Raw genomic sequence first — 54,979 nt, forward strand, 5'->3', positions numbered from 1 at the left:
CGCCGAGACCCGGGCCGTCCTCGCCTCCTCCCTCGCCATGCTCCGCACCAAGCACGCCGACCTGCCCAGCCGCAAGCACGGCAACCCGCCGATGTGACGGAGGATCACATGACAGAGCACGCCGTCCTGCGGATCGAACGCGGGAGCCTCACCGACGAGGAGCTCGCCGCCCTCACCGCCGTCCTGGCCGCCAGGATCGCCGCCCTCCGCCAGGCGTCCGCGCCGCCGGCCGTTCGCCGGGTCGTCGGGACCCGTCCGGCGTACCACTCGCCGCTCAGCTGGCAGCAGGCAGCCTGAGCATTTCTCAAGAGCCCGGTGGCACGCTCTCACCGCTGACAATCCGAGAGGAGGCGCCATGAAGGACAGGGGGTCGGCCGCCGAGCGGGTCCTGTACGCCGTCTTCCGGCCGCTCGCGATCCTGGCGGCCATGTACGGCTTCGTGCCACCGCCCTACGCCGTCGCACATCTGCTGGGCCGATCGGCCGGTGCGGCGCCCGCAGCCGGGCCGCTGCCGCGCGCACTGCGCCCGCCCGGGCGGGCGCACCCGGAGCGGGTGCTGCCCGATCTGCCGCTCAGTGAGGCCGAGTTGGTGATGCAGCGGCAACTCGGCCGGCACCGGCTGCTGTCGCATCCTGAGGGGTGGTGAAGACGGTGCGCCGGTCCCGGGAGCTTCGAGTCGCGCTTGAGTGGTCGCACGCATGCTCTAGCGCGTGCACGGCCCGGAGCTGCCCCGCCACCCGTGGTGCGCAGTGCGGCAGCGGTGCGCCTGATGGACCGTCAGAGCAGACGACATGGGGGTTGTGGTGGCCGGAGCTGCTGATTTCACCGATCTGCTGCTTCGCCACGGCGAAGAGCTGGTAGACCGCGAGGCCTACCGCTTCATCCGTGGCGAGGAGGCCGGTCCGGGGCCGGCGGACGGAGAGCCGTCGCCGGGTGTCCCGGTCAGCTACGGCGAGCTGGACCGGGCGGCGAAAGGCATCGCCTCCTGGCTCCAGCAGGGCCGGCCGGCCGGGCAGCGGGTAGTGCTCTGCCACGGGGACAGCGCCGGATTCATCCCCGCCTTCGTGGGCTGTCTCTACGCCGGGGCGATACCCGTCCCGGCACCGGCGCCCAGCGGTACCCGGCAGGCCGACGAACGGCTCGCCGGGATCCTCAAGGACGCCGCCGCCGGCTGTGTGCTGACCGACTCGGCCCACGGGCCCATGGTGTCCCAGCTGCTGGCATCCGCCGGCCAGTCGCACATCCCGTGCCTGGCCACCGACCGCCCGAACCTCGGCGATCCCGAGGCCTGGGTGCGCCCTGCGGCGCGGCCCGACGAGCCGGCCTTCCTCCAGTACACCTCGGGCTCGGTCAGCGAGCCCAAGGGCGTGGTGGTCAGCCACGCCAACCTGCTGGCCAACCAGCGGGCCATCCAGCGCTCCCTGGCCACCACCGAGCACTCGCGGATCGGCGGCTGGCTGCCGTTCCACCACGACATGGGACTGATCGGCCAGCTGCTGCACCCGCTCTTCCTCGGTGCCTCGGGCGTACTGCTCCCGCCGCTCGCCTTCGCCCAGCGGCCGGTCCGCTGGCTGCAGATGATCGACCGGTACGGCGTCACCGTCTCGGGTGCACCCGACTTCGCGTACCAGCTGTGCGTGCGGCGGGTCACCGAGGAACAGGCCGCGGCCCTCGACCTGTCGCGCTGGGAGGCCGCCGTCAGCGGGGCGGAGCCCGTCCGGGCGGAGACCCTGGACGCCTTCGCGGCGCGCTTCGCGGTGGCCGGACTGCGGCCCGAGGTGCTGCGCCCCGCCTACGGGATGGCCGAGGCCACCCTGGCGGTGGCGGTCGGAGGTCCGCACCCCCGGCCGGCCCGGCGGACGGTGGACGCGGCCGCGCTGGCCCAGAACCGGGTCGTCCCGGCCACTTCGGACCGGCCCTCGCGCACCTTCGTCCCGGTCGGCAGGGTGATCGACGAACTGGAGACGGTGATCGTCGAGCCGGACAGTCTGCGGCGACTGCCGGACGGGCAGGTCGGCGAGATCTGGGTCCGGGGGAGCAGCGTGGCCCGGGGCTACTGGAACCGCGTCCGGGAGAGCGTCGAGCTCTTCCAGGCGCTGCCCGCCGGGGCCGTGGCGGACGACACCGGGGGCTTTCTGCGCACCGGGGACCTGGGCTTCCTCGACAACGGCGAACTCTTCGTCGCCGGCCGGCTCAAGGAGGTGCTGGTCGTCGCGGGCCGGAACCTCCATCCGCAGGACATCGAGCAGCAGGTGCAGAAGCTCAGTGTGCTGTTCGGCGCGGGGACGGCGTTCGCCGTCGGAGCGGACCAGGACCAGGTGGTCGTCGTCCAGGAGGTGCGGGCCACGGGCCAGGACTCCGACGAGGAACTGCCGACCCTGGCCGGGGCCGTCCGGCGTTGCGTGGCCGAGGAGTTCGGCGTCTCGGTGGAGCACGTGCTGCTGGTCAGGCCCGGCACCGTGCGGCGGACCACCAGCGGCAAGCTGCGGCGCACCGCGATGCGGCAGCTCTTCCTGGCCGGTCGCATCAAGCCGCTGCACGCCATGGTGGTACGACGCGAGAACGACAGGCTGGTCGGCGAGCCCGCCCTGTCGGACTAGGACGCGGCAGCCGTGCAACACCCCAGGGGCAAGGGTGACCCCCCCAGGGGCGCGAGGAACTGCGCGAATGACCATGCACCGCCTCAGACTTCGCGAACCATGCACTATCTGGGGGCGCGAGGCTCTGCTTGATCAACTGCGTGCGCGGGAAACCCCGCACCCCCGTAGTGGGCTGGTCGCGCAGTTCCCCGCGCCCCTGAAGGTTGCCCCTTGCCCATGAGAAGTGCATAGCCGGCCACGGGCGCAGGGTCCGCCGGAGTCAGGAGATGGAGGTGTCGCGGTGTGGTTGGGCAGTGAGGGCTTAGGGGTGGTGGTGGCCGGGCCGACTGCCGCGGAGGTGGAGGTCCGGCGGCGGGTCGCCGAACTGGAGCGGCTGTTCGGTGATCCCGCCGATCCGGGCAACCCGGTGGGCAGTGCCGCGTTCCTCGCCGCGGACGTCCGCGAGGAGCCGCTCGCGGCGGCCGAGCGGCTGCTCGAACGGTTCGGGCTGAACGAGGAGTTCGTGCCGAGCGGTCTCGGTGGCCGGCTGGAGCAGCTGGACACCCTCGGCCGGCTGGTGCGCGTGGTGTTCCGGCGTGATGCGGCGCTCGGCCTCGGCTACGGAGTCACCAATTTCCTCGGCGCCGTGGTGATCTGGGCAGCCGGTACGCCGGAACAGCGGCAGAGGGCGGCGCGCCTGCTCCAGGACGGACGCGGACTCGTCGCCGCCTACCCGGAGTTGGCGCGGGGAAGCAACTTCCTCTCCAACGAGCTGACCGCGGTGCCGGCCGACGGCACCACGGGCTTCCGGCTCAGCGGCCGGAAGAAGGCCTTCAACAACGTCGAACGGGCCGCCGCCCTGGTGCTGTTCGCCCGTACCGGAACGGGCCGGCACAGCCACTCGGTGCTGCTGGTGGAGCGGTCCCGGCTGCCGCCCGACCGGGTCGCGGGACTGCCGAGGCACCCAACCCAGGGTGTCCGGGGCTGCCTCGTCGCCGGGATCGAGTTCGCCGACTGCCCGGTTCCCCCGGACGCGCTGGTGGGCGAGGCCGGGCACGGCCTGGAGCTGGCCCTCCAGGTCTTCCCCGTCATCCGCAGCGCAGGCCCCTCGATGGCGCTCGGCTGCGCGGACACCGCACTGCGTACCGCCGTGGCGTGCGCGGTGGACCGGGGCGTGGTGGAGCCGCAGCAGACCGCCGGTGACTCGGCCGGCCGTGTATCGCACTCCAGGAGCACCCTGGCGGGAGCCTTCGTCGACCTGCTGATGTGCGACTGCCTGGCACTGGTGGCAACCCGCTCCGTGCATCTGGCTCCCGCCGACTCGGGGCTGTACGCGGCCGCCGTCAAGTACCTGCTGCCGCAGCTGCTCACGGACACCTCCTACGAACTGTCCACGCTGCTGGGCGCGGAGTTCCATACGCACGACGGGGTGTACGGCGCGTTCCAGAAGAGCGTCCGTGACCTGCCGATGATCGGACTCGGGCCGGCCGGGTCGGCCGCCTGCCGGGCCACCGTCGTACCGCAACTTCCCCGGCTGGCAAGGGAGTCGTGGTTCCTCGATCCGGAGCCGCCGGCCGAGCTGTTCCGGCTTGAGGCGGGCGGGCTGCCCCCGCTGGACCTCGGCCGGCTCACCCCGGCGGCCACCGGGGACCCACTGGCCGCCTCGCTGCCGGCCGTCGCCGCCGCGCTCGCCGCCGATCCCGGAGCAGGGCCGGTGGCCGAACTGAGCCGACTGCTCGCGGCAGAGCTGACCCGGCTGCGCGACGGCTGCGCCGCCCTCGGCCAAGGCGGCCGCTCCGCCCTGGCCGACCCGCGCAGCCACGCCCTGGCCGACCGCTACGCACTGGTGCTGACGGGCGCTGCCTGCCTGGGCGTCTGGCGGTACCAGCAGATGGCCGGCACGGGGTTCCTGGCCGACCCGCACTGGCTGGTGGTGGCCCTCACCCGCCTGCTCCGACGGCTGAGCGCCCCCGTGCCGAAGCTGCCGGCGGACCACGAGGAACTGCTGCTCGCCGAGGTGCTGGCGAGGTTCGGGCAGCATCGCAGCTACGACCTGTACGACACACCGCTGGCCGGTGGCACACCTGCATACGGAGAAGAAAGGGACAGCTGATGAAGGGACGAACGGTGGACCGCCAACCGCTGGTGATCACCTCGGTGGACGGCACCGAGTACGAGCTGAGGAGCTGGCTCGTGGACCGGTTGCTGGATCAGCTGCCCGGTGTCGAGCGGATCGACACCGATGCGCAGCTGACCGAGTACGGCCTCGACTCCGTGGTGGCCCTCGGCCTGTACGGCGAGATCGGCGAGGTGTTCGCGCTGGAGCTGGAGCCCGGCGCGCTCTACGAGTTCGCCACCGTGGACGAGCTGTCTCTGCACCTGGCTCAGAAGGCGGCCGATCGTGTCCGGAGCAGGGAAGCGGGCTCATGACCACCGAGACGAGTACGGACTGTCCCGTCACACTGCGACTGCAGGACGTGCTGCTGGCGGTCACCGGCATGACACCGGAACTGCTGTTCGGCGATTCGGCCGAGGAGTTCGCGCCCGAGCTGGACGAGGACCTGCAGTTGGCGGACGACCTCGGCTTCGACTCGGTGATGCTGATGGAACTCAAATTCCTGCTGGAGCAGCACTTTCCCGAACTCGGCGAGCTGTCGTTGCCGGAGATCCTCCCCAGCCTGCACACCGTCGGCTCGTTGACGGACTGCCTGAAGCGGCGGTTGTCACCGGTCGAGGCGGTCTGAATGGCCTCCTCCCTGGAACCCATGACCGAACTGGAGACGCGCCGGGTGTTCGCCCACCCGATCCAGGCCCGGGGACCCGACGGGCCGTGGGACGCCGTGGGCGAGGCGGTGTCCCGGCACGGCAGTGCGCTCGTCCACGCGCGGATGGACGACTGGCTGCCCAAGGACCTGGCCGACCCGGCGCTCCCGGACCAACTCGGCCCCGACTACCTGCGGTTCCGCCGGATGCGGCACCCGACGGTCCGGGCCAGGTTCGTGGCCTCGCGGCTGATGCTCAAGCACACCGCAGGGGCGGTGGTCGGCGAGCCGGCGCACTCCCTGGAACTGTCCTACAAGCTGGGCGGCCGCCCCTACCTTCGCGGCTTCGAGCAACTGGACATCAGCCTCAGCCACACTGCCGACCTGCTGGTGGTCGGGCTGACCAGGCGCGGCTGGATCGGTGTGGACGCCGAACTCTCCGACCGCCAGATGGTCGGGCTCGGCACCGAGTCCCAGATGTGCACCAGGCACGAGCAGGAGGAGCTGGAACGGATCGCCGAGGAGCACCGCAACAGTGCACTGGTGCGACTGTGGACGCTCAAGGAGGCGTACAGCAAGGCGATCGGCCAGGGCATGCGCTTTCGCTTCACCGAGTTCGGCTTCGGACCGCAGGACCGCCAGGCGAGGGAGGTCCGGCTACCGGACGGCTCACCGGGAACGGGCAAGGAGTGGGCCTTCCACACCTGTGTACTGCAACAGCGCTACACGGTGAGTATCGCCCTGTACGACGCCGGTTTCGGCGAGACGGGCGACGGGGTGCACGCCCTTCGGGTGGAGGATGAACTACTGGCCGAGCTGATCGGAGGGACTGCGGAGCGCTTCGCGGAATGACACGAGAATCATGCGGCAGCCGGCCGCAGGCCCACCAGTGCGGCACTCACCTTCTCCACCGTGAAAACCTCATACGCTCCCAAGGCGGTTACTTCCTTCCCGATTGCTGAAGATCTCACTGTCACAGGCACTTCCCCGCATGCCACGATCCAGAGTGCCCGGACGCATCCGCAGCCCGGCATTCGCGGAGAGATGGGGGAAGTCCTCGGATGGAAATTCAGGTGCTGGGCCCGCTGACCGCCGCCGACTCGGGTGTGTGCATCGTCCCGACGGCCGCCAAGCCGCGCCAGATCCTCGCGCTGCTGGCACTGAACGCCAACCGGATCGTGTCGGTACCGCAGTTGATGGAGGAGCTGTGGGGAGCGGAGCTGCCGCGCAGCGCCGCCACCACTCTGCAGACGTACATCCTCCAACTCCGCCGCAAACTGCGGGCGGCCGCCGTCAAGAACGGGCTGCCGGGCGGCGTCGAGCACATCCTGGCCACCCGGCACGGCGGTTACGTGCTGGAGGTGTCGCCGGCAGCGGTGGATGCCACCGAGTTCGACCGGCTGACCGCCGCAGGCCACGCGGCCTTCGGGGTCGGCGACATGGAGGCCGCGTCCACGCTGCTGGGCGCGGCCTCCGCGCTGTGGCGGGGGCCGGTGCTGGTCGACGTACGGCACGGTCACCAGCTGAGCATCGAGGTCACCCGTCTGGAGGAGTCCCGGATCGGGGTGCTGGAGCGGCGGATCCGTGCGGATCTGCGGCTCGGCCGACACCACGAGCTGATCGGCGAACTCTCCGCGCTGACCGGACACCACCCGCTGGACGAGGCGCTGCACGCCCACCTGATCGTCGCCCTCTACCGTGCGGGCCGGGCCCCCAAGGCGCTGACGGTCTACCAGAAGCTCCGCGACACCTTGATCGAGGAGCTCGGCCTTGAGCCCTCCGGGCAGCTCCAGTTGCTTCAGCGTGCCATCCTGTGCGGCGACCCCGTCGACGACTACGGGCGCGCCACCCCGCTCCCCCACGGCGACCGCCTCGTCGGCTGAGCACCCCTCCAGGGGGCACGAGAAACCCTGCACCTCCTCAGGCTCTGCAAACCTCGCCAGCCCCGCGCCCCTGGGTGGTGCATCGCTGAGCGGGTAGCTTTCTGCGCTCCTGAGGAGGAGCGTGGCGGGCGGTGTGTATGACGTGTCCATCGCTTCTCCAGTTCGTGTCCAGCGTTCTTCCAGAGCCTCTGGCGACCATCGTCGGGCACTGCCGTCCGGTGGTGGCGATGGGGCGAAGGAGGCCGTGTGAACCGGTATTTCGCAGCCAGACCGCGAGCCGAGGCACCGCTTCGGCTGTTCTGCTTCCACCACGCGGGGGCCGGCGCGATGGCGTTCGCCGGATGGGCCGCCCGCGTCGGTCCGCACGTTTCGGTGGTACCGGTACGGCTGCCCGGTCGGGAGAACCGGCTGGGCGAGCCCCGGATCACCGATGTCGAGCTGCTGTTCCGGGAGCTTGACGAGCACCTCGGCCCGATGCTGGACCAGGGCCCCTACGCCTTCTACGGGCACAGCCTCGGCGCTCTGGTCGCGTACCGCTTCGCCGAGCACCGGATCAGCTCCGGGCAGCGGGTGCCGACCGGGGTCGTGGTCGGCGCCTGTATGGCGCCTCATCTGGCCAATCCGCTGATCACCTCGGCGGGTCTGGGCGATGCCCAGTTGCTGAAGCTGCTGTCGGGCCTCGGCGGCATACCCGACGAGCTGCTCGCCCGTCCCGTCTGGCTGCGGGAGATGCTGGCCACCACCCGCGCCGACCTGACACTCGGCCGCGCACTGCGCGACGGCGCCCGTACGCCGCTGTCCTGCCCGATCTGGGCGTTCGCCGGAGCGCAGGACCGGGTTGCCACCCCGGCCGCGGTCGCCGAGTGGGAGCGCTGGACGACCTCGTTCTTCGAATTCCGCACCCTCGCCGGCGGCCATTTCTTCGTCCGGGACGGCGAACTGCCTCAGCTGCTTGGGGAGATGCTCCCCGCTCCGGCGGTACTCGCCGCCGTCGACTGAGCCTGACGGCGAACACAGTCAACCTCGAAGGGAGAAGGCGATATGGATATCGGCCTGCTCGGCCCGCTCCGGGTCGACCAGTCGGGGGTGTCCGTCGTGCCGACGGCCGGCAAGCCCCGCAAGGTACTGGCGCTGCTGGCCTGCCGCGCGGACCGGCTGGTGTCGGTGGAGGCACTGATCGAGGAGGTCTGGGGCGAGCACCCGCCGCGCAGTGTCCAGACCACGTTGCAGACCTATGTCCTGCAGTTGCGCGGCTGCATCGCAACGGCCCTGGACGGGCATTCGCCCGCGGACCTGCCGCTCGGCTCGAAGAGCGTCCTGGTCACCGAGCCCGGTGGGTACCTGCTGGACACTCAGGGCGGTTCGCTGGACAGCGTGGAGTTCGACCGGCTCTCCCGGCGCGGGCACCGCGCGATGGAGACCGGGGACTGCGCGGCGGCGTCCGCCACCTTCCGGCAGGCGCTGGAACTGTGGCGCGGCCCGGCCCTGGTGGACGTCCAGTGCGGGCCGCTGCTGGAGGCCGAGGCACGGTCGCTGGAGGAGTCCCGGCTGAGTATTCTCGGCCGGCGGATCGAGGCCGACCTGAGCCTGGGGCGGCACCATGAACTGGTCGGCGAACTCGCCGGCCTCTGCGCCCAGTACCCCCTGCACGAGGGCCTTCAGGCCCAGCTGATGATCGCCCTCTACCGAGCGGGGCGGCGCAGTACCGCCCTCGAGACCTACCAGCGGCTGCGCACCGTGCTCAGCCGCGAACTCGGCCTCGACCCGTCGCCGGAGCTGCGCGAGCTGCAGAGCGCCCTGCTCGTCGCCGACCCGGGGCTCGACCTGGTGCGGAGCGGCGCTCCCGGCCGACTGCTACGGGCCATCTGAGCCACTGTCCGACCGACCAGTCATCATCCGAGGAAGGTAACCGATGAGTGAGTTCACCCTGTTTGAGCTGACCGAGAAACTGCGTGAGTGCGCAGGTGAGGCCGAGGGCTACGACCTGGACACCGACGACGTCACCGACGTCCCGTTCCTCGAACTCGGCTACGACTCGCTGGCGTTGCTCCAGGTCACCGGCGTCCTGAAGCGCGAGCGCGGGATCGAGCTCCCGGACGACGAGGTGATCGAGGTGGAGACCCCCCGGGTGCTGCTTGAGATGATCAACGCCAATCTCAGTGTGCGGGCCGCCTGATGCCGTACGCAGCGATCACCTACCGGGTCAAGCCGGGCCACGAGGACGAGATTGCCGCGATCTTCGCGGAGTTCCAGCGGGTGGACACCCCCGACTACTCCGCCGGGGACGGGCAGTCGGCCGGGCGGCTGCTCGGCACCGGTGTCTTCGTCAAGGACGACGTGCTGGTCCGGGTCATCCACTACGAGGGCGAGTTCGCCGCCGTGGGCCGGCACATGGCGGCCCAGCGCGGGGTGCACGTCCTGGAGGAGAAGCTGGCTCCCTACCTCGCCGAGCAGCGGGACACCACCAGTTCCGAGGGCTTCGCGGCGTACTTCCGCAACGCCCTGATGCGGTCGGTCTCCCAGCTCACCGTGGACACCCATCCGACCCAGGTCTGAGTGCCGGGCGGGGAAAGGCGGTTCGCTATGACTGCGGCGCTGGGTGTCCTCGCGCTGCTGGGCAGCGGGGTCACCACCGGGGTGCTGTTCGCGGTCGCGCTGAGCGTGCTCCCCGCGCTCTTCGCGATGCCCACGAGTACCTATGTGTACGCGCATCAGCTGCTCGGCCGGAACTGGGACCCGACCATGCCGGCCATAGTCCTGGGCTCCACCCTGACCGACATCCTGTGGGCGGTGTTCGGGGGCGGGCCCGTCCGGGGACCGGCCGCGGCCGCGGCGGTCCTGCTGCTGGGCGTCTCCGCGGTGTCCCATCTGTGCAACGTACCGATCAACCGCAGGGTCAAGGCGGTCGAGGACCCGCAGCGGCTCCCTGCCGACTGGACGGACCCGCGCCCGTTGTGGCGGCGCTGGCACCTGCTGCGCACCGCGCTGGCGGCGGCCGCGCTGGTCCTCAACTGCCTGGCGGCGGTCCAGGGCTGAGGATCGCAGCAGATCGGGCCGGCTCCGCTGGACGGAGCCGGCCCGATCTGCTGCGGTGGAGCGGTCACGGCGCCTGCGGTATGTCCCGTACCGAGATCTGGGCGACGGTGCGCAGCAGGCTGCGCCGGAAGGTGGCCACGAACCCCTCCACGGTGTCGGTGTCACGGGGCCTGGTCAGGTACGGCTTCAGCTTCCGCTCCACTTCGCGGACCCCGGGCTGCGACGCCATGTGGCGGGCCACCGCGTCCAGGTCGCCCTGGTACTCGATGACCCGCACCAGTGTGTCGTTGCGGATGAAGACGGCGGTGGCCAGGATCCGGCCTGCCTCCTCACCCGTCTCGTCCCGTACCTGGTCGGACTTCACCCGGCGGAAGTTGCCGAATATCTCGGCGAGTTCGGCCTCGAACCCCGGCTTGATGTCGTACGTGATGGCGGCGAACGGCATGGGCGCTCCTGGTCGCAGCTGGGCGGCGGACGCCCCGATATCAGCATCGCGAGCTCGGATTCCTCTCAAGTCCCTTGCCTGGACGCACTCTTGAGCAGCTCTCCAGTCGTCGCTGTAACAGTCCAGCTGTCGATGTCAGCATCCAATCCGCAGGAGGTCAGCAGTGCACCGAACCCTCATCGTGGCGAAGTTGCAGCCGGGCAAGGCCGATGACATCGCGGGCATCTTCGGTGACTCCGATGCGACCGAACTGCCGCACCTGATCGGTGTCTCCCGGCGCACCCTGTTCAGGTTCCACGACCTCTACTTCCACCTGGTGGAGGCCGACCAGGACATCTCGCCGGACCTCTACAAGGCGCGCAGCCACCCGCTCTACCAGGAGATCAACACCCGGCTCGCCGCCTGCGTGAACCCGTACGACCCGAACTGGAAGGAGCCCAAGGACGCCATGGCGACCCCCTTCTACGTGTGGACCAAGGACGAGGGGCGGATCCAGTGACCAGCACCGACCGCAGCACCCTCACCCGTACCGTCAAGGTCTCCGCCGAGCAGGTCGAGGCCAACGTCAAGCGCGGCGGCGACATCCGGGTGACCCTCAGCCCCAAGACCGTCGGGTGCACCTCGGGCTTCGGCGGGGTGATGAACCTGGCACCGGGCGACCATGTCACCGAGCACTACCACCCGTACTCCGAGGAGTTCATCCACGTGGTCTCCGGCGAGCTGGAGATGACGCTGGACGGCCGGCAGGTGTTGCTCACCGCCGGTGACTCGCTGCTGGTCCCGATCGGTGTGCGGCACCGTCTGGTGAACATCGGCGAGGTCATCGCCCACTGCGCCTTCCACCTGTCCCCGCTCGCCCCGCGCCCCGAGCTCGGGCATGTGGACACCGAGCCGGCGCAGTACCCGGCGGCAGCCAATCCGCAGGTAGGCGGCGCGAAATGAACGCCGGCCAGCCGGCCCGGCGGCGCGCGGTGATCACCGGGATCGGTGTGGTGGCGCCCGGCGGCGTCGGCCGGGAGGCATTCTGGCGGCAGCTGACCGAGGGCCGTACCGCGACCCGGCGGGTCACCCTCTTCGACCCGGCCAACTTCCGTTCCCAGGTCGCCGCCGAGGTGGACTTCGACCCGGTGGCGGCCGGACTGGCGGCGCGCGAGATCCGGCGGATGGACCGGGCCGCACAGTTCGCCGTGGTCTGTGCCCGCGAGGCCCTCGCCGACAGCGGACTCGACCTGGCGGCGGTGGAGCCGGAACGCATCGCCGTGGGTCTGGGCAGCGCGGTCGGCTGCACCATGGGCCTCGAGGAGGAGTACGTCGTCCTGAGCGACCAGGGCAAGGACTGGCTGGTCGACCACACGTACGGCGTCCCGCACCTCTACGGCTACATGGTGCCCTCGACGCTCGCGGTCGAGGTCGCCTGGGCGGCAGGTGCGGAAGGGCCGGTCTCGCTGATCTCCACCGGCTGCACCTCGGGCATCGACGCCGTCGCGCACGCCGTCCAGCTGATCGAGGAGGGCAGCGCCGACGTGGCGCTGGCCGGGGCCACCGATGCGCCGATCTCCCCGATCAGCGCGGCCTGCTTCGACGCGATCAGGGCCACCACCGCCAGCAACGACGATCCCGAGCACGCCTCCCGCCCGTTCGACCGCGACCGGGCCGGCTTCGTGCTGGGTGAGGGCTCCGCGGTCATGGTCCTGGAGGAGAAGTCGGCCGCCGAGGCGCGCGGCGCGCACATCTACGGCGAGATCGTCGGCAGCGCCGGACGCAGCAACGCCCACCACATGACCGGCCTCAAGGCGGACGGCCGCGAGATGGCCGAGGCCATCAGGGTCGCCCTGGACCAGGCCGGGCTCGATCCGACCGCGGTGAGCTACATCAACGCCCACGGCTCGGGCACCAAGCAGAACGACCGGCACGAGACCGCCGCGTTCAAGCGCAGCCTGGGCAGCCACGCCTACGACATCCCGGTGAGCTCGATCAAGTCGATGATCGGCCACTCGCTGGGCGCCATCGGCTCCATCGAGGTGGCCGCCTGCGCGCTGGCGCTGGACCGGCAGGTCGTGCCGCCGACCGCCAACCTGCACAATCCGGACCCGCAGTGCGACCTGGACTATGTCCCGCTGGTCGCCCGTGAGCACCGGACCGACGTGGTGCTGACCGTCGGCAGCGGCTTCGGCGGATTCCAGAGCGCCATGGTCCTGGCCCGGCCCGGAGTGGTCGCCCACGGGAGGAGTTGAGCATGCCGACCGACGACAGTCCCCCGGTGATCACCGGGATCGGCGTCACCGCCCCGACCGGCATCGGCGTCGAGGCCCACTGGGCCGCGGTGCTGGCAGGCAAGTCGGGTATCGAACGGATCAGCCGGTTCGATCCCACCCCCTACCCGGTGCGGTTCGCCGGTGAGGTGAGCGGCTTCAGCGCCGAAGAGCTGGTGCCCAGCCGGCTGATCCAGCAGACCGACCACTGGACCCATCTGGCCCTGGCCGCCTCCGAGGCCGCCCTGGCCGACGCCGAAGCGGACCCGTCCGCACTGCCCGAGTACGAGATGGCCGTCGTCACCTCCACCTCCTCCGGCGGCACCACATTCGGCCAGCACGAGATGGAGGCCCTCTACCAGCACGAGCCGGAGTGGGTCGGCGCGTACCAGTCGATCGCCTGGTTCTACGCGGCCACCACCGGACAGCTCTCCATCAAGCACAAGATGCGCGGGCCCTGCGGGGTGCTGTGCGGTGAGCAGGCCGGTGGTCTCGACGCCATCGGGCAGGCCCGGCGGCTCACCCGGCGCGGCGCCAGGCTGGTCCTCACCGGCGGCACCGACGCCTCGCTCTGCCCGTACGGGCTCGCCGCGCAGCTCTCCACCGGCAAGCTCTCCACCGTGCCGGACCCGGCCCGGGCCTATCTGCCCTTCGACCGGGCGGCCGGCGGCTATCTGCCGGGTGAGGGCGGGGCGATCCTGGTGCTGGAGAGCGCCGCCTCGGCGGCCGAGCGTGGAGCGGGCCGCCGGTACGGCAGTGTCCTGGGCTACGCCGCGGGCTTCGACCCCGCTCCCGGATCCGACCGGCCCCCGGCGCTCCGGCGCACCGTCCTGCGGGCGCTGGCCGAGGCGGGCCTGACCCCCGACGACATCGACGTGGTCTTCGCCGACGGCTCCGGCCTGCCAGCCGAGGACCTGGCGGAGGCCCGGGCGATCAGCGCGGTGTTCGGACCGCGCGGTGTGCCGGTCACCGTGCCCAAGGTGCTCACCGGCCGGCTCTACGGCGGTGGCGCTCCGCTGGACGTGGCCACCGCACTGCTGGCGCTGCGTGACGGGGTCGTCCCGCACACCGTCGGCGTCGACTCGCTCGCCCCCGGCTGCGAGCTCGACCTGGTGACGGAGGAGCCCCGCACCGCCCCGCTGCGCCACGCCCTGGTGCTGGCCCGCGGCCACGGCGGTTTCAACTCGGCCCTGGTTCTGGGGCGTTGACGGAAGGAAGACGTGCCATGGCAGGCCACACCGACAACTCGATCGTCATCGACGCACCCCTGGAGACCGTCTGGGAGATCACCAACGACCTGGAGAGGTGGCCGGACCTGTTCAGCGAGTACGCCTCGGTGCAGGTGCTGGAGCGAGACGGCGCCACCGTCACCTTCCGGCTCACCATGCACCCCGACGAGAACGGCACGGTGTGGAGCTGGGTCTCCCGCCGCACACCGGACCCGGCCACCCGCACGGTCAAGGCGTACCGGGTGGAGACGGGACCGTTCGAGTTCATGGACATCCACTGGGAGTACACCGCCGCCGAGGAGGGCGGGGTCCGGATGCGCTGGATCCAGGACTTCCACATGAAGCCGCAGGCTCCGGTGGACGACGAGGGGATGACCGGGCACCTCAACCGCAACACCGCGGTCCAGCTGAAGCTGATCAAGGACAAGGTCGAGGCCGCCGCCCGCGCCGCGATCTGACGAAGCGCCAGAAGAGAGAGGACTTCCGGTGACCGCTCTGCTCGCCCCGCTGGTGGTGCTGCTCAACGGCCTCGCCGCCGGGGTGCTTCTCGGCACCCAGCTCGGCGGCTGGCCGCTGCTCGCCGCACTGCCTCCGGACCGCTACGTGCACGCCCACGCGTTCTTCGCCACCCGGTACGACCCGGCCATGCCGATCTGCCTGCTGGGCACCCTGCTCGGCGACGTCGTGCTGGCCGCCGCCGGTGCGCAGCCGGCCGCCCGGCTGCTGTGCCTGGCCGCCGCCGTGCTCGCCGCGACCACCATCACCATCTCGCTCACCAAGAACGTCCCGGTCAACAGGTGGATCCGGACCATCGACCCGGAGAACCTCCCGGAGAACTTCTCCGAGCTGGACCCGCGCGGCAGTTGGGGCCCGTGGAACCGGCGGCGCAGTGTGCTCAGCATCCTCGCCTTCGTCGCCAACTGCGGCGCACTGGTGGCCCTGCTCTGACGTACCGACCCACTAGTCCCATGGAGGAAAGACCATGAACCTGGCCCTGCAGGGCAAGAAGGCCCTCGTCACCGGCGGCACCCGAGGCGTCGGCCGGGGCATCGTGCTCGCTCTGGCCCGGGCCGGCGTCGACGTCGTGACCTGCTACCAGCAGCAGAGCGACTACGTCGGCTCGCTGGAGCGGGAGTTGAAGGAGATCGGCGGCGACCACCTGGTGCTCCAGGCCGATGTGACCCGGCCGGACGAGGTGGCCGCTCTGGTGGCACGGGCCGGTGAGGCGTACGGCCGGCTCGACCTGGTGGTCAACAACGCCGGCGCGATCAGCCACATCCCCTACGCCGAACTGCCGTTGGACGAGTTCCAGCGGGTGTTCAGCACCAACGTCACCGCGGCGCACCTGGTCATCCAGCGCACCCTGCCGCTGCTGGACGCGGGCTCGTCCGTGGTCAGCATCGGCTCCAAGGCGGTGGACGCCGGCATACCGCTGCGCTCGCACTACACCGCCACCAAGGCGGCGCTGGTCGGCCTCAGCCGTTCGCTGGCCAAGGAGTTCGGCGGCCAGGGCATCCGCTTCAACGTGGTGGCGCTCGGTGTCGTGGAGACCGAGAACCTGCACAAGCTGCCCGAGGACCAGCAGAAGCTGATGATCGAGCGTTACAGCGCGAAGACGGCGCTGGGCCGTCTCGGCACCCCCGACGAGGTGGCCGGTGCCGTCCTGTGGCTGGCCAGCGACCTGTCCCGCTATGTCACCGGAGCCACCATCAGCGTCGACGGGGGGATCTCCTGATGACGTTCCGGGTCATGCTCAGGATGGAGGTCGGACCCGACTCCGAGGCCGCCTTCGTCGAGGAGTGGCAGCGGGGCACCGAGGCGGTGACCGGCCACCCGGCCAACCTCGGCCAGTGGCTCTCCAGGGACACCGGCCTGCCCGGCACCTACTGGATCGTCAGCGACTGGCTGGACGAACCCCGCTTCCGCGCCTTCGAGGAGAGCCCCGCCCACCTGGAGCACCGGGCGAAACTGCACCCGTACCGGACCGGCGCCTCCTTCCACACCATGGAGGTCGTGGCCCACATCCCGGGGCAGGCGGCGACGGCCGATGTCGACTGAGGTACGGGTGCTGGTGTACCAGGTCGCCCGCGACGAGGCCGAGCTGGCCGCCGTCCGCGCCGCGTACCACCAGGTGAGCGAGCGGCTGGCCAAGGTGCCCGGGATGCTCGGCAACGAGCTGCTGCGGCAGGCCCACGACCCCACGTCGCTGGTGGTGGTCAGCCGCTGGGCGAGCACGGCGGCCTTCGAGGAGTGGGAGGCCGGCGCGGAGCACCGCGACGACACCGCACCACTGCGGCCCTACCGCGACACCCGCACCGGCAAGCCCTTCGCGATCTACCACGTCGACGCGGCCTACTGACCGGACAGGCCCTGACCTTCCAGGAGCAAGGGCCAACCCCTGAAGGGTTGCCCCTTGCTCCTGGAGGTCTTCGCTGCCTGGGGCCAGTTGCTCGGGGTCCAGGACCTCTGCTCCCCCTCTCTGAAGATGTCCCGTACGAGACGAAGGAAGGCAGCACCATGAGCCGCACGAGACTGGCGTTCATCGGACTCGGCAACATGGGCGGCGGCATGGCGCACCGCCTGCTCCGGTCCGGGTACGAGCTGACCGTCCACAACCGGACCGCGAGCAGGGCCGAGCCGCTGGTCGCCGCGGGTGCCGTCGCCGCGGACTCGCCGGCGGAGGCCGTCGCGGGCATCCGCACGGTGCTGCTCAGCCTGAGCGACGAGGCCGCCGTCGAGCAGGTGCTGTTCGGCGAGGTGGTACCGGTGCTGGAGGCCGGCAGCACGGTGATCGACACCTCCACCGTCTCCCCGGACTACGCCAGGCAGGCCGCTGCCCGGCTGGCCGCGGCGGGGCTGCGGCGGGTCGAGGCCTGCGTCGTGGGCAATCCGTTCCAGGCCCGCGAGGGGCAGCTGCGGGTCTTCGCCTCCGGCGACGAGCAGGACATCGAGGCCGTACGACCTGTCCTGGAGGCCCTCGGATCCGAGCTGGTCCTGCTCGGAGCGCCTGGGGCAGCGGCCACCGCCAAGCTGATTCTCAACCTGCTGCTGGGCGCCCAGGTCGCCTCGCTCGCCGAGGCCGTGACCTACGGGGAGCGGGCCGGGCTGGACCGGGACCAACTGCTCGCGTCCATCGCCGGGAGCGGGTTCAGCTCCCAGGTGATGCGGTTCCGTGCCGAGCTGATGCGGAAGGGCAGTTACCAGCCGGCCTTCTTCCGCGCCACACTGATGGAGAAGGATCTGCGGCTCGCCGTCACCGACGCCGCCGCGGCGGGCGTCGCAATGCCCGTACTGGACACCGTACGGGCCCGCTTCGCCGCCGTGGTCGGGGCCGGGGACGGCGACAAGGACGCCTCCGTGCTGATCGAGCACACCTGATCCGGACGTCAGGGCCCGCCCCCGGGCGGGCCCTGACGCATGTTCTACGACTCTCGGCAAGTGGCCAGCCATGCAGGTTCTCTATCAAGCAGAGCCCCGCGCCCCCAATTGGCTGGCCCTTGCCCCTTGCCCCTGGGGGGTGTTGCCGTCTGTGGCGAGCAGTCAGCGGGCGAGGAGGCGGGCCAGGGCCTGTCGAAGTGCGTCCGTGTCGTCGGGTGCCCCGGCGGAGCGCCAGGCGACGACACCGTCGGGGCGAACCAGGACTGCGCCGGCGTCGGTCACTCCGTAGGTCTTCGCCCAGGTGCCGGTCGGGTCGTCGAACTCGCCCTCGCCGCCGATGCCGTGGACGTCCAGCGGGACTCCCAACTGCGATGAGGCGGCCGCTGCCGCCGCAGGCCAGTGTCCCGGGACCGACCCGGTGAGCAGTACCGGTGCGCCGTGGAAGAGGTCCAGGGTGGAGCACTCGCCTCCGTCCCGCAGGAGTTGGACGTGCGGGGCCCGAGTCCCGGGCAGACCGCGCGGATCCGTCGCCCAGACCTCCGGCTCGGCCGCCGTCGCGGGCTCGGACTCGTCGGCGAGAACGTCGGACCGGTAGCGCCAGCCGAACCACAGTGTGGTGTCCTCGACGACACCGGGCGGCATCCCGCGCCGTCCGTTGCGGTCGCCGCTACGGGGACGGTCCTGCTGGCGCAGCACGGCCTGCCGGACGGTGGCCTCGCAGATCGGCCTGCGTTCGGCGTCGTAGCTGTCGAGCAGGTCGGGCGAGGCGTGCCCGGTGAGGACGGCGGCCAGTTTCCAGGCCAGGTTGTGGGCGTCCTGGACGCCGGTGTTGGAGCCGAAGGCGCCGCTCGGCGGCATCACGTGGGCGGCGTCACCGGCCAGGAACACCCGCCCGGAGCGGAAGCCGGCCGCCACCTTGGCCGCTGCCTCCCACGGGGCGATGCCCAGGATCTCCACGGGCAGCTGCGGGACACCGGCCGCCGCCCGGACCAGCTCGGCGCAGCGCTCGGGCGGGTAGGCGGCCGAGACGTCCTCGGTGGCGGTCGGGTCCAGGATCACGTCCAGTCGCCACTCCTGGGCGTTGTCCAGCGGGATCAGCGCCCCGCGCACCTGGGAGTTGAACGTGTAGCACATGATGAACCGCCGGTCGCCGAGCTCCGCCGTGAGATCGGCTCGGAAGTGGATGGCCAGGAAGCGGCCGAGCTGTCCGGTGCCGCCGAACGGAATGTCCAGCTGACGGCGGACCGTACTGCGGGCCCCGTCGGCCGCGACCAGATAGCGGGCCCGCAGCCGTTCGGTGCAGCCGTCGCGATCCCGCACGGCCGCCGTGACGCCGAAGGTGTCCTGCTCGCAGGAGACGAGTTCACTGCCGAAGCGGAAGACGGCCCCGGCCCGTTCGGCGGCGCCGCGCAGCACACCCTCCAGCTCGTTCTGGTGGCACAGGCACCAGGTGGTGGGCGACAGCCCGCTCAGGTCGGAGGAGACCTCGCGGTAGTACTCCTCCTGGAAGGCGCCCAGCTCGGGGCCGGCGAGTGAAGTGGCCAGCCGCAGCCCGCTGTTGCGGGCCAGTGCCCGCGCCGACGGCAGGGCGCGCAGCTCGTCCTCCAGGCCGGCGGCGCGCAGCAGTTCCATGGAGCGCGGGTTGACGCCCCGGGTGCGTGGGTGGGACGAGAGGCTGGTGCGCTGTTCCAGCACCAGGCAGGGCACCCCCTGCCGGGCCAGGAACAGCGCGGTCGACAGTCCGACCAGGCTGCCTCCGACGATCAGTACCGGAACCTGCGGCTGTTCGGTCATCCCGTTCTCCTCTGCGGCCGTTGCGGAGGCCCGAGGATCGCCGCCGAGGATCGGGTATCGCTCAAGTCGGGCCCCATTGACCGGGATTCGAGGGCGACGGGCCACGCTGGCGGGGCCGGGCCGCCCGGTCCGGCGGTTGACGAGAGAGGCGGGCGGGGATGGCGACGTACGACGGGCCGGTCCGGGTGGTGCTGCGGATGGAGATCGCCCCGGGCCGGGAGGCGGAGTTCGAGGCCGTCTGGGTGGAGATCGGCAGGCTCATCGCGGCCCGTCCGGCCAACCGGGGCCAGGTGCTGGTCCGGTCCACCGAGGAGTACGGGGGCCGGGTCTACTACGTGTTCACGGACTGGGCCGACGAGGCGGCCTTCCGGGAGTTCGAGCTCAGCGCCGAGCACGTGGAGCACCGCCGCAGGCTCCAACCGCTGCGGATCGGCGGGGAGATGACGGTGACCCGGATCGTTCACGACCTGCGCTCACCGGTGCCCGCGGCGGACTGATGCCCGCAGGGTCCCCGCCCCGCGGCGGGGACCCTGCCGGGTGCCGGGACTCAGACCCCGCCGTCCACGTTGAGGGTCACGCCGCTGATGTACGCGGAGGTGTCCCCGGCCAGGAAGAGCACCGCGCCGGCCACGTCCTCGGGCCGGCAGATCCGCCCCAGCGCGGTCATCCCGACGATGCGCTCGACCGCCTCGGGCGGCAGCCCGGCGCCGGGCTCGGTCTCGGTGAGACCGGGGGCCACGGTGTTGACCCGGATGGCGCGCGGTCCCAGCTCCTTGCAGAGCGCCCGGGTGAGGCCGATCAGGGCGGCCTTCGACGCGGTGTAGTGCACCCCGCGGACGCGGCCGCGGAGCGCGACGGACGAGCCCACATTGACCACCGAGGCACCGTCGGCGAGCAGGGGCAGCACCGCCTGGGTGGTCAGGTACGCCGAGGTGACGTTGTGGTCGATCACCCGGTGCCACTCGGCCTCCGCCAGCTCGCCGAACCAGACCTGGCCGTCCACCCCCACGTTGTTGACCAGCGCGTCGAGACCGCCCAGCGCCTCCCGGACCCGTGCGGCCAGTTCGGCCACCCCGGCCCCGGTGGTGACGTCGGCCTGGACGAGGAGATGTCCCTCGCCGGTCTCCTTGAGCTCCTGGGCGAGGGTGTCGGCGTCCGCCCCGGCGCTCCGGGAGCACACCGCCACCCGGGCCCCCGCCCGGGCGAACGCGAGCGCCGTCGCCCGTCCGATGCCCCGGGTGCCGCCGGTGACGAGCACGCGCTTGCCGAGCAGTCCCTGATCCATGTGGCTTCTCCTTCTGCTGCGGGACGTCCGCCGCCACCGTCCCGCGACCGTCTCGGGAACGCCTGGACGGCAGCTCGACCGTGCGCCGGGACCGGGCTGTTCGAGCCGGCCGCGATCGGTCCGATAGGCGGATGAGAGACCTTCGGGCCGTCAGGCGAACTGTCAGCTTTCAAGGAGGGTGGGGCGATCCATGCGGGTACTGTTCACGACCTGGGCGTGGCCTTCGCACCTGTACGCGTTGGTGCCGCTGGCCTGGGCCTGCCGTGCCGCCGGGCACGAGGTGCTGATCGCCGGCCAGCCCGAGCTCCACGACGACATCGTCAGGACCGGCCTGCCGGCGGCCAGGGTCGGGCACGACGTGGATGCGGCCGGGCTGGTCCGCGGCTATCTGCTGCCGTCCGCCGCCGTCCCCGCGCCGGTCGCCCCGGCCGGCCCCGAGGGCCGGGGCCCGCGCGCCATGCGCATGTTCCACGCGCACGCGGACTCCATGGTGGACGACCTCACCGCGCTGGCCCGCGACTGGCGGGCCGACCTGGTGGTGTACGAGCCCACCGCACTGGCCGGGCCGATCGCCGCCGCGGCGGCCGGGGTTCCGGCGGCACGGCTGCTCTACGGCACCGACCTGCTGCTGCGGGCCAGGGGCCTGCTGCCCGAGGTGCTCGCCCCGCTCGCGGAGCGCAACGGCGTGGGCGCGTTCGACCCCTTCGGGGCCGTCACCGTGGACCCGTGCCCGGACGAGTTCCAGGTGCCGGTCGACTACCGGCGGCTGCCGATGCGGTACGTCCCGTTCAACGGGTCCGGTGCGGGGCCGTCCCTTCCTGCGCCCGCACCCGGCAGGCGCCGGGTGGTGGTGACCTGGGGCCACACCATGGCCAAGCTGTCCCCGGCTCACTTCCTCGCCCCGCAGGCCGCGCTGGCCGCGCACGGCGCGGACACCGACGTGGTGCTGGCCGTCTCCTCCGAACAGCTCCCGCTGCTCGGAGACCTCCCCGAGGACATCACGGTCACCGTGGACGCCCCACTGCATCTGCTGCTCACCGACGCGGACCTGGTGGTCTCGCACGGCGGCGCGGGCACCGTCCTCACCACCCTCCAGGCGGGACTTCCACTGCTGCTGGTACCTCAACTCCCCGACCATGCGGGCCACTCGGCGCGCGTGCTGGCCGTCGGCGCCGGCGAGGTGCTCAGCCGCGACGAGGCGGAGCCGGAGCGGATGCGCGCCGAGGTGCGGCGGCTGCTGGACTCCGAGCACGAGCGCAAGGCGGCCCGCCGCCTGCGCGAGCGCAACCTTCAGCGGCCCGCCCCCGCCGACCTGGTCGCCGACCTCGAAGAACTCGCCGACCACTGACCGCCTGGCCGCACCGGGTGGGTTTTTCAGGGGCGGCGGGTGAGCGAGTTCTTCCAGAGCCCCGCGCCCCTAAGAGAACAGGGCTCCGCGCCCCAGTACGCGACGAAGGAGAAGGAGAGAGCCTTGGAGATCGGAATAGGTCTGCCCACCACTGTCCCGGACAACGTCGGCCCGGAGGTGCCGCGGTGGGCACGCCGGGCGGAGGAGTGCGGCTTCACCAGCCTCGGCGTGCTGGACCGGCTGGTGTACGACAACTTCGAACCGCTGGTGTCGCTCGCGGCGGCGGCTGCCGTCACCGAGCGGATCAGGCTGGTGACCACCATCCTGATCGCCGGATACCGGGGGGACACCGCACTGCTCGCCAAACAGGCCGCCACCATCGACGCCATCTCCGGCGGCCGGCTGGTGCTCGGTGTCGCGGCCGGCGGACGCGAGGACGACTTCGCGGCGACCGGCACCGGCTACCGCGACCGGGGAGCGCGGCTCGACGCGCTCCTCGCCGAACTGCGGGAGATCTGGGCCGGTCGTGGCCGGGTGCCCGGCATCGGGCCCGCGCCGCTGCGCCCCGACGGTGTGCCGCTGCTGGTCGGTGGGCACTCCCCGAGGGCGATGCGGCGTTCGGCGCGGTTCGGCACGGGCTGGATCGCGGGCGGGAACTCGGTCACGGCGTACGCGGAACTGGTCCACCAGACCCGGCAGACCTGGATCGACGAGGGCCGGACCGACCGGCCGAGGATGGTGGCGATCCTCTACGCCCACCTGGGCCAGGACGCAGCCCGGGTGGCCGGCGGCTACCTCCGCGAGTACTACTCGTTCGTCGGCCCCAAGGCCGAGCGGACGGCCTCCGGTGTACTGGTCGAGCCCCAGCAGATCCGCGACGCCGTCCAGGCGTACGGCGAGGCAGGCTGCGACGAGCTGATCCTGCTGCCCTGCACGGCCGACCTCAAGCAGGTGGGCCTGCTGGCGGACGCCGCGCTCTGAGCTCCGCACCACGCCCGGAACCTTGGGGCTGCGCGTGAGCTTTTCAAGGGGCGCGGGGCTCTGCTTGATCAACTGCGTACACGAACGCAGTTGATCAAGCAGAGCCCCGCGCCCCTGAAAGTTCTCCCAGGTACGCCGGAGGGCGGCCTGCTCCAGGTTCGGAGCAGGCCGCCCTCCGGGCGTTCAGGGGGGGTCAACCGGCGATGGGGGTGGCCGAGGTCAGGCCGGCTGCCCGGCTGAGGGCCTCGGTGAGCACGTCCGTGTCGGACGCCGCAGGGCCGGTGGCGCGCCAGCAGACGAAGGCGTCCGGGCGGACCAGGACCGCGCCGCCCGCGCCGACTCCGTACGCCTCGGCCCAGTCGCGGTCCTTGGGCCGCAGCTCGCTCTCGGGGCCGACCCGGTGCACCCGCAGCGGCACGCCGAGCCGGCCGGCGGCCTGCACGGCGGCCTCGGCCCAGGCGGACCCGGCCTCGTCGGTGAGGAGCACGTAGGAGTCCCAGAACAGGTCGATCGTGGAGATGATCCCGCCCTCGCGCTCCAGCCAGACGTGCGGGGCCCGGGTGCCGGGCTCGCCGGTGAGCCGGAGCTCGGGGGAGAGCACCGGTCCGGTGTTCTCGCTGGTGATCGAGGAGGAGGCGTAGCGGTACCCGAGGGTGATGATGATGTCGTCCACCATCTCGGCCCGGTCCTCCTCGGTGGCGTAGCCGTGCCTGATCCGGTTGCGGACCATCGCCTGTGCCGCCATCGCGGAGCCGACCGCGCGACGCTCGGCGTCGTAGGTGTCGAGCAGGGCGTCGCCCGCCCAGCCCTTGAGTACGGCCGCCAGCTTCCAGGCGAGGTTGTGGGCGTCGTGGATGCCGGTGTTGGCGCCGAAGCCGCCGGCCGGCGGGTGCAGGTGGGCGGCGTCGCCGGCCAGGAAGACCCGCTGGGTGCGGAACCGCTCGGCGACCAGCTGGGCGCCCTGCCACGGGACCTTGTCGACGATCTCCACCGCGAGGTCGGCCTTGCCGGCCGCCGTCCGGACGATCTCCACACAGCGTTCGTCGGTGAAGTCCTCGGGCTTCTCGCCGAGTTCGGGGTGGTAGATCGGAGCGGCCAGGTAGGGGTCGCAGCCGTGCAGCCGGGAGAGGCCCATCAGGGTGCCGTTGACGTCGGCGTAGCAGAGGATGAACTTGCGGCCCTTGAGCACGGTCTCCAGCTCGGGCGCCTTGAAGTAGATGCTGAGCGCGTTGAAGACGGTGCCGCGGCCGACCCGCTCCACTCCGAGGTGCCTGCGCACGCTGCTGTTCGCGCCGTCGGCCCCCACCAGGTAGTCGGCGCGGATGGTGAACCGCTTTCCGGTGGCGTTCTCCTCGGCGACGGCGGTGATGCCCTCGTCGTCCTGGGCGAACTCGACCAGCCGGGTGCCGAACCGGACGTCCGAGCCGAACTCCCTGGCCTTCTCGACCAGGACCTTCTCGTAGCGGTCCTGCCCGCAGCCCATCACCCGCTCGGGGCTGACCGTCGGACCGTCCAGCGAGGGCGACTCCAGGACCACGGCGTCGTCGATCTCGGCGAAGGTCCTGGTCTGGATGATCCCGCCCTCGAAGTAGGGGTGGGAGTCGCCCATCTCCAGAGCCCGGATGTCGGCATGGATGCCGGCGGCCCGGAACAGCTCCAGGGTCCGTGCCTGGAGGCCCGGGGCGCGCGGCAGTAGCGACGTCCCGTCGCGCTTTTCGAGCACCATTGTGCGGATCCCGTGGCGCCCGCTGAAGAGGGCGGTGGAGAGGCCGACCGGCCCCGCTCCCACGATCAGCACAGGGATGTTCACGTCATACATGCGTGTCCCCTCATGAACTCACGAACAGTGACGGGTCGATCCGCGGCACTGCGTAAGAGGTACCGACGCGGCCTCAAGGATTCCTGGCTTCACGGTCGGGCCCGTTCGACTTCCGTTGTCTCCAGGCAGGTTCGAGGGGCGCTCCACGTCCGGCTGACAGCGTCACAGCCCGACAGGTTGGCCGCCTGGCAGGCAGGCGTCCAGGAAGGAGTCTCACCGATGACGACCAAGGCCCCGGACGTCGGCACTGCCGCCGGGATTCTGCGCCTCGGCAACGCGTTCTGCGATGCCAAGGCCCTGCTGACCGCTGTGGAACTCGACCTGTTCACACAGCTGCACAAGGCGCCGGGTGGCCAGGCCACCGTCGAGGAGGTCAAGGAGCTGCTCGGCCTGCACGGTCGCGGCCTGCGGGACTTCCTCGACCTGCTGGTCGCCCTGGAGATCCTGGAGCGCCAGGAGGGCCGGTACCGCAACGCGGCGGGCACCGAGCGGCACCTGGTGCGCGGTGGCGACGCCTACGTCGGCGGCTTCCTGCTGCGCTCCAGCCGCAACCTCTACCCGGCCTGGGGCCGGCTGGAGGAGGCGCTGCGCACGGGCGAGCAGCAGTCCGGCAGCCACTACGACGAAGTGACCCAGAACCCGGAGATCCTGCGCCAGTTCATCGGCAGCATGGACGCGTTCACCAATGTCCTCGGCGCCCAGCTGATCGAGGCGTACGACTGGTCGGGCCACGGCTCGGTGCTGGACGTGGGCGGCGCCCGCGGCAACCTCGCCTCGCAGATCGTCCGGGCGCAGCCGCACCTGGCCGGACGCGTCTTCGACCTGCCCGAGATGGAGCCGTTCGCCAAGGAGCTGATCGCCGAGCTCGGGCTGACCGGGAAGCTGGAGTTCCACGGCGGCAGCTTCTTCACCGATCCGCTGCCCTCGGCGGACGTGGTGGTCCTCGGCCATGTGCTGCACGACTGGGACCCGCAGCAGCGCAGCGCGCTGGTGCACAAGGCGTTCGACGCGGTGAACCCGGGTGGCACGCTGCTGGTGTACGACCGGATGCTGGACGACGAGCCGGAGCACGCCGAGAACCTGGTGATCAGCCTCGACATGCTGCTGGTCACCGACGGCGGTTCGGAGTACCCGGCGTCGGAGATCGTGGAGTACGCGAAGCACGCGGGCTTCGCCCGTACCGAGGTCACCCCGCTCGGGGACTACGACACGCTGGTGGTCTGCTACAAGGCGGCCTGACGCAGTGCCCGGTGCGCCCCCGGTCCGGACGGACCGGGGGCGCACCGGTGTGTTGACGGCCGCTCAGTGCTTGCGGCACACCATGAGCGTGTCGAAGTCGGCGAGCGGCCGGTGCGTCACCTCGGTGAAGCCCGCCGCCCGTGCCTGGGTACCGATCTCGGCGACGGTGTACTCGGCGCCGCCGTCGGTGACCAGCAGCATGTTCAGACTGGCGACCAGGTTCTCGGTGTCGTCGCTCCGCTCCCCGAGCATCCGGTCGTAGATCAGCACCGCCCCGCCCGGGTTGACCGCCCGGTACGCCTTGTCCAGCAGCTGCTGCCGCTCCTGCGGGTCCCAGTCGTGCAGGATGTGGCCGAAGACCAGGACGTCGGCCGAGGGCAGCGGATCGCGGAAGAAGTCGCCGGGGTGGAAGACCGCCTTTCCGGTGCGGCCGAGTCCGTCCAGGTACTCGTGGAAGAACGGCTCCAGCTGCGGCAGGTCGAAGACATGCCCCTGAACGTCGGGCCGCTCGGTCATCAGCTGGCCGAGCAACTGCCCCCGGCAGCCGCCGACATCGAGCACCGACCGGTACTCCACGCCCTCCAGCGCCGCGACCAGCTTGACGCCCAGGCCCTGGGTGAGGCCGTCCATCATCCGTACGAAGTGGCCGGTGGCGACCGGGTCGTCGAGCATCCCGAGGTAGTCGCTCCGGGCCTGCGGCCTGCCGGTGCGCAGTGCCTGTGCCAGCTGCCCGTACACCGGGTAGAGGTTGAGGTCCGCGCCGCGCAGATAGCCGCCGACCGCGCCGGGCCGGCCGGACACCAGGTAGCGGCCGGCGCCCTCGGCGTTGCGGTAGCGGCCGTCGCCGCCTCGGCGCAGCAGGCCGAGGGCGGTGAGCAGGCCGAGGAAGTCGGCGAGGCCCCGGCCGTGCAGGCCGAGCCGCTCGCGGAGTTCCTCCGTGGTCGCGGGGCCCTCGTCCAGCACGGTGAAGAGGTCGAGCCGGACGGCGGTGAGCAGCGCCTTCGCGTCGCAGAACCGGTTGCCGAGCCGCAGGATGCCCGCCGCCGTACCGGCGTCCGGAGCAGTAGCTGTCATGACGGGGTCTCCTTTTCCTGGACGCCTTTGCGCACCGGAATCTCGCAGCGCCGGATGGAGAACGGCTCGACCCGGGCTCGGCCCGGGCCGTGCGCGATGCGCCCCGAGGCGTGCCCGGGTCCGGAGCCGGCCTCACGGAGCCGGAGAGGTCTCCCCCTGCTCTGCGGCCTCGCCCTGCGGCCGCAGCCGGCCGGGGAGCAGGAACGTCAGCAGGAGGGCCACGCCGAGGATGCCCGTCTCGTACCAGAGGACGTGGGAGAGGGCGTGGGAGAAGCCCTCCTTCACCTCCCGCTCCGTGCCCGGCAGGGCCTCGGAGCCCAGCATCCCGAAGAACAGCACGCCCAGCACCGCGACACCGGCCGCCGCGCCCAGCTGGTTGGCGGTGTTGAGGATGCCGGAGGCGGATCCGGCGTCCCGGTGCGGCACTTCGGACAGCACCAGCTCGACCATGGGCGAGGCCACCAGACCCATGCCCAGACCCACCACGACCAACGACGGTACGAGGACCAAGGTGCTGGTCGAGGCCCCGTAGTGATTGATCGTCAGGATCATCCCGACCGTGCCGGCCATCATCACCACGATGCCCGCGTTGAGCACGATCCGGCCCAGCCGCTTGGCGGCCAGCGGGGAGAACGACGACGTCGCCATCGCCCCGATCGAGTACGGCACGACCGCCATGCCCGCTCCGAACGCGGAGAAGCCCAGGCCCTTCTGCAGGTAGAAGGTGAACGGGAAGAAGAACCCGGCGACCCCGGCGAAGAAGAACAGCAGCAGGACCAGTCCGGCCGTGAACGTCCGCCGGCCGAACAGCGCCGGCTGGACCAGTGCGAATCCGTCCCGCCGCTGCTTGGCCCGCTCGTGGAACGCGAACACCGCGAACAGCGGAACGGAGGCGGCCATCGACGCGAACGTCCAGGCGGGCCAGCCCAGTTCGCGGCCCTGCACCAGCGGGTACAGCACCGCCAGCAGGGCCGCGGTCACCAGCACCACGCCCACGACGTCCAGCCGCCGGGTGTCCGGGGCCTTGGACTCGCGTACGTACCTGGCCACGCCGGCCAGCGCCACGAGACCGACCGGAAGATTGATGAGGAAGATCGGCCGCCAGGCCCAGCCGAACAGGTTCGCGTTGATCAGCAGGCCGCCGAGCACCGGCCCCAGCACCGAGGCCATTCCGGAGAGGGCGCCGAACAGCCCGAACACCCTGGCCCGTTCCTTCTCCGGGAAGGACACCTGGAAGGTCGACAGTCCCTGCGTCACCACCAGCGCTCCGCCCAGGCCCTGGAAGACGCGCGAGACGATGAGCATCGAGGCGCTCTGCGCGGCACCGCAGGTCGCCGACGCGGCCACGAACAGGACGATCCCGACGATCAGCACCCGTTTGCGCCCCAGCATGTCGCCGATCCGGCCGGCCGTCACCAGGCACAGCGCGAAGGTGAGGGTGTACGCCTCGACGACCCACTGCAGCGCCGCCCCGCTCGCGTGTAGGTGCTCCTGGAGACCGGGCAGCGCGACGACGACGATCGACGTGTCGATGAGGTCGAGTGCCATCGCGACCAGGACGAAGACCGCCGCGCGCCAGCGCATCGGGTCGGGGCGGCTCGGGGCAACGAGGCCGACGTGGTCGGATGCAGTCGTCATGTGTTCTCTCCGTCAGGCGTGGCAGTACCCGCAACCGGGAGAGGGTGGCAGGCCCGGCTAGGGCGGCGGTCGAGGGCGGACCGCACGCCTGCGAGGGCCCCTCCGCGGACGTCCGGAGGGACCCTCGTGTGCGCTGCGTGTTCGTGCCTGGCGAGCGGGCGGAAACAGGCGACGCGGTGTGTTCAGGAGGCGATGGGCGCTGCCTCGAGCGCGTAGTACAGGTACGGGCAGGGCAGCGGGGTGGTGGCGGTGAGCTCCAGGCCGGCGCTGTCGAACAGCCGCCGGTACTCGGTCAGGGTGCGCTCCCGGCCGGTGGTCATCACCAGCATCTCGATGTCGGAGATGGCCGCACCCAGCGCCTCGGCCGGGTCCTCGTCGTCGCCGCCCTCGGACAGCACCGACGTGAACACGACGACCCGCCCGTCCTCGGGAAGCACCTTGCGGATGTTGCCGAGGATCTGCACGCACTCCTCGTCGTTCCAGTCGTGCAGGATGTTCTTCAGCAGGTACGCGTCGCCGCCCTCGGGCACCGACTCGAAGAACGAGCCCACGGCGATGTCGCAGCGGTCGTCGACCCCGGCCTCGGCGAGCACCCCGGCCGTCTCGACGACACCGTTGGCGGTGTCGAAGACGGTGCCGCGCAGACCGGAGCCGGCGCCCAGCACGGCCGCCAGCAGGGTGCCGCGGCCGCCGCCGACGTCCACCACGTTGCGGAAGCGGGCGAAGTCGAAGTGCTTCACGATCGCCGGGTACTGCACATCGCTGCCGGCCGTCATCGCGGCGTGGAAGACGGCGGCCAGCTTCGGGTCGTTCCTGAAGTGGTCGAACAGCGGGGCGCCGTTCGCGATGTCGAACGCCGACCGTCCGGTGCGCACCGACTGCTCCAGCACCTCCCACGCCCGCCACACCGGGGGCGCGGCATGCATGTCGGACAGCGGCCCGAAGTGGGCGGCCACCGGCGTGGCCCGGTAGCCGTCGGCGTCCAGGAAGAGCACCCCCGCCTTCACGGCGGCGTACAGCAGGCGACGCAGGCTGCGCGGGTGGGCGCCGGTGGTCTCGATCAGCTGCTCGGCGGTGCGGGGCCCGTCGGCCACCGCGTCGAGGATGCCGAGGCTGGAGACGGTCGCGCCTATCTGGTGGAGGGCGAATCCGAATGCCAGCGGCAGGTAGTCCGCCGTGGCCGCCGGCTGCGTCGGGATCTGACTGCTCATTGCACTCCCTCTTGGTTCCATCAGGTCTGCGGAGGTGAACCCGGCAGCTGGGCCCTGCCGCTTTCTTGAAGCGTCCGCCGTTGGGCAGTCGAGTCAGTTGCACAATTCAGGGGATCGGGGAACTGCGACGGCATCCCGCTTACGGGTACCTGTCCAGACGCCCGATTGCCTGGATGCCCGCGCAGTTCCCCGCGCCCCTGCTGTGGCCACTCGATTGCCTACTGGCGGACGCCCTTACCGGCGCGAATCTGGCAGCGGCCGATGGAGGATCGCTCGACCTGCGCTGGGCCCCCGGCCGGGGCTCCGGCTCGACCGGGCTTCGAGCCGGTCCCCAGGGTGGGTGCCCACTGTGGCCGTGACCGAGAGTTGCGTGTAGGAGAGGGCGGTTCACATATGAGTTCGTCGTGCCCCGTCGGGTATCCCCTTCCATGGGCCCCGGCGCCGGACATACCGGAATCCTGGACGACCTTGCGCGAGCAGCCGCTGCTGGAGATCAAGCTGCCCAGCGGTGAGCCGGCCTTCCTGGTCACCTGGTACAAGGACGTGCGGCGGCTGTTCGCCGACGAGCGGCTCAGCCGCAACACCTTCGGCCGGGCCTCGCGGGTCTCCGCCAGCAACGACCTGTTCGGCGATCCCAACATCGACAACGACCCGCCGCGCTATCTGACCGAACGCGCCGTGGTGATGCGGGCGTTCAGCGCGCGCCGGATCGAGGCACTGCGCGAGGTCGTCAGGCGGATCGTCGAGGAGCTGCTGGACGCCATGGAGGCGGGGCCGCGACCGGCCGAGTTGATGGAGGCGTTCGCCTACCCGCTGCCCATCCTGGTGATCTGCCACATGCTGGGCGTTCCTCCTCAGGACCGCCCCAAGTTCCGGCGTCTGATCGACGGCTTCCTGTCGGTCACCCGGCTGCCGGTGGACGAGGTCGAGGAGTGCCGGCGGCAGTACTGGGACTACCTGACCGAGTTGATCGACTCCAAGCGGGCCGAGCCGGGCGACGATCTGATCAGCGAGTTGATCGAGATCAGCCGCGAGGACCCTGCGAGGCTGACGGACTACCAGTTGCAGCACTGGGTCAAGACGCTGCTGATAGCCGGCTATGTGACCACCGCCTCCCAACTGGGCACCAGTATGGCCGTGCTGCTGCACCGGCCGGAGGCGACCGCCGAACTGAAGGCCGACCTGTCGCTGGTGCCGTCCGCGGTCGAGGAGCTGCTGCGCTACCAGATGATGGGGACGTCGCTGGGGACGCTGCGGTACGCGGTCGAGGACATCGAACTGCTCGACGGCACGACCGTCATCCCCAAGGGCTCGACCGTGCTGTTGTCCCAGGAGTCCAACATGGACTCCGAGGAGTTCGACGACCCGCTGACCCTGGACATCCGCCGGACGGACAACCACCATCTGACGTTCGGCGCGGGCATCCACTTCTGTGCGGGCGCCGCCCTGGCCCGGATGGAGCTCCAGGAGGCCACCGAGGCTCTGCTGCGCCGGTTCCCGGGGCTGCGGCTCGCGGTGCCGGGCGAGGAGCTGAAGCGGCCCGTCGGCGGCTTCCTCGCCGGCTACGCCGAGATCCCGGTGAGCTGGTGACGGCCATGGGCTCCCTGCGGGTCTCGGCGAGCCGGGACAGCTGCGTGACCAGCAGCCTGTGCGTCTACCGGCTGCCCCAGGTGTTCGACCAGGACGCCGAGGGCCGCGTGGTGGTGGTGGACGAGGAGCCGCCGGACGAGCTGCGCCGTGAACTGCTGCGTGCCCGGCGCGGCTGCCCGACCCGGTCGATCCGGGTCGAGGGGCCGGGCGTCGGCGACGACGAGGACGGCGGCGGTGCGCAGTGACCGGGACACCGCTGCGCGTCATCGTCATCGGTGCCGGCACCGGAGGCATGGCGCTGGCCCACGGCCTGCGCCGGGCGGGCTTCGACGTCGCGGTCCACGAGCGCGACCGCACCCGCAGCGCGGGCCTGCACGGCTACCGGGTCGGTATCGGCCCCGACGGCAGCCGCGCCCTCAAGCGGCTGCTGCCCCCCGAGCTGTACGAGACCTTCAAGGCCACCTGCGCCCGCCCGCCCCGCCACTTCGTCATGCTCACCGAGCGGCTCCGCTCCAGCATCGAACTGCCGGTCCGCCCGGCGGTGGACGAGGAGAGCGGCGAGCGTTCGGTCAGCCGGATGACGCTCCGCCAGGTGCTGTTCACCGGCATGGAGGACGTCGTCCACTTCGACCGGACGTTCACCCACTACGAGAAGCTCCCCGACGGCCGGGTCACCGCCCACTTCGAGGACGGCAGCCAGGACACCGGCGACCTGCTGGTGGCCGCCGACGGCGTCGGCTCCCGGGTGCGCAGGCAGTACCTGCCGCACGCCCGGGTCGAGGACGCCCGGATCGTCTCGATCGCCGCGAAGCTGCCGATCACCCCCGAATCCCGGGCCCTGCTGCCGGAGCACGTCCGCGAGGGCATCGGACTGGTCCTCGGCCCCAAGGGCGGCACCTGCATCCTGCACACCATGGAGTTCCCGTGGGACCGGGAGGGCCGCGTCAAGGACGGCATCGGCGGCAACGACGCCGACCTGGTCGAGCAGTGGCCCGGCCTGCTGTTCGACAACACCCGCGACTACATCAACTGGGGCTTCTGGGCCTCCACCGACAAGTTTCCGCCCGACGTGATGAAGCGCAGCGGCCAGGAACTGATCGACCTCGTCCTGGAGATGACGCCCGGGTGGCACCCCGACCTGCGGGAGCTGTTCCGCCTGGGCGACCCCAGTACCTGCTTCCCCATCAATATCCGCACCTCCGTTCCCGTCCCGCAGTGGCCCACCACCAACATCACCCTGCTCGGCGACGCCATCCACACCATGACGCCCGGCCAGGGGGTGGGCGCCAACACCGCGCTGCGCGACGCCGCACTCCTCACCCGGAACCTCACCGCCTTCCGAGACGGCCGCCTCGGTCTCCACGACGCCATCCGTGACTACGAGACCAAGATGATCCGCTACGGCTTCGAGGCCGTCCTGGCATCGAAGAAGCAGACCGGCGGCGACCAGCCGATCCACAAGCCGTACGTCGGGCGGCTGGCGCTGGCCGGCCTGCGCTCGTACTTCTTCGTGGCCTCGCGGGTGCCGTCCATGAAACAGAGGATGGCGGACGCCATGCACACCTACCGGGGCGGGGACCGGGACGACGACGTCCCCCCCGGCCCGATCCCCGGCCAGTGACACCCGCCCACAGCCTGAGGAGCAACATATGGACATCGGGGTTTGCCTGCCGATCGGCGTGCCTGGCGCCCGGGGCAGCGAGTTGATCGAGTTCGCCCGCCGGGCGGACAGCCTCGGCTTCAGCAGCCTGACCGTCACCGACCGGGTGGTGTACGACAGTTACGACAGCATCGTCGCGCTCTCCGCCGCCGCCGCGGTCACCACCCGGATCAAGCTCGTCACGGCCATCCTGCTGCCCGCCTACCGGCCCAGCACCGTTGAACTGGCCAAGCAGCTCGCCAGCCTGGACCGGCTCTCCGAGGGCCGCCTGGTGATCGGTGTCTCCGCCGGCATGCGCGAGGACGACTACGCCGCGACCGGTACCGACTTCGGCACCCGCGGCCGCCGCCTGGACACCATGCTCCAGGAGCTCCGGGAGGTCTGGGCGGGCAGGGGCCCGACACCCGGCGTCGGCCCCCGCCCCGTCAACGGCGACATCCCGCTGTGGGGCGGTGGCCACTCCCCGGCCGGTATGCGCCGCGCCGCCCGGCACGCGATCGGCTGGATCTCCCCCGGCGGCCCGCCGCAGCGCTTCGCCGACCAGGTGGAGGGCTTCGGCAAGCTGTGGGCCGAGGAGGGCCGCACCGGCACCCCGAGGACGGGCGCCAACTGCTATGTCGCGCTGGGTCCGGACGGCAAGGAGCACGCCCGCGAGCACATGCTCGGCTACTACGCCTACATGGGGAAGCTGGCCGAGCACCTGGCGGCCGGCGCCATCACCGACGCCGACACGCTCCGTGCGGTCGTCGACGGCTACGCCGCGGCCGGCTGCGACGAGCTGTTCCTGCTGCCGGTGACGGCCGACCCCGGCCACCTGGACCTGCTCGCGGACGCGGTACTGCGCTGATGCCCGGAACCGCACTGACTCCGGGGGCTGCGGGCCGCCGCACGACGGACCGCAGCGCCGTGGTGATCGGCGGCGGGATCGGCGGGCTGGCCGCCGCCGTCGGACTGCACCGGATCGGGTGGCGCGTCACCGTACTGGAACGTGCTCCCGAGCCGCGCGAGTCCGGCGCCGGGATCTCGTTGCTGACCAATGCCCAGCGCGCACTGGACCGGATCGGCGTCGGGGACGCGGTACGGGCGAAAGCGGCGTTCATGGCGCCCGGGGGAGAGGGCCTGCGGCTCGTCTCCGGGCGCCGCCTGCAGCCGCCGGCCGATCCGGCCTTCCTCCGCGAAAGGGGCCTGTCCCTCGCCGTGCTGCCCCGCCCCGCCCTGCACGGAGCGCTGCGCGACGCACTCCCGGACGGTGCGCTGCGCACCGGCGCCGACGTCACCGGCGTCGTCGACCTGGGGGACGCCGCCGCAGCCGTCTACCGCACACCGGAGGGCGAGCGGACCGAGCGCGGTGATGTCGTCATCGCCGCCGACGGCGCGTTCAGCCGGATCAGGAGCGCACTGTGGCCGCAGGTGCCGCCGCCCGTCTACAGCGGGCACAGCGTCTGGCGGGGCATCGCCGAGGGGATCGACAGCGCCGCCGAGCCCGGCGGCAGCACCTGGGGGCGCGGCCTGGAGTTCGGCCGTATGCCGCTCGGCGGGATGCGCGTCTACTGGTTCGCCGTCGCCAACACACCGGAAGGCCGGCGCTTCCCCGACGAACACGCCGAGGTGCGGCGGCGGTTCGGCTCCTGGCACCAGCCGATACCCGCACTGATCGCCGCGACCCCGGCGGACCGCGTGCTGCGCCACGACGTCTTCGAGCTGGTGCAGCCGCTGCCCTCGTACGTGTCGGGACGGGTGGCGGTGCTGGGCGACGCCGCGCACGCCATGACCTCCGACCTCGGGCAGGGCGCGTGCCAGGCGCTGGAGGACGCGGCCGTGCTGTGCGCGGTCCTCGCGGCGGAGGACGACGTCCCACGGGCGCTCGCGGGCTACGACGAGCAGCGCCGGCCGAGGTCCCAGTCGATCGCCGAAGCATCGCGCAGGATGGGCGAGTTCAAGCTGACCGAGCGGCGCTGGCGGCTGCTGCGGCGCAATGCGCGGATGCGGCGGACGTCGCCGCGTGAGAGCCGGCAGGGCCTGGCCACGGTGGGCGACTGGCACCCGCCCGTGCTCCCTGCGTCCGCGCCCGCGCCCGCGCCCGCGCCCGCGCCCGCGCCCGCGCCCGCGCCCGCGTCCGCATCCGTTCCGCGAGGTGAACCCCGATGATCCTGGTGATCGGTGCCACCGGAACCGTGGGCCGCGGTGTGGTGGCCGGGCTGGCCGCCGCCGGACGGCGGGTCCGCGCCTTCACCCGCGATGCCGCCGCAGCAGCAGCCGGCCTCGGCCCCGGCGTCGAACTCGCCGAAGGCGACCTGGCCAGGCCGCAGACCGTGCGCGCCGCACTCGACGGTGTGGACGGCGTCTTCGTGCTGTCGCTCGGCCCCGATGCCGCCGAGCACGAGTCGGCCGTCGCCGAGGAGGTGCGCCGCTGCCGCGTCCGCAGGGTCGTGAAGCTCTCCTCGGTCGCCGCCGACGAACCGGCGGCCGGATCCTACGGGCGCGCCCACGCGGCCGGCGAGCTGGCCTTCGCCCGTTCCGGCGCCGAGTGGACCGCGCTGCGCGCCGCCGCCTTCATGTCGAACGTCGTGCAGTGGCGGGCGTCGATCGCCGCCGAGAGCAGGGTCTACCAGACGTACGGCGACATCCCGAGGGCCGTCGTCGACCCGGCGGACGTCGCCGCGGCCGCGGTCGAGTGCCTGACGTCCGACGGTCACGGCGGGCGGATCTACCGGCTCACCGGCCCCGAGGCGCTGACAGCGCCTCAGCAGGCGGCTCGGATCGCCGCCGCACTGGGGCGGCCCCTGGAGTACGTCGAGGCGCCGCGGGAGGCCGCCGCCGAGGCGATGGCCGCCGGGGGTCTGCCGCCCGCGTTCGCGGCCGGTCTGCTGGACGCGCTCGCCGACTCCGACCCGCGCCGAGGCGGCACGCCGCTGCCGACCGTGCGGCACCTCACCGGCTGCCCGGCGGGCACCTTCGACACGTGGCTCGCCAGCCACCTGGACGAACTCGCCCCGCAGCGCGGGCCGGTGGACTGACCGCTCGACCGCCGCTCAGGTGCGGCTCAAGCCGCGCTCGATCGCGATGACCGAGTTTGGGACAGCAACGCTCTTGGTACGAAGGCCGCCGAAGGCGGCGGGAGGGGTGCGAGATGGATCTGGGTCTGTTGGACGGCCGCCCGGCCGATGGGCGCTGAGCCCGCGATGCTGAGAGAACAACTCCGGGCACGCGCGGAGCCGCTGGTCGCCATGGTCCTGGCGCACCCCTTCTGGGCGGGGCTTTGCGACGGCACGCTTCCGCCGGAAGTCCTCTGGCACTTCGCCGAGCAGGACGCCCGCTACACGGTGCCCGCCTACGCGCGGGCACTTGCCCGCACCGCCGCCGCGGCGGACCGGGACGAGCACGGCGCACTGCTTGCGGGTGCGGCCAACGCCACCTTCGAGTCGCTCACCCGGATGTCCCGCGAGCTGGCGGAGTTGTCCGGCCGGTTCGAGGGGTTGGAACCGGCCGCCGGGATAAGCCCGTTGACGCTGGCCCACACCTCTTTCATGACGGCGGTCTCGACCACGTCCTTCGGTGCCGGTATAGGTGGTCTGCTGCCCATGACCTGGTTCCACCAGAAGGTGTGTCTCGACCTGAAGGAGCGTCATGTACCGGGTGGACGCTACTCGGAGTGGATCGACCAGTACTGCCCCGAGGACGGCTTCCACGGCTATGTCGAGACCTATCTCGGGATGATCGACGACTTCGGCCGTCGGGCGCCCGACGCCGAACTCACCGTGCTCGCCGACAGCTTCCTGCACGGCGCGCGCTATGAGCTGGCCTTCTGCGAGGCAGCCTGGCGGTTGCAGAGCTGGGCCGAACCGTACCGGCAGAGCGGTGACCCGGCCCTGCCGCGCGACAGCACGAAGGGGTCGAAATGACATCGGAAAGGAATGCACAGAACGTGACTTCATACGACGAGAACGTGCCCGTACTGATCGTTGGTGGCGGCTATGCCGGTCTGGCGACCTCGCTGTTCCTGTCGCACCACGGAGTGCGCTCGCTCCTGGTGGACCGTCACGCCGGCGTGACGGTCCAGGGCCGGGCGCGCGGCATCAACCCGCGGACCATGGAGATCTACCGCCCGCTCGGCCTCGAATCGCGCATCAAGGAGGCGGGCCGGCCCTTCGATGCGGACTCGGGCGTGGTCAGGTGCGAGAACCTGAGCTCCGAGTGGCACTGGATCATGCAGCAGGACTCGCCGCGCGCGCTGCCGGAGCTGACCGCAGGCGAGTTCGGCATGGCCGACCAGAGCACCGTGGAACCGGTCCTGGCCGAGGCCGCGCGCGCCAAGGGCGCCGAGATCCGGCACCACACCCAGTGCGTGTCCGTCGAGCAGGACGACGACGGTGTCACGGCGGTGGTCGAGGACCGCGCGACCGGGCAGCGGCGCACCGTGCGGGCGCAGTACCTGGTCGCCTGTGACGGATACCGCGGCACCATCAGGGAGAACCTGGGTATCCCGCGCACCGGTCGGGGCGTGATCCGCTCCTACGTGTCCTTCGTCATCAAGGCCGACCTGTCGGACCTCATGGAGAAGACGGCGCTGTTCTGGATCATCGGCGGGAACGGTGTGGCCGGCGGCTTCGTCACCCACGCCGTGCCCGGCCAGTGGGGCGTCGCCCTCACCTACGACCCGGACAAGGAGTCGCCGGAGGACTTCACGATCGAGCGGTGCGTCAAGGCGGCCCAGGGGCTGATCGGCCGCGACATCCCGGTCGAGGTCCTGGACAAGGCGGCGTGGGAGGAGGCGGTCGGCGTCGCCGACCGGTACCGCAGCGGCCGGGTCTTCCTGGTCGGGGACGCCGCACACGTGTGGCCGCCGGCCGGTGCGCTGGGCGCCAACTCGGCGGTGCAGGACGCCCACAACCTGGCGTGGAAGCTCGCCGCGGCGCTCAAGGGGCAGGGCGGCGACGCCCTGCTGGACAGCTACGAGGCCGAGCGGCGCGCCGTGGCGGTGGAGCTGGCCGACCTCACCGTCCGCAGCCAGGAGTCGCGGTTCGGGCCCACCCCGCAGGAGGACCCGCTGGAGCCCACGCTGTGCATCCTGGCCCAGCGGTACCGGTCCACGGCGATGATCGGTGCCGAGCACACCGGTGTGATCGGTGAGACGGTGGAGCAGCAGGCCAGGCCCGGCACCCGCGCGCCGCACCTGTGGCTCGACCACGAGGGCCGCCGCATCGGCGTGCACGACCTGTTCCACGACACCTTCACCCTCCTCACCGGGCCGTCGGGCGACGAGTGGAAGCGTGCGGCGGCCACGAGCGCGGAGCAGGCGTCCGTGCCGGTGCGGGCCTACCGCGTCGGTCCCTCCTCGGCCGGCACCGAACTGGTCGACGTCGAGGGCAACTGGGCGGCCCGCTACCGCCTCGGCCACGGCGGCGCGGCGCTGGTCCGCCCCGACGGCTACGTGGCCTGGCGCAGCGAGGAACTGCCGGAGGACCCGGCGTCCGCGCTCACCGACGCGCTCCACCAGGTCCTCGGTACCAAGGCCTGACGCCTGCCAAACGCGAAGGCGCCGATCCCGTTCGCGGGATCGGCGCCTTCACCTTTCGGGGTCAGCCGGCGGTGGCCCGGAAGAGGGCGACCGCGCCGCGGATCCGTACCTGGTACTCGGGGAAGTACTTGGCCAACTGCCGCTCCAGGCCGTGCGGATCGTCGCCCTGGTTCTGGAAGTTGCCGCGCCGGTGCTGCTCCAGCAGCAGCTTGTGGGTGAACCTGTTCATGGGGACGCCCTCGGCGAGGACGGTCGTCCCGAACAGTACGCCCCCGGGCCGCAGCGTCTCGGCGACGTGCCGGAGGATGACGCCCTTGCCGTCCCAGCCGCCGGGAATGGTGTGGAACACCAGGTTCATCGCGGCCGAGTCGAAGTGCTGCGCGGGCAGCGGCAGCGGGTGCATCAGGTTGGCCTGGCAGGTCTGCGGCCGGTAGCGGGAGAGCCGGCGGGCCGACATCTGCAGGCATTCCTCGCTGAGGTCGAGCAGGGTGATCTCGGGGTCCGGGGTGGGGAACCGGCAGCGGTCCACGAAGTATCCGGTGCCCGGCCCGATGTCCAGGTGCCGCGCGCCGACCGACGTGTCGTAGAGCCGCCGCATCACGTGGGCCGGGCAGCGCCACACCGCCGAGCAGAACAGCCCGAGCACCCATTTGTCGTAGATCGCGAGTTTGCCGCGGGTGTACACCTCCTGCGCGTGCGCGATCCGGGGATCCAGCTGCCCGGAGAGGGGAGGGCCGTCGGCCAGGTCGGTCATGTCGGTCTCCAATCAGATCGCCAACTCGACGTTGTAGCGGGTCAGCCAGGTGTTGAACTGCAGCGCCATCTCCAGGTGCATACGGCTGGGCCAGTCGTGCGCGTCGCCGGGGTTGCGCAGGGTGCGCCGCACCGCGTCGAGGTTCAGGTACGGCAGGATCGGCGCGCTGTCGTCGGCGACGAGCGCGGCCAGCTCGGCGTGGAGCATCCGGGTGTACGCGGGGTCCTGGGTGACCGGCCAGGGGCTCTTCTTGCGCTCCAGCACGGAGGCGGGCAGCAGGTCCCGGGCGACGGCGCGGAGGATGGACTTCTCCTGGCCGTCGAAGGTCTTGAGGCTCCACGGGGTGTTGTAGAGGTACTCGACGAGCCGGTGGTCGGCGTAGGGGAGCCGCAGCTCCAGGCCGTGCGCCATGGAGAGCCGGTCGCCGCGGTCGAGCAGCATGGGCAGCCACCGGGTCAGGGTGAGGAAGCCGATGGTGCGCATCCGGCTCTCCTCGGGGCTCTCCCCGTCCTGGTGCGGCGCCTGCGCCGCCGCCTCGCGGTAGGTGTCGGCGTAGTGGCCGCGCATGTCCAGCTTGTCCAGGAAGCCGATGCCGAACAGGTCCCTGCCCTGGCCGCCCCGGTTGCTCGGGTGGAGGCCCTCGTTGACCACCCAGGGGAAGGTGTCGGCGTTCACGCACTCCGGCTTGAACATCCAGTTGTATCCACCGAAGATCTCGTCGGCCACCTCGCCCACCAGGGCCACCGTGGAGTGCGTCTTGATCTCGCGCGCGGTGAGGTAGTTGGAGGTGTCCATGTCGCCGAGGGTGGACGGTCCGTCCTGCGCCAGTACGACCTTCAGGCGGGTCTCCCGGTCCATCAGGGTGTCCGGGCTGAGCCTGATGTTGACGTGGTCGGACGACAGGTGCTGGGCCACCTCGACCGCGTAGGGCTCGTCCGGCGAGAAGCGCACGTCGTCCCGCTGGAACTTCTCGACGTAGTCGTCGAAGGTGGTCACGAAGGTCCGGATCCGCTCGCCGTCCAGCTTCCACCGCCAGCCGGCGGCGATCGCGGTGACGGTGCTGGAGTCCAGGCCGCCGGAGAGCGCGGTGCACAGCGGGACGTCCGCCACCAGTTCGCGCAGCACGATGTCGTGGAGCAGCGAGCGCACCGTCTCGACGGTCTCCGGCAGGTCGTCGGTGTGCGGACGGGCCGTCAGTGTCCAGTACGTGCCCTCCCGCACCCCGTCGCGTCCGATGGTGAGGGTGTGGCCGGGCAGCACCTCCCGCATGTCGCGGAACACCGCCTGGCCGGGCTGCTTGGCGACGGAGAACAGCTCGCGCAGGCCCTCGCCGTCGACGACCGGGCGGACTCCGGGGTGGGCGAGCAGTGCCTTGGGCTCGGAGCCGAAGAGAACGCCGTCGGCCAGCCTGGTGTAGAAGAGCGGCTTGACGCCCAACCGGTCGCGGACCAGGACCAGTTCGTCGCGGCGCACGTCCCAGATGGCGAAGGCGAAGATGCCTTCGAGGCGCTCGGCGAAGGAGGGTCCCCACTCCAGGTACGCCTGCACCACCACCTCGGTGTCGGTGCGGGTGCGGAACCTGCGGCCGCGGGCCTGCAGTTCGCTGCGCAGCTGCTTGAAGTTGTAGACCTCGCCGTTGTGGACGATCACGGCCGCGGTGCGGCCGTCCTCCTCCACCGTCAGCGGCTGCGCGCCGCCGGCCAGGTCGATGACGGCGGTGCGGGTGTGCCCGAGCGCGGCACTGCCGCTCAGCCACAGGCCCTGGCCGTCGGTTCCCCGGCCGGCCAGGGCATCGGTCATTGCCTGTAGCACCGGCCGCTCGTGTGAGAGGTCGTGCCCGAAGTCCACCCAGCCGGCGATGCCGCACACGGGCGTCTCCTTCCGTCGATTGTGGTACCGCGTCCTTCGCGGGGACACCCCGGCCCCCGAGGGGCAGCGTGCAGGGGGAGGTTCGAGTAATCCTCGACGGCCGGTGGACCCGGTCGGCCGGGCCGTTCGACCGCAGCACCATCCGGGTTCGAGCGGCCGCCGGAAGCCTGTGTGCGGCTGGAGTGCCGGACGAGAGGTGGACGCTGATGAACTCGCAGGGCAGTACTCCCGACGGGCGAGGCATGGCCGGGTGGTTCGACCCGGGCCTGCCGCCGCGTCAGCAAGTGCTCGGATTCGTCTACGCCAAGTGGGCCATCGGGGCGCTGCGGGCGGTCGTCGAGGTGAAGGTGCCGGACGCACTGGCCGACGGCCCGCGCACGGTGGCCGAGATCAGCGCGGCGACGGGCACCAACGCGGACGCGCTCTACCGGGTGCTGCGGGCGGTCGCCGCCGCCGGGGTGCTCCAGGAGCGTGCGGACGGCCGCTTCGCGCTGACGCCGGTGTCCGAAGGGCTGGTGTCGGACGCCGAGGGCGGCATCCGCGACATGTTCCTGTTCGCCTCCGACCCCATGCTGTGGCGGCCGTACGAGAACGTGGCGCACACCCTGCGGACCGGTGAGGCGGCGTTCGTCCGGGCCTTCGGGGCGCCGTTCTACGAGTACACCAAGGCGCACCCGGACAAGGCGGCGGTGCTGGACCGGGCGATGCTGCAGAACCGCTACCCGGGCATGGACCGGATCTTCGACGAGTTCGACTTCGGCCGCTTCGGCCGCATCGCGGACGTGGGCGGCGGCCGGGGCCACTTCCTGGCCGAGCTGCTGCGCCGCCATCCCGGGACCACCGGTGTGCTGGCGGACCAGGAGCACACGGTCGCCGAGGCGAAGGAGATCTTCGACGGCTCGGGTCTGGCGGACCGGGTCACCGTCGTGCCGACCGACTTCTTCGTCGAGGTGCCGTCCGGCTGCGACGCGTATTTCATCAAGAACACGCTGCACAACTGGGACAACGACAAGGCCGTGCTGATCCTGCGGAGCATCAGGAGGGCCATCGGTGACACCGACGCACGTCTGCTGATCGTCGAGAACCTGCTGCGGGGCCCGGGGGAGTGGGACATCGGCAAGCTCATCGACGTCGAATCCCTCGCCGTGCTCGGCGGCCGCGAGCGCGGTCGTGAGGAGTGGAACCGGATGGCCGAGGAGGCCGGCTTCGCGCCCGCCAACGACCCGGTGCCCGGCGACGTCGCGCTGCTGGAGTACCAGCCGGTGTGACGCGGTCCTGGGACCGAGACCCCTCGAAGGCTCTTTGACCCCGGTCGACCGTGACCCCGGTCGATCGGTGCTGGTCGCTTTCAACGAATAGGTGTGCCATGTCGATGCCGCTTCCCGACCCGATGATCCTGCCGTCGCGGCGCAGTTGCCCGTTCGATCCGCCCGAGGAGTACGCGCGGCTGCGTGCCGAGCGGCCGATGAGCCGGCTGCGGCTGCCGGGCGGCCGGATCGGCTGGCTGGTCACGCGCTACGAGGACGTGCGCGCCGCACTGGCGGACCCGCGGACCAGCCCGCCGCTGATCCAGGTGACACCGGCCACCGAACTGCCGCTGCCGGAAACGGAACTGGAGGTCCCGCCCGGGGTGTTCTCCGCTCTGGACCCGCCGGAGCAGAGCCGCTACCGGCGTCTGGTGAGCCGCTATTTCACCCGCAAGCGGTGCCGTGAGATCGCGCCCCGGCTGGAGCAGATCATCGACGAGCAGCTGACCGCGATGATCGACCACGGGTCGCCGGCGGACCTGGTGCAGTGGTTCTCGCAGCCGATCCCCACCCGGGTGATCACCGAGATGCTCGGCATCACCGAGCAGCAGCGGCCCGACTACCAGCGGTGGATCCTGGCGATGCTGTCGCTCGACACCGGGCCCGAGCAGCTGCGCGAGGCCAGGGACGGGCTGTACGGGGGGTTGGGCGAGCTCGTCCGGGCCAGGCGTGTGGAGCCACGGGGTGACATCCTCAGCGACCTGCTCCACGGCGACACGCCGCTGAAGGACGACGAGGTCGTGGGCATCGGGGCGCTGCTGCTGATCGCCGGTCTCGAGACGACCGCGAACATGCTGGGGCTCGGGGCGTTCGCGCTGCTGACGAACCCCGCTCAGGCGGCGGCCCTCCGGGCCGACGAGGGGCTGCTCGACGTCGCGATCGAGGAGCTGCTGCGGTATCTGACGATCGTTCAGTTCGGTCTGACCCGCACGGCGCGCGAGGACCTGGAGATCGCGGGCCGGACGGTGCGGGCGGGGGAGACGCTCATCGTGTCGCTCGCGGCCGCCAATCGCGACCCGGAGCTGTACACCGATCCCGACCGCTTGGACCTGCGCCGCGAGCAGGCGCCCCATCTGGCGTTCGGGCACGGTGTCCACCAGTGTCTCGGTGCCCAACTCGCCCGTGTGGAGATGAAGCTGGCATTCGGCGCGCTGCTGCGCCGACTGCCGGACCTGCGCCTCGCGGTGCCGCCCGAGGAAGTCCCCACGGCCGGCGAGGACAAGGTGTTCTACGGCGTGCACTCGCTTCCGGTCGCCTGGTAGGCGCCGAGTGGCCGGGTCCGCGGCTCAGGCCGCGGACCCGGCCACTCGCATGCCGGTCAGCGTGCCCGCGACGGGTCGTCGACCGTGGTGTTCCGGCCCTCGCGGCGGGCGGCCAGCGCGTCGTCGAGGTACTCGCGGGAGAGCATCGCGGAGATGATCGCCACACCGCCGCGGTGGATGCGGATCTCGCTGTTGACGGCCGTGCCGTACAGGTGGATGCGGCGGCCGGCCTTGCCGGTGGGCCCCTGCGCGTCCTTGAGCCGCCCCTTCGCGGGCCAGCTCACGTCCCAGTGGTCGAGGGTGTCGCCGTCGGCGATCAGCAGCTTGACGGTGGTGTGGTGCAGGTCGAGGTGGAACTGGACGTCGTCGGGGACGTCCGGGGAGCGCAGGTCGAGGACGATGCTCGCGTCGCGGCCGCGGACGTCGAAGCTGTCCGCCGTCGTCCAGTTGCCCAGCCGCTTCGTCACGGTGTGGTCGGCGAGGATGCGCTCGGTGGTGTTGGTCATCTCGGTGGGTCCTTCCCCGGTCCGATGGTGCTCCCTGTGCTGACACTCATAGAGTTGCACCAAAACTAGTTGCAAGTCAACTAGTTCGTCGGAGACTGGTGACGCGAAACGTACGATGCGCCCATGACCGATGCACCGCTGCGCAGCTCCCCGCTCGCCCTGACCGTCCTGTCGCTGCTGCACTACCAGCCGCTGCACCCCTACGGCATGCAGCGGCTGATCAAGCAGTGGGGCAAGGACCAGGTCGTCAACGTCAACCAGCGCGCGAGCATCTACCGGACCATCGAGCGTCTGCTGTCCGCCGGGCTGGTCGAGGTCCACGAGGTCGGGCGCGACCAGCAGTACGCGGAGCGCACCCTCTACAAGGTCACCGAATCCGGGCGCCGGGTCACCCGCGAGTGGCTGCTGGACATGCTCGGGACGCCCAAGCAGGAGTTCCCGCAGTTCCCGGTGGCGCTGTCCTTCGCGCTCATGCTCACGCCGGACGAGGCACTGGCCGTCCTGGAGCAGCGCGCGGGCATCGTCGCCCGGACCCTGGCGCAGCTGGACGCGGCGTCGGCCGGCGAGGGCGACGAAGGACTCAGCCGGGTGGTGATGCTGGAGACCGAGTACCAGCGCACCATGGCGGCGGCCGAACTGCGCTGGCTCACCTTGGTGGTCGAGGACCTGCGGGCCGGCCGGTTCACCTGGTCCTGGGAGGAACTGACGGCCCTCGCAGGACCCTCGTCGCCCCTCGACGAGTAGGCCTGGCCCGACCCTGCGCCCCTGAGGAGTGCACGACCGCCCAGGACCCGGTTCGACAGGCTGTCGAGCCCGGCACCAGGCACCTTCGAGCACGCGTCCCTACCGTCCAGGTCGAGCGCGGACGACGTGGCGAGAGGGAGTGCGATGCTGCAGCAAGAACTCGCGGAGATCTGTGAACCGGTGCTGCACGAGGTGCTGAACCACCCGTTCTGGTCCGGACTGCGGGACGGAACGCTGCCCGGCGAGGCGCTGGCCCGCTTCGTCCGCCAGGACACCGGATTCCTGCTGCCGTCCTACGCCCGAGCCCTGGCCCGGTGCGCGGCGGCCGCACCCGACGACGCGGACACCAGGCTGTTCGGACAGTCCGTCGTCGGCACCCTGGAGGCCCGCGACGGGCTGCGCGAGGCGTACACCGGCCTCGCCGGCGAGCTGGGCCTGCCGGGGCTGGAGGAACGCGCCCCCGTCGAACCGGCCGTGGTGGCGCACACGGCCTTCTTCACGGCCGCCACCGAGACGTCCTTCCACGCCGGCCTGGGCGCGGTGCTGCCCATGGTGTGGTTCAACGCCGAGGTGTCCGACCACCTCAGGGACAACGCCGAGCCGGGCACCCGCTATGCGCCCTGGATCGCCGCCTACCACCCCGGGGAGTCGTACCGGTACGCGGTGCGGGCGTTCCTCGACATGGCCGACCGGGTCGGTGACCAGTCCCCGCCCCGGCTGCGCCGGCTGATCACCGATCACTTCTCCCGAGGCATCCGCCACGAACTCGCCTTCGCCGACTGCTGCGCCGCTCTGCCCGCGCAGTCGGCAGGAAAGGGCGCGCTGTGACCACCCAGGCTGCGACCACCCAGGCTGTGACCACCCAGGCTGTGACCACCCAAGAGCTCGACCTGATGGATCCGAAGACCTTCGGCAACGGGATCCCCCACGACCACTTCCGCCGGCTGCGCCGGTCCGACCGCCTGATCAGGGGCACGGACACCGACGGCGAAAGCCTCTGGCACCTGGTGCGGCACCGGGACGTCGCCGCGGTCTCCCGGGACGCCAGGACCTTCTCGTCCAGCCCGACCACCATGACCTCGATACGGAAGGTGGACCCCAGCCCGCCCATCATCACCTTCCTCGACAGCCCCGAGCACACCCGCATCCGCAAGCTGACGTTCAAGGCGTTCGCCCCGGCCCGGCTGGCCGCGCTCCAGGCGCCGATCCGCCGCATCGTCGACACACTGCTCGCCCAGGCCCGCGACAAGGGCACGTTCGACCTCGCCGAGGACATCGCGCTGCGCCTGCCGTTCGAGGTGCTGCTGGAACTGCTCGACATCCCGCACGAGGACCGCGACAGCATGCTCGGCTGGGCCCGGCAGACGGTGAACCTCGGCGACGAGGAGTACGACGGCGACGGCACCGCGGGCCAGGACTCCTTCCAGAAGATCTACGAGTACCTGCTGGACTTCGCCCGCCACCGCGCCGAGCACCCCACCGACGACTGCTTCTCGCTGCTGCTGGACGCCCGTCTCAACGGCGCCGGCCGGCTCGGCCTGCCGGACAGGCTCACCGCGGACGAGGTCGGCCTGTTCGCCTCGACGCTGATCACCGCCGGCAGCGAGACCACCTACTGCTCCGTCACCGGCGGTGTCCTCGCCCTGCTGGACTTCCCCGACCAGCTCGACCGGCTGCGCGCCGACCGGAGCCTGCTGCCCTCCGCCACCAACGAGGTGCTCCGCTGGGTCACCCCGGTGACGCACTTCGCCCGCCGGGCCGTCACCGACACCGAGGTCGCCGGGCAGCCCATCGCCGAGGGCGAGCGGGTGGTGATGTGGTACAGCTCGGCCAACCGGGACGAGGAGGTCTTCACGGACCCCGACCGCTTCGACGTCGCCCGCACGCCCAACCCGCACCTCAGCTTCGGCGGTGGCGGCCCGCACGTCTGCATCGGCAACGGCCTGGCCGTGATGGAGCTGCGGCAGTTCCTGGAGGGCGCCGTGGACCTGCTGCCGCAGCTGGAGATCACTGCCCCGCCCGTCCGCCCTGAGACCAACTTCATGAACAGCGTCAAGCACCTGCACATGCGCTTCCGCTGACCCGGCAGACACCTGGAGACCGTGACGTGGACGTGAACCAATGACCGCCGGTACCGACGAGCACTCGGCGGCCGAGCCCCGCACCGCCCTGATCACCGGCGCCAACCGGGGCATCGGCCGTGCCGTCGCCGCCGAACTGCACCGCAGGGGCCTGGGCGTGGTGCTGACCGCACGCGACGCCGAGGATGCCCGCGCCGCAGCCGGCGACCTCGGTCCCGGCGCGCGCTGGCACGCCCTGGACACCACCGAGCCGGACAGCGTCAAGCGCGCCGCCGAAGCGGCCGGACCGCTCGACATCCTGGTGTGCAACGCCGGTGTGCTCCTCGACGCGCGCACCGACCCGCTGACCGTGCCACTGGATCTCGTCGAGCGCACCCTGCAGGTGAACCTGCTGGGGACCTGGCGGGTGATCCAGGAGTTCGTGCCGTCCATGGTCGGGCGGGGCCGCGGCCACGTCCTGATCATCTCCAGCGGTACCACGGCGGAGTTCGGCGGGCGGCTGTTCGCCGGCACCCCCGGCTACTCGCTCTCCAAGAGCGCGCTCAACGGACTGACCACGATGCTGGCCACCCTGACCGAGGGCACCGGCGTCCGGGTCAACGCCGTCAACCCGGGACGCGTCCGTACCCGCATGATGCCGACCCAGCAGCAACTCCCCGAGGACGCGGCGCGGTTCATCGCCGACGTGGCGACGCTCCCGGACGACGGGCCGACCGGCCACTTCTTTACCGAGAAACGCAGCTTCACCGAGAAACCCGAACCCATCCCACAGGAGAGCCCATGCAATTCGACCTGACCGGCAGGAAAGCCGTCGTCACCGGAGCCGGCAGCGGGATCGGACTGGCGTGCGTACGGGCCCTCGCCGCCGCCGGCGCCCAGGTTCTCGGCGGCTCCCGCACCGTCGGCCCGGAGCTGCTCGCCGCCACCCCGCACACCCTCACGGTGGACCTGGTCACCGAGGAGGGGGCGCAGACCCTGGTGAAGCACGCGCTCGCCGAGTTCGGCGGCATCGACATCCTGGTCAACAACGTCGGCGGCGGTGTGAAGCTGGCCGCCGGCTTCCTCGACATCGACGACGACACCTGGCGCGAGGCGTTCGAACTGAACGTCCTCACCGCGATCCGCACCACTCGTCAGGCGCTGCCCAGCCTGGTCGAGCGCCAAGGGGCCGTCATCAACATCGGATCCATCAACGCCACCCTCGCCGACCCCCGGCTCGGCCACTACTCGGCCGCCAAGGCCGCGCTCGCCACCGTCGGCAAGTCGCTCTCCGCCGAGTACAGCCCCAAGGGCGTCCGGATCAACACCATCTCGCCGGGGCCGGTGCGGACACGGGTGTGGACCAATCCGGAGACCGCGCGCAGCGCCGGGCTCACACCGGAGGAGTTCATCGAGGCCGTGCCGAGGATGACCGGCCTGTCCACCGGCCGGATCATCGAACCCGAGGAAGTCGCCACCCTGGTCGTCCTGCTGGCATCCGGCAAGGTGCCCAGCATCACCGGCTCCGACTACTCCATCGACGCGGGGATGAGCCGCCCCGCCCTCCGATGACCCCTTCGGCCCGAGCCCTTCCGGGCCCTTCCGGCGGACGCCCGCCGGAAGGGCCCGTCGGCCTAGGCCCGGGTGTCCGCCGGTATCTTCGGCTGCGCGGGGAAGCCGTGGTCCTGGCGTGTCCCCGCCGCCCGGCCGCGCATCAGGAAGGCCGTCGCGAACGCGGCCGCCAACAGGCCGGCGGCGAGCCAGAACGTCACCTGCAGAGCTCCGTCGACATCTCCGTGACGGTCGGTCATACGGCTGAAGAAAACCGTGCCCAGCAGGGCGACCCCGATGCTGTTGCCCAACTGCTGGACGGAGTTCAGCAGTCCGGAGGCCGCACCGGTCTCGGGGAGGGAGACCATGGTGAGGGCGATGTTGTAGTAGGGGGTCAGCACGCCGCCCATGCCGAGTCCGAGGAGCACCAGCGGCGGCAGCAGCTGCCAGGTGGTGACCGCGTGGTTCCGGGAGACGACGGCGATCACCCCCACGGCCCCGGCGACCAGCAGCCCGAGCCCGCCCTGCAAGGTGCGCAGGCCGCCCCACCTGCGGACCAGCACCGCCCCGGCCACGGCGGAGCCGACGGCGGAGCCGAGCGTCCACGGCACCATGGCCAGACCGGCGCCCAGAGCCGTGAAGCCGTGCCCGGTCTGGAGCTGCACCATGAGGGCGAGCATCATGCCGCTCAGCGCGAGGTAGTACAGCACACCCACCCCGAGCGCGGCGACGAACCGGCTGTTGCGCATCAGCCCCGGCTCGATCAGGGGTACGCGGCCCGTCCTGGCCCGGCGGCTCTGGTGCAGGCCGAGGACGGCGAGAACCGGCACCGCAGCGGCCATGCTGACGAAGCACCAGGCGGGCCAGCCGGCTTGGAGCCCCTGCATCAGGGGGTAGGCGACCAGGACCATCGCCCCGGCGGCCAGCACCGTGCCGATCCCGTCGAGACGGCGCGCCCCGGCCCCGTCGGCGGGCCGGACGTCGGGGATGAACCTCCATCCGCCGACGATCGCGACGACGCCCAGCGGCACATTGACGAAGAAGACGGCGCGCCAGCCCGGCCCGAACAGACTGCCGGTGGCCAGTGCGCCGCCCAGGACGGGGCCGACGATCGCGGCCGTGCCCACGACCGGGCCCATCAGGCCGATGGCCTTGGGCAGTTCACGCGGCGGGAACAGCTCGCGCATGATGCCGAGGCCCTGGGGGACCATCACGGCGGTGCACGCGCCCTGCACGATACGGACCGTGATCATCATCTGCGGGTCGACGGACAGACCGGCCAGCAGCGACGCGAGGGTGAACCCGACGGTGCCGGCCAGGAACATCCGCTTGCGGCCGAAGATGTCCCCCAACCGCCCACCGGTGATCAGCAGGGAGGCGAAGGCGAGGGTGTAGCCGGCGGCCATCCACTGGAGGTCCGCGTAGCTGCCGTGCAGCCCGGTGCGGATCACCGGGGCGACGGTGTTGACCATCATGCCGTCGAGCAGGTCCATGCAGTGGGTGGTCAGGACCGCGGCGAGGGCGAACCAGCGCAGTCGGCCGGTGGCCGGTGCGGCGGTCGCTCTTGAGGCAGGGGCAGTCACGGGAGTCCTTTCGTCGAACAGCGCTCGAAGTGGCGCGAACTGTGCCCTCGTTCGCTTCAGAACCGGTCAAGGACCGCGTGGAGGCGGCCTTGAGGGGGCCTTGAGGCAGCGTGTCCACTCCTGGGCGGCAACCGCCCCGGTCGGGTGGTCGCACCGCCGAGGGTCCTTCGCCCTCCAGCGCGGCTCCAGCGTGATCCAAGCCGCTCTCAAGTGCTGTTCCCGAGGGTGTGGGTGCCGGCTTGGCTGTCGGTGCCGCGCCGCAGGAGCACGAGGGGAAGCGTCATGGATCTGGGTTTGGCGGACAGGCGGGTGCTGGTCACCGGTGCCACGAGGGGAATCGGCCGGGCGACGGCGAAGGTTTTCGCGGAGGAGGGCGCGCGGGTCGCGATCACGTACCACCGGTCGGAGACGGCGGCCAAGGAACTGGTCGAGGAGCTCGGCGGCGCGGACCGCGCCTGCGCGCTCCGCTACGACCTGGCCGATCCGGTGTCGATCGCGGAGACGGTACGCGCGGTCGAGGACCGCTGGGGCGGGGTCGACGTCGTGGTGGCCAACGCCCAGACCTGGGTGTGGATGAACCCCGAGGACATGGTGCCCTACCAGGACTTCCCGATGGACTTCTGGCTCAGCCGCTACCGGGAGAACGTCGAGGGGCACCTGTGGACGGTGCGCCAGGCCCTGGGCGGTATGCGCGAACGCGGCTGGGGACGGATCGTGCTGCTGTCGTCGGTCACCGCGACCCACGGCAACCCGGGCTCGGAGATCTACAGCGCGGCGAAGGCGTCCCTGCACGGCTTTGTGCGCGGGCTGATGTGGACCGGTGACGGCGTGCTCGCCAATGTGGTCGCGCCCGGCGGCACCCTGACCGAGAGTCTGGACGCGGTCGATCCCGAGCTGTTGAAGAAGGCCGTGGCCGAGACCCCCAGCGGCCGCCTGACCACCGCGGACGAGGTGGCCCGGCTGATCGTCTTCCTCGGTTCCGCAGCGAACGGGAACATCAGCGGCCAGGTCGTCCACCCCGCAGGCGGACGCTGAGCCGCGGGCTCGAGTCCTTTTCAGCCATCGCTTGAGCGATCGTCAGCCGAGTCACTCCATCCTCGCTGACACCACGCCTGCCGCCCGAAACCGCGGGCGGGCCGTGATCGCCACGTTCACAGTCGTAGGAGCATTGGTATGGGTATTACCTGGAGTTCGAACAGCGCGCGGCGTGCGGCGTCGCGCCGGAAGCCGCCAGGGCGCAAGGACGCCCTCGGTGCCGGCCTGAGAATGGCGGTCGGCCTGTCCCTGTGCGTCACACCGCTCGTCGCCGCCGCACCGGCCGGCGCGGCCCAAGCGGTCCGCTCGGGCGGCCAGCAGTACTACGTCGACTGCTCCGCAGGGAACGACGCGGCGGCCGGGACCTCGTCGGGGGCCGCGTGGCGCACCCTCGCCCGGGTCGACCAGGCCACCTTCCAGCCCGGCGACTCCGTACTGCTGCGCAGCGGCACCACCTGCACGGGTGTCCTGTCACCGCACGGATCCGGCACGGCGAGCCAGCCGATCGTCGTCAACTCGTACGGCGGCACCGCGCGTGCGGCCATCGACGGCGGCGGCGCCCGCGCGGCGGTCTTCCTCGAAAACGTGCAGGGCTGGGAGCTCCGCAACCTCGACATCTCGGACCGGGTCACGGCGGACGGCACCGCGCGCACCGGCATCTACGTGCTCCTGACCGACTACGGCACCGGCAGTCACTATGTGATCGACAACGTGAACGTGCACGACGTGACCGGTATCGACAGCACCGGGCCCGACTCGCAGGACAGCGGCGGCATCGTGCTCAAGGCCGCCGGGTCGAAGACCGCCACCGGCTTCAACGGGATCCAGGTGTCCAACAGCACCGTCTCGGGTACCGACGGCTACGGCATCGCCACCGAGTCGCAGTGGTCGAAGCGCACGCTGTTCCCGGGGGGCGAGAACACCTTCGTGCCGATGACCGGTGTGCGGATCACCGGGAACCACCTCTCGAACATGGGCGGTGACGGGATCGTCGTCCAGAACGGCGTCAACCCGTTGATGGACCACAACGTGGTCGACGGGTTCGGCCTGCGCGCCACCGCGTACCACTCCGGGGTCTGGGCCTGGAACTCGGACAAGCCCGTGATGGAGTACAACGAGGTGTCCCACGGCGCGAGTTCGCCGCCCATGATGGCCTTCGACGTCGACGGTGCGGACTCCGGCGTCGTGTACCAGTACAACTACAGCCACGACAACGGCGGCGGGTTCGTGACCTTCTGCGATGCGCCGGGGCAGCTGACCGACGGTGCGACGGTCCGCTACAACGTCAGCGAGAACGACCACGACGCCACGTACAACGGCATCACCTTCCCGGTCGTCTTCAACGGCTGCGGGGTCACCGAGACCAACATGGCCTTCTACAACAACGTGATCTACTCCACGGTCGCGAAGGCACTCATCGGCAACTACGGCCAGACCTCGGTCGCGTACCGCAACAACGTCTTCTACGGCAGGTCGGACGGTTCGACGATCACCGACTCGGTGGGCACCTTCGACCACAACCTCTACTACAACATCAACCCCGTGCCGGCCGGCGACCTGCACGCGGTGAAGGCGGACCCGCTGTTCACCGCTCCCGGCACCGGTAAGTGGGGGTACCGGCTGAAGTGCGGCTCCCCGGCGATCGGCGCGGGCGTACTGATCAACGACAACGGCGGCTACGACTGCTACGGCACCCCGGTGCGCAGCGACGGGGCGCCCAACATCGGCGCCTTCCAGGGAGCGTGCATCGAGTAGGACCCTCCGGCGGTACCGGACGGGCGGGGCGGACCATCACCGGTCCGCCCCGCCCGTTCCACCGTTCTCAGCCGTTGGCCTTCTTGATCGACCACTGGGCGATCCGCAGCGACATCTCCACCCCCTCGGTCGCGTACTCGACCATGGCCTTCTGGTACTCCGCCACCGCGTCCAGCAGCTCGCGCTCCCCGCGGTCGACGGCGGCCAGCAGCCGGGTCAGCGCCTCGGCGTCGCGGATGGCGGTGTTGGCCCCCACGCCGCCCGACGGCGGCATCGCGTGCACCGCGTCGCCGAGCGGCACCACGGGGCCGGTCTCCCAGGCCTCCACCGGCCGGGTGGCCCGCAGCGGCACGGCGAAGGTGGTCTCGGGCTGAGCAAAGGCGAAGATCTCCCGCAGGTCCGGGTGCCAGCTCCTGGTGCGGTCCATGACCAGGGCGCAGAGCTCCTCGCCGCCGAGACCGAAGAACTCCTCGTCCGTGACACCCAGATCCTCCCGGTGCACGTTGAAGACCGACATGTAGTAGTCGTCGCTGTCGACCAGCCCGGCCTCCGGCCACAGCCGCGCGGCGGCCTGCGAGGGCCGCTCGCGGAAGAGCATCGGCATCAGACCGAGGTGGTGCCCGTCGGTGCCGATCACATAGCTGAAACGGTCCTGGAGCGCCTCCGGCAGGCCGGCCGCGATCGCCGCGTCCCTCGGGATCCGCGAGAAGATCGTGCGGATCCCGAGGTCCTGCGGCACATCCCGGGGCCGGAGCCCGGCCCGTACCCGGGAGTTGGTGCCGTCCGCGGCGACCAGCACGTCGCCCCGGGCCGAACTGCCGTCCTCGAAGTGCGCGATCACCCCGCCGTCGGCCGTCTGCTCCAACTGCTGGAAGTTCTTGCCGAAATGGACCACCTCCTCAAGACCGGCCAGCAGGATCCGGCGCAGCGTCACCCGGTCGACGGCGTCGATCTTGTCGGGCAGCTCCGCCCGGGGATCCTCGAAGGCCGGTGCCCACTGCTCGACCAGGTGCTCGTCGTAGGCGACCAGACCGCTGTCGTCCCGGGTGTTCGCGGTCGCGGACAGCAACTCCGCCAGCCGGTCGGGCAGGCAGGCCCGCAGACCGGCCTCGCCCTCGGGGCTGATCCGCAGCCGGTAGCCCTGCCGCCGTCCGTCGGCGGACTCGTCGCGCTCGTACACCCTGACGTCGACACCGGCCTGCCGCAGCCCCTGGGCCAGGCAGAGTCCGCCGATACCGCCGCCGATGACCAGGACCCGGATGGGTGATCGGCTTGTCCGCATAGCCATCGACACCTCTCTCCACTACTTCGTACGGGGACCTTGGCACCGTGCGGTGCACCGCTCGGGTACGGCTTGAGGCTCTCGCCACCCCGGGTACCTCGACCCGCATCCGAGCCGGATTGAAGCCGGGCTGAAGCCGGACTGAAGAACGCCCTCCCACGCTGTGCAGGCCCCACCCCGTCCACGGCCGTCGACCAACCGGAGGAACCGTGTCCCGTCGTCTCTTCACCTCGGAGTCCGTGACCGAGGGGCACCCCGACAAGATCGCAGACCGGATCAGCGACACCATCCTGGACACCCTGCTCCGGCAGGACCCGACCTCCCGGGTCGCGGTGGAGACCCTGATCACCACCGGCCAGGTGCACATCGCCGGTGAGGTCACCACCTCCGCGTACGCGGACATCGCCACCCTGGTGCGCGAGGCCGTGCTCAGGATCGGCTACGACAGTTCCAAGAAGGGCTTCGACGGTGCCTCCTGCGGTGTCTCGGTGTCGATCGGCGCGCAGTCGCCGGACATCGCGCAGGGTGTCGACACCGCGCACGAGCACCG

The 54,979-nt window shown here is 71.3% G+C and carries 57 protein-coding genes; 45 read left to right on the top strand and 12 right to left on the bottom strand.

Annotated elements, in window-relative coordinates:
- The first annotated feature begins 108 nt into the window (after window positions 1–108).
- The 13 genes from P3T39_RS30040 (at window position 109) to P3T39_RS30100 (ending at window position 10,260) form a co-directional block, all read left to right on the top strand.
- On the top strand, window positions 109–297 hold the full coding sequence (locus P3T39_RS30040; protein ID WP_280702355.1) for an acyl-CoA carboxylase epsilon subunit: 189 nt from the start codon (window positions 109–111) through the stop codon (window positions 295–297).
- A gap of 58 nt (window positions 298–355) precedes the next feature.
- Complete coding sequence (locus P3T39_RS30045; protein ID WP_280702356.1) at window positions 356–646, top strand: DUF6059 family protein; 291 nt, start codon at window positions 356–358, stop codon at window positions 644–646.
- A gap of 145 nt (window positions 647–791) precedes the next feature.
- Entirely contained in the window at window positions 792–2,600 is a 1,809-nt protein-coding gene (locus tag P3T39_RS30050; RefSeq protein WP_280702357.1) for a fatty acyl-AMP ligase, read from the top strand.
- A gap of 280 nt (window positions 2,601–2,880) precedes the next feature.
- A complete protein-coding gene (locus tag P3T39_RS30055) occupies window positions 2,881–4,692 on the top strand; it encodes an acyl-CoA dehydrogenase (protein WP_280702358.1) in 1,812 nt (603 codons plus the stop codon).
- Window positions 4,692–5,009 (top strand): acyl carrier protein, encoded by a 318-nt coding sequence (locus P3T39_RS30060; protein ID WP_280702359.1) that lies wholly within the window; start codon window positions 4,692–4,694, stop codon window positions 5,007–5,009. The genes P3T39_RS30055 and P3T39_RS30060 overlap by 1 nt, the downstream gene beginning before the upstream one ends.
- Entirely contained in the window at window positions 5,006–5,323 is a 318-nt protein-coding gene (locus P3T39_RS30065) for a phosphopantetheine-binding protein (RefSeq protein WP_280702360.1), read from the top strand. Before P3T39_RS30060 ends, P3T39_RS30065 begins: the two co-directional genes overlap by 4 nt.
- The gene (locus tag P3T39_RS30070) at window positions 5,324–6,193 is read left to right on the top strand and encodes a 4'-phosphopantetheinyl transferase superfamily protein (protein WP_280702361.1); all 870 of its coding nucleotides are present in this window, start codon (window positions 5,324–5,326) and stop codon (window positions 6,191–6,193) included.
- Between the two features lie 209 nt (window positions 6,194–6,402).
- Window positions 6,403–7,224 (top strand): AfsR/SARP family transcriptional regulator, encoded by an 822-nt coding sequence (locus P3T39_RS30075; protein ID WP_280702362.1) that lies wholly within the window; start codon window positions 6,403–6,405, stop codon window positions 7,222–7,224.
- A 246-nt stretch (window positions 7,225–7,470) separates the two neighbouring features.
- Entirely contained in the window at window positions 7,471–8,223 is a 753-nt protein-coding gene (locus P3T39_RS30080; protein WP_280702363.1) for an alpha/beta fold hydrolase, read from the top strand.
- Between the two features lie 42 nt (window positions 8,224–8,265).
- Window positions 8,266–9,093, top strand: a complete 828-nt coding sequence (locus P3T39_RS30085) for an AfsR/SARP family transcriptional regulator (RefSeq protein WP_280702364.1) — start codon at window positions 8,266–8,268, stop codon at window positions 9,091–9,093.
- Window positions 9,094–9,136: 43 nt separating this feature from the next.
- Window positions 9,137–9,400 carry an acyl carrier protein gene (locus tag P3T39_RS30090; protein ID WP_280702365.1) on the top strand — a complete coding sequence of 88 codons (264 nt, stop codon included), beginning with the start codon at window positions 9,137–9,139 and terminating at the stop codon, window positions 9,398–9,400.
- Window positions 9,400–9,780 (top strand): SchA/CurD-like domain-containing protein, encoded by a 381-nt coding sequence (locus P3T39_RS30095; protein WP_280702366.1) that lies wholly within the window; start codon window positions 9,400–9,402, stop codon window positions 9,778–9,780. Before P3T39_RS30090 ends, P3T39_RS30095 begins: the two co-directional genes overlap by 1 nt.
- Before the next feature lie 27 nt (window positions 9,781–9,807).
- Window positions 9,808–10,260: a DUF1772 domain-containing protein gene (locus P3T39_RS30100; RefSeq protein ID WP_280702367.1), complete on the top strand. Its 453-nt coding sequence runs from the start codon at window positions 9,808–9,810 to the stop codon at window positions 10,258–10,260.
- A 64-nt stretch (window positions 10,261–10,324) separates the two neighbouring features.
- Here P3T39_RS30100 and P3T39_RS30105 read toward each other — a convergent pair whose 3' ends face one another.
- Window positions 10,325–10,705 (bottom strand): SchA/CurD-like domain-containing protein, encoded by a 381-nt coding sequence (locus P3T39_RS30105; RefSeq protein ID WP_280702368.1) that lies wholly within the window; start codon window positions 10,703–10,705, stop codon window positions 10,325–10,327.
- A 163-nt stretch (window positions 10,706–10,868) separates the two neighbouring features.
- Here P3T39_RS30105 and P3T39_RS30110 point away from each other — a divergent pair, with 163 nt between their 5' ends.
- The 10 genes from P3T39_RS30110 (at window position 10,869) to P3T39_RS30155 (ending at window position 17,564) form a co-directional block, all read left to right on the top strand.
- On the top strand, window positions 10,869–11,204 hold the full coding sequence (locus tag P3T39_RS30110; protein ID WP_280702369.1) for a TcmI family type II polyketide cyclase: 336 nt from the start codon (window positions 10,869–10,871) through the stop codon (window positions 11,202–11,204).
- Complete coding sequence (locus tag P3T39_RS30115) at window positions 11,201–11,647, top strand: cupin domain-containing protein (RefSeq protein ID WP_280702370.1); 447 nt, start codon at window positions 11,201–11,203, stop codon at window positions 11,645–11,647. Before P3T39_RS30110 ends, P3T39_RS30115 begins: the two co-directional genes overlap by 4 nt.
- On the top strand, window positions 11,644–12,939 hold the full coding sequence (locus tag P3T39_RS30120; RefSeq protein ID WP_280702371.1) for a beta-ketoacyl-[acyl-carrier-protein] synthase family protein: 1,296 nt from the start codon (window positions 11,644–11,646) through the stop codon (window positions 12,937–12,939). The genes P3T39_RS30115 and P3T39_RS30120 overlap by 4 nt, the downstream gene beginning before the upstream one ends.
- Before the next feature lie 2 nt (window positions 12,940–12,941).
- Window positions 12,942–14,165, top strand: coding sequence for a ketosynthase chain-length factor (locus P3T39_RS30125; RefSeq protein ID WP_280702372.1), 1,224 nt, complete (start codon window positions 12,942–12,944; stop codon window positions 14,163–14,165).
- A gap of 17 nt (window positions 14,166–14,182) precedes the next feature.
- Complete coding sequence (locus P3T39_RS30130) at window positions 14,183–14,644, top strand: SRPBCC family protein (RefSeq protein ID WP_280702373.1); 462 nt, start codon at window positions 14,183–14,185, stop codon at window positions 14,642–14,644.
- Between the two features lie 28 nt (window positions 14,645–14,672).
- A complete protein-coding gene (locus P3T39_RS30135; RefSeq protein ID WP_280702374.1) occupies window positions 14,673–15,134 on the top strand; it encodes a DUF1772 domain-containing protein in 462 nt (153 codons plus the stop codon).
- A gap of 34 nt (window positions 15,135–15,168) precedes the next feature.
- Entirely contained in the window at window positions 15,169–15,921 is a 753-nt protein-coding gene (locus tag P3T39_RS30140; RefSeq protein ID WP_280702375.1) for an SDR family oxidoreductase, read from the top strand.
- A complete protein-coding gene (locus tag P3T39_RS30145) occupies window positions 15,921–16,244 on the top strand; it encodes an antibiotic biosynthesis monooxygenase (RefSeq protein ID WP_280702376.1) in 324 nt (107 codons plus the stop codon). The genes P3T39_RS30140 and P3T39_RS30145 overlap by 1 nt, the downstream gene beginning before the upstream one ends.
- On the top strand, window positions 16,234–16,545 hold the full coding sequence (locus tag P3T39_RS30150) for an antibiotic biosynthesis monooxygenase (RefSeq protein ID WP_280702377.1): 312 nt from the start codon (window positions 16,234–16,236) through the stop codon (window positions 16,543–16,545). Before P3T39_RS30145 ends, P3T39_RS30150 begins: the two co-directional genes overlap by 11 nt.
- A 158-nt stretch (window positions 16,546–16,703) precedes the next feature.
- Window positions 16,704–17,564, top strand: a complete 861-nt coding sequence (locus tag P3T39_RS30155; RefSeq protein WP_280702378.1) for an NAD(P)-dependent oxidoreductase — start codon at window positions 16,704–16,706, stop codon at window positions 17,562–17,564.
- A gap of 162 nt (window positions 17,565–17,726) precedes the next feature.
- On the opposite strand, the gene P3T39_RS30160 is transcribed toward P3T39_RS30155, so the two are convergent.
- Entirely contained in the window at window positions 17,727–19,358 is a 1,632-nt protein-coding gene (locus P3T39_RS30160; RefSeq protein WP_280702379.1) for an FAD-dependent monooxygenase, read from the bottom strand.
- 158 nt (window positions 19,359–19,516) lie between these two features.
- On the opposite strand from P3T39_RS30160, the gene P3T39_RS30165 reads away from it, so the two are divergent.
- Window positions 19,517–19,855, top strand: a complete 339-nt coding sequence (locus tag P3T39_RS30165) for an antibiotic biosynthesis monooxygenase (RefSeq protein ID WP_280702380.1) — start codon at window positions 19,517–19,519, stop codon at window positions 19,853–19,855.
- 50 nt (window positions 19,856–19,905) lie between these two features.
- Here P3T39_RS30165 and P3T39_RS30170 read toward each other — a convergent pair whose 3' ends face one another.
- Window positions 19,906–20,643 carry an SDR family oxidoreductase gene (locus P3T39_RS30170; RefSeq protein WP_280702381.1) on the bottom strand — a complete coding sequence of 246 codons (738 nt, stop codon included), beginning with the start codon at window positions 20,641–20,643 and terminating at the stop codon, window positions 19,906–19,908.
- 190 nt (window positions 20,644–20,833) lie between these two features.
- Between P3T39_RS30170 and P3T39_RS30175 the strand changes: the two genes are divergently transcribed.
- Together P3T39_RS30175 and P3T39_RS30180 are read left to right on the top strand one after the other, a co-directional pair.
- Window positions 20,834–21,991, top strand: a complete 1,158-nt coding sequence (locus P3T39_RS30175; RefSeq protein ID WP_280702382.1) for a nucleotide disphospho-sugar-binding domain-containing protein — start codon at window positions 20,834–20,836, stop codon at window positions 21,989–21,991.
- Window positions 21,992–22,114: 123 nt separating this feature from the next.
- Window positions 22,115–22,972, top strand: a complete 858-nt coding sequence (locus P3T39_RS30180) for an LLM class flavin-dependent oxidoreductase (protein WP_280702383.1) — start codon at window positions 22,115–22,117, stop codon at window positions 22,970–22,972.
- Window positions 22,973–23,165: 193 nt separating this feature from the next.
- Here P3T39_RS30180 and P3T39_RS30185 read toward each other — a convergent pair whose 3' ends face one another.
- A complete protein-coding gene (locus P3T39_RS30185; RefSeq protein ID WP_280702384.1) occupies window positions 23,166–24,791 on the bottom strand; it encodes an FAD-dependent monooxygenase in 1,626 nt (541 codons plus the stop codon).
- A 219-nt stretch (window positions 24,792–25,010) separates the two neighbouring features.
- On the opposite strand from P3T39_RS30185, the gene P3T39_RS30190 reads away from it, so the two are divergent.
- Window positions 25,011–26,030, top strand: coding sequence for a methyltransferase (locus P3T39_RS30190; protein WP_280702385.1), 1,020 nt, complete (start codon window positions 25,011–25,013; stop codon window positions 26,028–26,030).
- Between the two features lie 63 nt (window positions 26,031–26,093).
- Here the strand turns inward: P3T39_RS30190 and P3T39_RS30195 are convergent, their stop codons facing one another.
- The 3 genes from P3T39_RS30195 to P3T39_RS30205 form a co-directional block, all read right to left on the bottom strand.
- Window positions 26,094–27,104, bottom strand: a complete 1,011-nt coding sequence (locus P3T39_RS30195; RefSeq protein ID WP_280702386.1) for a methyltransferase — start codon at window positions 27,102–27,104, stop codon at window positions 26,094–26,096.
- 132 nt (window positions 27,105–27,236) lie between these two features.
- A complete protein-coding gene (locus P3T39_RS30200) occupies window positions 27,237–28,742 on the bottom strand; it encodes an MFS transporter (protein WP_280702387.1) in 1,506 nt (501 codons plus the stop codon).
- 182 nt (window positions 28,743–28,924) lie between these two features.
- Complete coding sequence (locus tag P3T39_RS30205) at window positions 28,925–29,953, bottom strand: methyltransferase (RefSeq protein WP_280702388.1); 1,029 nt, start codon at window positions 29,951–29,953, stop codon at window positions 28,925–28,927.
- A gap of 468 nt (window positions 29,954–30,421) precedes the next feature.
- On the opposite strand from P3T39_RS30205, the gene P3T39_RS30210 reads away from it, so the two are divergent.
- The 8 genes from P3T39_RS30210 to P3T39_RS30245 all read left to right on the top strand — a co-directional run bounded on the left by P3T39_RS30210 (window position 30,422) and on the right by P3T39_RS30245 (window position 38,721).
- The gene (locus tag P3T39_RS30210; RefSeq protein WP_280702389.1) at window positions 30,422–31,543 is read left to right on the top strand and encodes a cytochrome P450; all 1,122 of its coding nucleotides are present in this window, start codon (window positions 30,422–30,424) and stop codon (window positions 31,541–31,543) included.
- Window positions 31,544–31,587: 44 nt separating this feature from the next.
- The gene (locus tag P3T39_RS30215) at window positions 31,588–31,788 is read left to right on the top strand and encodes a ferredoxin (protein ID WP_280702390.1); all 201 of its coding nucleotides are present in this window, start codon (window positions 31,588–31,590) and stop codon (window positions 31,786–31,788) included.
- Window positions 31,785–33,164 (top strand): NAD(P)/FAD-dependent oxidoreductase, encoded by a 1,380-nt coding sequence (locus P3T39_RS30220; protein WP_280702391.1) that lies wholly within the window; start codon window positions 31,785–31,787, stop codon window positions 33,162–33,164. The genes P3T39_RS30215 and P3T39_RS30220 overlap by 4 nt, the downstream gene beginning before the upstream one ends.
- A gap of 28 nt (window positions 33,165–33,192) precedes the next feature.
- Window positions 33,193–34,050 carry an LLM class flavin-dependent oxidoreductase gene (locus P3T39_RS30225; protein WP_280702392.1) on the top strand — a complete coding sequence of 286 codons (858 nt, stop codon included), beginning with the start codon at window positions 33,193–33,195 and terminating at the stop codon, window positions 34,048–34,050.
- A complete protein-coding gene (locus P3T39_RS30230; protein WP_280702393.1) occupies window positions 34,050–35,351 on the top strand; it encodes an FAD-dependent monooxygenase in 1,302 nt (433 codons plus the stop codon). The genes P3T39_RS30225 and P3T39_RS30230 overlap by 1 nt, the downstream gene beginning before the upstream one ends.
- Complete coding sequence (locus P3T39_RS30235; RefSeq protein WP_280702394.1) at window positions 35,348–36,220, top strand: NAD(P)H-binding protein; 873 nt, start codon at window positions 35,348–35,350, stop codon at window positions 36,218–36,220. The genes P3T39_RS30230 and P3T39_RS30235 overlap by 4 nt, the downstream gene beginning before the upstream one ends.
- Before the next feature lie 147 nt (window positions 36,221–36,367).
- Window positions 36,368–37,105, top strand: a complete 738-nt coding sequence (locus P3T39_RS30240; RefSeq protein ID WP_280702395.1) for a TenA family transcriptional regulator — start codon at window positions 36,368–36,370, stop codon at window positions 37,103–37,105.
- Window positions 37,106–37,128: 23 nt separating this feature from the next.
- Window positions 37,129–38,721: an FAD-dependent monooxygenase gene (locus P3T39_RS30245; protein WP_280702396.1), complete on the top strand. Its 1,593-nt coding sequence runs from the start codon at window positions 37,129–37,131 to the stop codon at window positions 38,719–38,721.
- Between the two features lie 61 nt (window positions 38,722–38,782).
- Here P3T39_RS30245 and P3T39_RS30250 read toward each other — a convergent pair whose 3' ends face one another.
- Window positions 38,783–39,475 carry a class I SAM-dependent methyltransferase gene (locus P3T39_RS30250; protein WP_280702397.1) on the bottom strand — a complete coding sequence of 231 codons (693 nt, stop codon included), beginning with the start codon at window positions 39,473–39,475 and terminating at the stop codon, window positions 38,783–38,785.
- 12 nt (window positions 39,476–39,487) lie between these two features.
- A complete protein-coding gene (asnB, locus tag P3T39_RS30255; protein ID WP_280702398.1) occupies window positions 39,488–41,344 on the bottom strand; it encodes an asparagine synthase (glutamine-hydrolyzing) in 1,857 nt (618 codons plus the stop codon).
- A gap of 206 nt (window positions 41,345–41,550) precedes the next feature.
- Between asnB and P3T39_RS30260 the strand changes: the two genes are divergently transcribed.
- Together P3T39_RS30260 and P3T39_RS30265 are read left to right on the top strand one after the other, a co-directional pair.
- Window positions 41,551–42,612, top strand: coding sequence for an ArsR family transcriptional regulator (locus tag P3T39_RS30260; protein ID WP_280702399.1), 1,062 nt, complete (start codon window positions 41,551–41,553; stop codon window positions 42,610–42,612).
- Window positions 42,613–42,710: 98 nt separating this feature from the next.
- On the top strand, window positions 42,711–43,913 hold the full coding sequence (locus P3T39_RS30265; RefSeq protein ID WP_280702400.1) for a cytochrome P450: 1,203 nt from the start codon (window positions 42,711–42,713) through the stop codon (window positions 43,911–43,913).
- Window positions 43,914–43,969: 56 nt separating this feature from the next.
- Here the strand turns inward: P3T39_RS30265 and P3T39_RS30270 are convergent, their stop codons facing one another.
- A complete protein-coding gene (locus P3T39_RS30270; RefSeq protein ID WP_280702401.1) occupies window positions 43,970–44,419 on the bottom strand; it encodes a hypothetical protein in 450 nt (149 codons plus the stop codon).
- A 123-nt stretch (window positions 44,420–44,542) separates the two neighbouring features.
- Between P3T39_RS30270 and P3T39_RS30275 the strand changes: the two genes are divergently transcribed.
- From P3T39_RS30275 to P3T39_RS30295, 5 genes are all read left to right on the top strand, one after another.
- Entirely contained in the window at window positions 44,543–45,163 is a 621-nt protein-coding gene (locus tag P3T39_RS30275; RefSeq protein WP_280702402.1) for a PadR family transcriptional regulator, read from the top strand.
- Between the two features lie 144 nt (window positions 45,164–45,307).
- Window positions 45,308–45,991, top strand: coding sequence for a TenA family transcriptional regulator (locus P3T39_RS30280; protein WP_280702403.1), 684 nt, complete (start codon window positions 45,308–45,310; stop codon window positions 45,989–45,991).
- Window positions 45,988–47,244, top strand: a complete 1,257-nt coding sequence (locus tag P3T39_RS30285) for a cytochrome P450 (RefSeq protein WP_280702404.1) — start codon at window positions 45,988–45,990, stop codon at window positions 47,242–47,244. The genes P3T39_RS30280 and P3T39_RS30285 overlap by 4 nt, the downstream gene beginning before the upstream one ends.
- A 40-nt stretch (window positions 47,245–47,284) precedes the next feature.
- Window positions 47,285–48,040, top strand: coding sequence for an SDR family oxidoreductase (locus tag P3T39_RS30290; protein WP_280702405.1), 756 nt, complete (start codon window positions 47,285–47,287; stop codon window positions 48,038–48,040).
- Window positions 48,025–48,795, top strand: coding sequence for an SDR family oxidoreductase (locus tag P3T39_RS30295; RefSeq protein WP_280702406.1), 771 nt, complete (start codon window positions 48,025–48,027; stop codon window positions 48,793–48,795). Before P3T39_RS30290 ends, P3T39_RS30295 begins: the two co-directional genes overlap by 16 nt.
- Before the next feature lie 62 nt (window positions 48,796–48,857).
- On the opposite strand, the gene P3T39_RS30300 is transcribed toward P3T39_RS30295, so the two are convergent.
- A complete protein-coding gene (locus P3T39_RS30300) occupies window positions 48,858–50,357 on the bottom strand; it encodes an MFS transporter (protein WP_280702407.1) in 1,500 nt (499 codons plus the stop codon).
- Between the two features lie 282 nt (window positions 50,358–50,639).
- Between P3T39_RS30300 and P3T39_RS30305 the strand changes: the two genes are divergently transcribed.
- Together P3T39_RS30305 and P3T39_RS30310 are read left to right on the top strand one after the other, a co-directional pair.
- Entirely contained in the window at window positions 50,640–51,392 is a 753-nt protein-coding gene (locus P3T39_RS30305) for an SDR family NAD(P)-dependent oxidoreductase (protein WP_280702408.1), read from the top strand.
- A 138-nt stretch (window positions 51,393–51,530) separates the two neighbouring features.
- Window positions 51,531–53,147, top strand: coding sequence for a right-handed parallel beta-helix repeat-containing protein (locus tag P3T39_RS30310; protein WP_280702409.1), 1,617 nt, complete (start codon window positions 51,531–51,533; stop codon window positions 53,145–53,147).
- Window positions 53,148–53,214: 67 nt separating this feature from the next.
- On the opposite strand, the gene P3T39_RS30315 is transcribed toward P3T39_RS30310, so the two are convergent.
- A complete protein-coding gene (locus tag P3T39_RS30315; protein ID WP_280702410.1) occupies window positions 53,215–54,435 on the bottom strand; it encodes an NAD(P)/FAD-dependent oxidoreductase in 1,221 nt (406 codons plus the stop codon).
- A gap of 203 nt (window positions 54,436–54,638) precedes the next feature.
- Here P3T39_RS30315 and P3T39_RS30320 point away from each other — a divergent pair.
- On the top strand, window positions 54,639–54,979 hold a 341-nt coding region (locus tag P3T39_RS30320), incomplete at its 3' end, for an S-adenosylmethionine synthetase N-terminal domain-containing protein (RefSeq protein ID WP_280702411.1).

Source organism: Kitasatospora sp. GP82, assembly GCF_029892105.1.
Taxonomy (GTDB): Bacteria; Actinomycetota; Actinomycetes; order Streptomycetales; family Streptomycetaceae; genus Kitasatospora.

Bases quoted from the DNA above. Each gene is read 5' to 3' on its own strand.
- P3T39_RS30045 (WP_280702356.1), top strand. From the start codon at position 356: ATGAAGGACAGGGGGTCGGCCGCCGAGCGGGTCCTGTACGCCGTCTTC.
- P3T39_RS30165 (WP_280702380.1), top strand. From the start codon at position 19,517: ATGGCGACGTACGACGGGCCGGTCCGGGTGGTGCTGCGGATGGAGATC.
- P3T39_RS30150 (WP_280702377.1), top strand. From the start codon at position 16,234: ATGTCGACTGAGGTACGGGTGCTGGTGTACCAGGTCGCCCGCGACGAG.
- P3T39_RS30205 (WP_280702388.1), bottom strand. From the start codon at position 29,953: ATGAGCAGTCAGATCCCGACGCAGCCGGCGGCCACGGCGGACTACCTG.
- P3T39_RS30250 (WP_280702397.1), bottom strand. From the start codon at position 39,475: ATGACCGACCTGGCCGACGGCCCTCCCCTCTCCGGGCAGCTGGATCCC.
- P3T39_RS30130 (WP_280702373.1), top strand. From the start codon at position 14,183: ATGGCAGGCCACACCGACAACTCGATCGTCATCGACGCACCCCTGGAG.
- P3T39_RS30275 (WP_280702402.1), top strand. From the start codon at position 44,543: ATGACCGATGCACCGCTGCGCAGCTCCCCGCTCGCCCTGACCGTCCTG.
- P3T39_RS30140 (WP_280702375.1), top strand. From the start codon at position 15,169: ATGAACCTGGCCCTGCAGGGCAAGAAGGCCCTCGTCACCGGCGGCACC.
- P3T39_RS30120 (WP_280702371.1), top strand. From the start codon at position 11,644: ATGAACGCCGGCCAGCCGGCCCGGCGGCGCGCGGTGATCACCGGGATC.
- P3T39_RS30230 (WP_280702393.1), top strand. From the start codon at position 34,050: ATGCCCGGAACCGCACTGACTCCGGGGGCTGCGGGCCGCCGCACGACG.
- P3T39_RS30305 (WP_280702408.1), top strand. From the start codon at position 50,640: ATGGATCTGGGTTTGGCGGACAGGCGGGTGCTGGTCACCGGTGCCACG.
- P3T39_RS30100 (WP_280702367.1), top strand. From the start codon at position 9,808: ATGACTGCGGCGCTGGGTGTCCTCGCGCTGCTGGGCAGCGGGGTCACC.
- P3T39_RS30280 (WP_280702403.1), top strand. From the start codon at position 45,308: ATGCTGCAGCAAGAACTCGCGGAGATCTGTGAACCGGTGCTGCACGAG.
- P3T39_RS30170 (WP_280702381.1), bottom strand. From the start codon at position 20,643: ATGGATCAGGGACTGCTCGGCAAGCGCGTGCTCGTCACCGGCGGCACC.
- P3T39_RS30085 (WP_280702364.1), top strand. From the start codon at position 8,266: ATGGATATCGGCCTGCTCGGCCCGCTCCGGGTCGACCAGTCGGGGGTG.
- P3T39_RS30295 (WP_280702406.1), top strand. From the start codon at position 48,025: ATGCAATTCGACCTGACCGGCAGGAAAGCCGTCGTCACCGGAGCCGGC.
- P3T39_RS30200 (WP_280702387.1), bottom strand. From the start codon at position 28,742: ATGACGACTGCATCCGACCACGTCGGCCTCGTTGCCCCGAGCCGCCCC.
- P3T39_RS30175 (WP_280702382.1), top strand. From the start codon at position 20,834: ATGCGGGTACTGTTCACGACCTGGGCGTGGCCTTCGCACCTGTACGCG.
- P3T39_RS30185 (WP_280702384.1), bottom strand. From the start codon at position 24,791: ATGTATGACGTGAACATCCCTGTGCTGATCGTGGGAGCGGGGCCGGTC.
- P3T39_RS30240 (WP_280702395.1), top strand. From the start codon at position 36,368: ATGGGCGCTGAGCCCGCGATGCTGAGAGAACAACTCCGGGCACGCGCG.
- P3T39_RS30050 (WP_280702357.1), top strand. From the start codon at position 792: ATGGGGGTTGTGGTGGCCGGAGCTGCTGATTTCACCGATCTGCTGCTT.
- P3T39_RS30265 (WP_280702400.1), top strand. From the start codon at position 42,711: ATGTCGATGCCGCTTCCCGACCCGATGATCCTGCCGTCGCGGCGCAGT.
- P3T39_RS30195 (WP_280702386.1), bottom strand. From the start codon at position 27,104: ATGACAGCTACTGCTCCGGACGCCGGTACGGCGGCGGGCATCCTGCGG.
- P3T39_RS30290 (WP_280702405.1), top strand. From the start codon at position 47,285: ATGACCGCCGGTACCGACGAGCACTCGGCGGCCGAGCCCCGCACCGCC.
- P3T39_RS30075 (WP_280702362.1), top strand. From the start codon at position 6,403: ATGGAAATTCAGGTGCTGGGCCCGCTGACCGCCGCCGACTCGGGTGTG.
- P3T39_RS30235 (WP_280702394.1), top strand. From the start codon at position 35,348: ATGATCCTGGTGATCGGTGCCACCGGAACCGTGGGCCGCGGTGTGGTG.
- P3T39_RS30060 (WP_280702359.1), top strand. From the start codon at position 4,692: ATGAAGGGACGAACGGTGGACCGCCAACCGCTGGTGATCACCTCGGTG.
- P3T39_RS30260 (WP_280702399.1), top strand. From the start codon at position 41,551: ATGAACTCGCAGGGCAGTACTCCCGACGGGCGAGGCATGGCCGGGTGG.
- P3T39_RS30190 (WP_280702385.1), top strand. From the start codon at position 25,011: ATGACGACCAAGGCCCCGGACGTCGGCACTGCCGCCGGGATTCTGCGC.
- P3T39_RS30160 (WP_280702379.1), bottom strand. From the start codon at position 19,358: ATGACCGAACAGCCGCAGGTTCCGGTACTGATCGTCGGAGGCAGCCTG.
- P3T39_RS30155 (WP_280702378.1), top strand. From the start codon at position 16,704: ATGAGCCGCACGAGACTGGCGTTCATCGGACTCGGCAACATGGGCGGC.
- P3T39_RS30145 (WP_280702376.1), top strand. From the start codon at position 15,921: ATGACGTTCCGGGTCATGCTCAGGATGGAGGTCGGACCCGACTCCGAG.
- P3T39_RS30105 (WP_280702368.1), bottom strand. From the start codon at position 10,705: ATGCCGTTCGCCGCCATCACGTACGACATCAAGCCGGGGTTCGAGGCC.
- P3T39_RS30065 (WP_280702360.1), top strand. From the start codon at position 5,006: ATGACCACCGAGACGAGTACGGACTGTCCCGTCACACTGCGACTGCAG.
- P3T39_RS30125 (WP_280702372.1), top strand. From the start codon at position 12,942: ATGCCGACCGACGACAGTCCCCCGGTGATCACCGGGATCGGCGTCACC.
- P3T39_RS30225 (WP_280702392.1), top strand. From the start codon at position 33,193: ATGGACATCGGGGTTTGCCTGCCGATCGGCGTGCCTGGCGCCCGGGGC.
- P3T39_RS30090 (WP_280702365.1), top strand. From the start codon at position 9,137: ATGAGTGAGTTCACCCTGTTTGAGCTGACCGAGAAACTGCGTGAGTGC.
- P3T39_RS30310 (WP_280702409.1), top strand. From the start codon at position 51,531: ATGGGTATTACCTGGAGTTCGAACAGCGCGCGGCGTGCGGCGTCGCGC.
- P3T39_RS30095 (WP_280702366.1), top strand. From the start codon at position 9,400: ATGCCGTACGCAGCGATCACCTACCGGGTCAAGCCGGGCCACGAGGAC.
- P3T39_RS30040 (WP_280702355.1), top strand. From the start codon at position 109: ATGACAGAGCACGCCGTCCTGCGGATCGAACGCGGGAGCCTCACCGAC.
- P3T39_RS30315 (WP_280702410.1), bottom strand. From the start codon at position 54,435: ATGGCTATGCGGACAAGCCGATCACCCATCCGGGTCCTGGTCATCGGC.
- P3T39_RS30070 (WP_280702361.1), top strand. From the start codon at position 5,324: ATGGCCTCCTCCCTGGAACCCATGACCGAACTGGAGACGCGCCGGGTG.
- P3T39_RS30270 (WP_280702401.1), bottom strand. From the start codon at position 44,419: ATGACCAACACCACCGAGCGCATCCTCGCCGACCACACCGTGACGAAG.